The sequence below is a fragment of the Allobosea sp. Root381 genome, from assembly GCF_001429395.1.
Classification (GTDB): domain Bacteria; phylum Pseudomonadota; class Alphaproteobacteria; order Rhizobiales; family Beijerinckiaceae; genus Allobosea.
The window spans coordinates 1-54958 of sequence record NZ_LMJT01000014.1; the positions used below are offsets into that span (position 1 = coordinate 1).

53 protein-coding genes, 1 tRNA gene and 1 riboswitch (1 of these 55 cut by a window edge) are annotated in these 54958 nt (G+C 67.7%); of the genes, 33 read left to right on the forward strand and 21 right to left on the reverse strand.

Annotated elements, in window-relative coordinates; all coding sequences use genetic code 11:
• Positions 1-285: 285 nt before the first annotated feature.
• The 4 genes from ASE63_RS13830 to ASE63_RS13845 are packed head-to-tail and all read right to left on the reverse strand — an operon-like array spanning position 286 to position 3725.
• Positions 286-1122, reverse strand: a complete 837-nt coding sequence (locus ASE63_RS13830; protein ID WP_056801991.1) for a hypothetical protein — start codon at positions 1120-1122, stop codon at positions 286-288.
• A 40-nt stretch (positions 1123-1162) separates the two neighbouring features.
• On the reverse strand, positions 1163-2233 hold the full coding sequence (locus ASE63_RS13835; protein WP_244491406.1) for a LacI family DNA-binding transcriptional regulator: 1071 nt from the start codon (positions 2231-2233) through the stop codon (positions 1163-1165).
• A gap of 45 nt (positions 2234-2278) precedes the next feature.
• Positions 2279-2968 (reverse strand): DUF4286 family protein, encoded by a 690-nt coding sequence (locus tag ASE63_RS13840; RefSeq protein WP_082609929.1) that lies wholly within the window; start codon positions 2966-2968, stop codon positions 2279-2281.
• Between the two features lie 13 nt (positions 2969-2981).
• Complete coding sequence (locus tag ASE63_RS13845) at positions 2982-3725, reverse strand: 3-ketoacyl-ACP reductase (RefSeq protein ID WP_056802000.1); 744 nt, start codon at positions 3723-3725, stop codon at positions 2982-2984.
• A gap of 145 nt (positions 3726-3870) precedes the next feature.
• Between ASE63_RS13845 and ASE63_RS13850 the strand changes: the two genes are divergently transcribed.
• Positions 3871-5499, forward strand: coding sequence for a CoA-transferase (locus ASE63_RS13850; protein ID WP_056802005.1), 1629 nt, complete (start codon positions 3871-3873; stop codon positions 5497-5499).
• Here ASE63_RS13850 and ASE63_RS13855 read toward each other — a convergent pair.
• On the reverse strand, positions 5496-6431 hold the full coding sequence (locus ASE63_RS13855; protein WP_056802013.1) for a ketopantoate reductase family protein: 936 nt from the start codon (positions 6429-6431) through the stop codon (positions 5496-5498). The two genes, ASE63_RS13850 and ASE63_RS13855, sit on opposite strands and share 4 nt — an antisense overlap.
• Before the next feature lie 194 nt (positions 6432-6625).
• Here ASE63_RS13855 and ASE63_RS13860 point away from each other — a divergent pair, with 194 nt between their 5' ends.
• The 6 genes from ASE63_RS13860 (at position 6626) to ASE63_RS13885 (ending at position 11594) form a co-directional block, all read left to right on the forward strand.
• The gene (locus tag ASE63_RS13860) at positions 6626-7471 is read left to right on the forward strand and encodes an ABC transporter permease (RefSeq protein ID WP_082609930.1); all 846 of its coding nucleotides are present in this window, start codon (positions 6626-6628) and stop codon (positions 7469-7471) included.
• A gap of 65 nt (positions 7472-7536) precedes the next feature.
• The gene (locus ASE63_RS13865) at positions 7537-8535 is read left to right on the forward strand and encodes an ABC transporter substrate-binding protein (protein ID WP_056802015.1); all 999 of its coding nucleotides are present in this window, start codon (positions 7537-7539) and stop codon (positions 8533-8535) included.
• Between the two features lie 55 nt (positions 8536-8590).
• A complete protein-coding gene (locus ASE63_RS13870) occupies positions 8591-9103 on the forward strand; it encodes a MaoC/PaaZ C-terminal domain-containing protein (RefSeq protein ID WP_056802017.1) in 513 nt (170 codons plus the stop codon).
• A gap of 11 nt (positions 9104-9114) precedes the next feature.
• Entirely contained in the window at positions 9115-9939 is an 825-nt protein-coding gene (locus ASE63_RS13875) for an ABC transporter ATP-binding protein (RefSeq protein WP_056802018.1), read from the forward strand.
• 4 nt (positions 9940-9943) lie between these two features.
• Positions 9944-10747: an enoyl-CoA hydratase-related protein gene (locus ASE63_RS13880; protein WP_056802020.1), complete on the forward strand. Its 804-nt coding sequence runs from the start codon at positions 9944-9946 to the stop codon at positions 10745-10747.
• A gap of 34 nt (positions 10748-10781) precedes the next feature.
• Complete coding sequence (locus tag ASE63_RS13885; protein WP_056802022.1) at positions 10782-11594, forward strand: IclR family transcriptional regulator; 813 nt, start codon at positions 10782-10784, stop codon at positions 11592-11594.
• 483 nt (positions 11595-12077) lie between these two features.
• On the opposite strand, the gene ASE63_RS13890 is transcribed toward ASE63_RS13885, so the two are convergent.
• The 4 genes from ASE63_RS13890 to ASE63_RS13905 all read right to left on the reverse strand — a co-directional run bounded on the left by ASE63_RS13890 (position 12078) and on the right by ASE63_RS13905 (position 14820).
• Positions 12078-12551: a nuclear transport factor 2 family protein gene (locus ASE63_RS13890; protein ID WP_082609931.1), complete on the reverse strand. Its 474-nt coding sequence runs from the start codon at positions 12549-12551 to the stop codon at positions 12078-12080.
• A 126-nt stretch (positions 12552-12677) separates the two neighbouring features.
• A complete protein-coding gene (locus ASE63_RS13895) occupies positions 12678-13667 on the reverse strand; it encodes a saccharopine dehydrogenase NADP-binding domain-containing protein (RefSeq protein WP_056802024.1) in 990 nt (329 codons plus the stop codon).
• The gene (locus ASE63_RS13900; protein ID WP_056802029.1) at positions 13664-14065 is read right to left on the reverse strand and encodes a VOC family protein; all 402 of its coding nucleotides are present in this window, start codon (positions 14063-14065) and stop codon (positions 13664-13666) included. The genes ASE63_RS13895 and ASE63_RS13900 overlap by 4 nt, the downstream gene beginning before the upstream one ends.
• A gap of 11 nt (positions 14066-14076) precedes the next feature.
• The gene (locus ASE63_RS13905) at positions 14077-14820 is read right to left on the reverse strand and encodes an SDR family oxidoreductase (RefSeq protein ID WP_056802031.1); all 744 of its coding nucleotides are present in this window, start codon (positions 14818-14820) and stop codon (positions 14077-14079) included.
• A gap of 135 nt (positions 14821-14955) precedes the next feature.
• Here ASE63_RS13905 and ASE63_RS13910 point away from each other — a divergent pair, with 135 nt between their 5' ends.
• The 4 genes from ASE63_RS13910 (at position 14956) to ASE63_RS28410 (ending at position 18547) form a co-directional block, all read left to right on the forward strand.
• On the forward strand, positions 14956-15843 hold the full coding sequence (locus ASE63_RS13910) for an AraC family transcriptional regulator (RefSeq protein ID WP_056802032.1): 888 nt from the start codon (positions 14956-14958) through the stop codon (positions 15841-15843).
• 1224 nt (positions 15844-17067) lie between these two features.
• Complete coding sequence (locus ASE63_RS13920) at positions 17068-17310, forward strand: hypothetical protein (RefSeq protein ID WP_056802037.1); 243 nt, start codon at positions 17068-17070, stop codon at positions 17308-17310.
• A 453-nt stretch (positions 17311-17763) separates the two neighbouring features.
• Positions 17764-18159, forward strand: coding sequence for an STAS/SEC14 domain-containing protein (locus ASE63_RS13930; protein ID WP_056802039.1), 396 nt, complete (start codon positions 17764-17766; stop codon positions 18157-18159).
• 268 nt (positions 18160-18427) lie between these two features.
• Positions 18428-18547 (forward strand): DUF3141 domain-containing protein, encoded by a 120-nt coding sequence (locus ASE63_RS28410; protein WP_244491407.1) that lies wholly within the window; start codon positions 18428-18430, stop codon positions 18545-18547.
• A 71-nt stretch (positions 18548-18618) separates the two neighbouring features.
• On the opposite strand, the gene ASE63_RS13935 is transcribed toward ASE63_RS28410, so the two are convergent.
• Positions 18619-18708, reverse strand: a tRNA-Ser gene (locus ASE63_RS13935).
• A gap of 238 nt (positions 18709-18946) precedes the next feature.
• On the opposite strand from ASE63_RS13935, the gene ASE63_RS13940 reads away from it, so the two are divergent.
• From ASE63_RS13940 to ASE63_RS13960, 5 genes are all read left to right on the forward strand, one after another.
• A complete protein-coding gene (locus ASE63_RS13940; protein ID WP_056802041.1) occupies positions 18947-19270 on the forward strand; it encodes a hypothetical protein in 324 nt (107 codons plus the stop codon).
• Positions 19271-19350: 80 nt separating this feature from the next.
• Positions 19351-20007 (forward strand): peptide-methionine (S)-S-oxide reductase MsrA, encoded by a 657-nt coding sequence (gene msrA / locus ASE63_RS13945; RefSeq protein ID WP_056802043.1) that lies wholly within the window; start codon positions 19351-19353, stop codon positions 20005-20007.
• A gap of 166 nt (positions 20008-20173) precedes the next feature.
• On the forward strand, positions 20174-21154 hold the full coding sequence (locus ASE63_RS13950; RefSeq protein WP_056802045.1) for a TAXI family TRAP transporter solute-binding subunit: 981 nt from the start codon (positions 20174-20176) through the stop codon (positions 21152-21154).
• Between the two features lie 180 nt (positions 21155-21334).
• The gene (locus ASE63_RS13955) at positions 21335-23500 is read left to right on the forward strand and encodes a TRAP transporter permease (protein WP_056802047.1); all 2166 of its coding nucleotides are present in this window, start codon (positions 21335-21337) and stop codon (positions 23498-23500) included.
• Positions 23501-23581: 81 nt separating this feature from the next.
• Positions 23582-25120 (forward strand): YifB family Mg chelatase-like AAA ATPase, encoded by a 1539-nt coding sequence (locus tag ASE63_RS13960; protein WP_056802049.1) that lies wholly within the window; start codon positions 23582-23584, stop codon positions 25118-25120.
• Between the two features lie 52 nt (positions 25121-25172).
• Here ASE63_RS13960 and ASE63_RS13965 read toward each other — a convergent pair whose 3' ends face one another.
• Positions 25173-25553 (reverse strand): hypothetical protein, encoded by a 381-nt coding sequence (locus ASE63_RS13965; RefSeq protein ID WP_056802050.1) that lies wholly within the window; start codon positions 25551-25553, stop codon positions 25173-25175.
• A gap of 133 nt (positions 25554-25686) precedes the next feature.
• Between ASE63_RS13965 and ASE63_RS13970 the strand changes: the two genes are divergently transcribed.
• The 4 genes from ASE63_RS13970 (at position 25687) to ASE63_RS13985 (ending at position 29846) form a co-directional block, all read left to right on the forward strand.
• Entirely contained in the window at positions 25687-26241 is a 555-nt protein-coding gene (locus ASE63_RS13970) for a DUF2975 domain-containing protein (protein ID WP_244491408.1), read from the forward strand.
• A 10-nt stretch (positions 26242-26251) separates the two neighbouring features.
• Complete coding sequence (locus ASE63_RS13975; RefSeq protein WP_056802054.1) at positions 26252-26482, forward strand: helix-turn-helix transcriptional regulator; 231 nt, start codon at positions 26252-26254, stop codon at positions 26480-26482.
• Positions 26483-26592: 110 nt separating this feature from the next.
• Positions 26593-28677 carry an ATP-binding protein gene (locus ASE63_RS13980; protein ID WP_056802055.1) on the forward strand — a complete coding sequence of 695 codons (2085 nt, stop codon included), beginning with the start codon at positions 26593-26595 and terminating at the stop codon, positions 28675-28677.
• A 317-nt stretch (positions 28678-28994) separates the two neighbouring features.
• Positions 28995-29846 (forward strand): GNAT family N-acyltransferase, encoded by an 852-nt coding sequence (locus ASE63_RS13985; RefSeq protein ID WP_280137446.1) that lies wholly within the window; start codon positions 28995-28997, stop codon positions 29844-29846.
• Between the two features lie 108 nt (positions 29847-29954).
• Here the strand turns inward: ASE63_RS13985 and ASE63_RS13990 are convergent, their stop codons facing one another.
• The 3 genes from ASE63_RS13990 to ASE63_RS14000 are packed head-to-tail and all read right to left on the reverse strand — an operon-like array spanning position 29955 to position 32739.
• Positions 29955-30821 (reverse strand): SDR family oxidoreductase, encoded by an 867-nt coding sequence (locus ASE63_RS13990; RefSeq protein ID WP_056802059.1) that lies wholly within the window; start codon positions 30819-30821, stop codon positions 29955-29957.
• Positions 30818-31999, reverse strand: a complete 1182-nt coding sequence (queG, locus tag ASE63_RS13995; RefSeq protein WP_156410347.1) for a tRNA epoxyqueuosine(34) reductase QueG — start codon at positions 31997-31999, stop codon at positions 30818-30820. Before queG ends, ASE63_RS13990 begins: the two co-directional genes overlap by 4 nt.
• Before the next feature lie 47 nt (positions 32000-32046).
• Positions 32047-32739, reverse strand: a complete 693-nt coding sequence (locus ASE63_RS14000) for a glutathione S-transferase family protein (protein WP_056802061.1) — start codon at positions 32737-32739, stop codon at positions 32047-32049.
• A gap of 246 nt (positions 32740-32985) precedes the next feature.
• Here ASE63_RS14000 and ASE63_RS14005 point away from each other — a divergent pair, with 246 nt between their 5' ends.
• Positions 32986-33783 carry an undecaprenyl-diphosphate phosphatase gene (locus tag ASE63_RS14005; protein ID WP_056802146.1) on the forward strand — a complete coding sequence of 266 codons (798 nt, stop codon included), beginning with the start codon at positions 32986-32988 and terminating at the stop codon, positions 33781-33783.
• A 7-nt stretch (positions 33784-33790) separates the two neighbouring features.
• Here ASE63_RS14005 and ASE63_RS14010 read toward each other — a convergent pair whose 3' ends face one another.
• Positions 33791-35512 (reverse strand): MFS transporter, encoded by a 1722-nt coding sequence (locus tag ASE63_RS14010; RefSeq protein WP_082609934.1) that lies wholly within the window; start codon positions 35510-35512, stop codon positions 33791-33793.
• Positions 35513-35576: 64 nt separating this feature from the next.
• Positions 35577-36464 (reverse strand): protein-methionine-sulfoxide reductase heme-binding subunit MsrQ, encoded by an 888-nt coding sequence (locus tag ASE63_RS14015; protein WP_056802063.1) that lies wholly within the window; start codon positions 36462-36464, stop codon positions 35577-35579.
• Between the two features lie 123 nt (positions 36465-36587).
• On the opposite strand from ASE63_RS14015, the gene ASE63_RS14020 reads away from it, so the two are divergent.
• The 3 genes from ASE63_RS14020 (at position 36588) to ASE63_RS14030 (ending at position 40404) form a co-directional block, all read left to right on the forward strand.
• The gene (locus ASE63_RS14020; protein WP_056802065.1) at positions 36588-37202 is read left to right on the forward strand and encodes an HAD family phosphatase; all 615 of its coding nucleotides are present in this window, start codon (positions 36588-36590) and stop codon (positions 37200-37202) included.
• A gap of 28 nt (positions 37203-37230) precedes the next feature.
• On the forward strand, positions 37231-38253 hold the full coding sequence (mgrA, locus tag ASE63_RS14025; RefSeq protein ID WP_056802067.1) for an L-glyceraldehyde 3-phosphate reductase: 1023 nt from the start codon (positions 37231-37233) through the stop codon (positions 38251-38253).
• 111 nt (positions 38254-38364) lie between these two features.
• Entirely contained in the window at positions 38365-40404 is a 2040-nt protein-coding gene (locus ASE63_RS14030) for an NAD(+) synthase (RefSeq protein WP_056802069.1), read from the forward strand.
• 12 nt (positions 40405-40416) lie between these two features.
• Here ASE63_RS14030 and ASE63_RS14035 read toward each other — a convergent pair whose 3' ends face one another.
• The 5 genes from ASE63_RS14035 to ASE63_RS27740 form a co-directional block, all read right to left on the reverse strand.
• Entirely contained in the window at positions 40417-41172 is a 756-nt protein-coding gene (locus tag ASE63_RS14035; protein WP_056802071.1) for a glucose 1-dehydrogenase, read from the reverse strand.
• On the reverse strand, positions 41145-42188 hold the full coding sequence (locus ASE63_RS14040) for a 2-dehydropantoate 2-reductase N-terminal domain-containing protein (RefSeq protein WP_056802073.1): 1044 nt from the start codon (positions 42186-42188) through the stop codon (positions 41145-41147). Before ASE63_RS14040 ends, ASE63_RS14035 begins: the two co-directional genes overlap by 28 nt.
• The gene (locus ASE63_RS14045) at positions 42185-43138 is read right to left on the reverse strand and encodes an isoaspartyl peptidase/L-asparaginase (RefSeq protein ID WP_056802075.1); all 954 of its coding nucleotides are present in this window, start codon (positions 43136-43138) and stop codon (positions 42185-42187) included. Before ASE63_RS14045 ends, ASE63_RS14040 begins: the two co-directional genes overlap by 4 nt.
• 59 nt (positions 43139-43197) lie before the next feature.
• Positions 43198-44790: an ABC transporter substrate-binding protein gene (locus ASE63_RS14050; protein ID WP_056802150.1), complete on the reverse strand. Its 1593-nt coding sequence runs from the start codon at positions 44788-44790 to the stop codon at positions 43198-43200.
• Between the two features lie 187 nt (positions 44791-44977).
• On the reverse strand, positions 44978-45520 hold the full coding sequence (locus ASE63_RS27740) for a MarR family winged helix-turn-helix transcriptional regulator (RefSeq protein WP_162261772.1): 543 nt from the start codon (positions 45518-45520) through the stop codon (positions 44978-44980).
• 204 nt (positions 45521-45724) lie between these two features.
• Here ASE63_RS27740 and ASE63_RS14060 point away from each other — a divergent pair, with 204 nt between their 5' ends.
• From ASE63_RS14060 to thiC, 9 genes are all read left to right on the forward strand, one after another.
• Positions 45725-46426 (forward strand): creatininase family protein, encoded by a 702-nt coding sequence (locus ASE63_RS14060; protein WP_056802077.1) that lies wholly within the window; start codon positions 45725-45727, stop codon positions 46424-46426.
• Between the two features lie 151 nt (positions 46427-46577).
• Entirely contained in the window at positions 46578-47552 is a 975-nt protein-coding gene (locus ASE63_RS14065) for an ABC transporter permease (protein WP_056802078.1), read from the forward strand.
• Positions 47549-48445, forward strand: a complete 897-nt coding sequence (locus tag ASE63_RS14070; protein ID WP_056802080.1) for an ABC transporter permease — start codon at positions 47549-47551, stop codon at positions 48443-48445. Before ASE63_RS14065 ends, ASE63_RS14070 begins: the two co-directional genes overlap by 4 nt.
• 115 nt (positions 48446-48560) lie before the next feature.
• Positions 48561-50267 carry an ABC transporter ATP-binding protein gene (locus ASE63_RS14075; RefSeq protein ID WP_056802082.1) on the forward strand — a complete coding sequence of 569 codons (1707 nt, stop codon included), beginning with the start codon at positions 48561-48563 and terminating at the stop codon, positions 50265-50267.
• Between the two features lie 105 nt (positions 50268-50372).
• On the forward strand, positions 50373-51272 hold the full coding sequence (locus ASE63_RS14080; protein WP_056802085.1) for a polysaccharide deacetylase: 900 nt from the start codon (positions 50373-50375) through the stop codon (positions 51270-51272).
• Positions 51273-52157: 885 nt separating this feature from the next.
• The gene (locus tag ASE63_RS28415; protein WP_244491409.1) at positions 52158-53324 is read left to right on the forward strand and encodes an OmpA family protein; all 1167 of its coding nucleotides are present in this window, start codon (positions 52158-52160) and stop codon (positions 53322-53324) included.
• Positions 53325-53464: 140 nt separating this feature from the next.
• Positions 53465-53758, forward strand: coding sequence for a hypothetical protein (locus ASE63_RS14090; protein ID WP_056802088.1), 294 nt, complete (start codon positions 53465-53467; stop codon positions 53756-53758).
• Positions 53759-53833: 75 nt separating this feature from the next.
• On the forward strand, positions 53834-54031 hold the full coding sequence (locus tag ASE63_RS14095) for a hypothetical protein (protein WP_056802090.1): 198 nt from the start codon (positions 53834-53836) through the stop codon (positions 54029-54031).
• 37 nt (positions 54032-54068) lie between these two features.
• Positions 54069-54172, forward strand: a riboswitch (TPP riboswitch).
• Positions 54173-54255: 83 nt separating this feature from the next.
• Positions 54256-54958, forward strand: partial view of a phosphomethylpyrimidine synthase ThiC gene (gene thiC, locus ASE63_RS14100; RefSeq protein WP_056802091.1) — the 5' portion only. The gene runs 1172 nt beyond the window's last position; the window shows 703 of its 1875 coding nt (coding positions 1-703); it begins with the start codon at positions 54256-54258; its stop codon lies off the right edge, out of view.

Genomic DNA, 54958 nt, shown 5'->3' on the forward strand with positions numbered 1-54958 from the left:
ACAGAAGCCACCAGACTGCGAAGAGAAGCGTGACCCGCGTGAACGAGCCCCGGCACAGGCTGCAATCCGAGCTTGACCCAACTGCCCGATTAGAGAAGCGGGCATTGAGCCACTGCCCGGAAGCGGACATTCTGCACTGAAGGGCTGAATGGCAGCTCTCGACCTTTTCCTTCGAAGGATTTTCAAGTGGCGATGAGGGAGTATTGCCCTCGACCGATCGATGTCCGCCGGAGGCCAACCCTCTTCACTCAACCGTACTACTGCTCGCCGGAACCGGGCCAATCCTCAACCAATCGACCCGATAGACCCGCCAGTGGGGTCGAATCCCAAGAACCGTAGGATTGCCTTCGTCTGGGCAGCGACCATCGCACTGCCGCCGGCATGACGGCAGCCAAGCCTTGCCGCAGCCTGCTGAAGCGGCGTTTCGGGCTTCGTCACGATGTCAATGACCGCGGTGCTGGCGGACAAGCGGCTGATGTCGATCGGGAGGCCATCCTCCGGTGCCATGCCGACCGGCGTGGCATGGACGAGCAGGTCGAGCGTACCGACATCGAACGAGCCCGGAACCGGCGCGAGCGCCCCGAAGCTCGCGACGCGTCTGCAGAGCTCATCCGCCCGTTCGCGATCGCGGTCCATGATCGCGAGGCAGGCGACGCCGGCATCCGCCAGCGCGAAGGCGATCGCCGCCCCCGCGCCGCCGGCCCCGATCAATCCGACGTTAAGCCCACGCGGCGAGACGCCGAGGCTCTCGACCGCGCCAATCAGCCCCTCGCCGTCGAAGATGTCGCCGATCCAACGCCCCTCGGGCGTCCGTTTCGCGGCATTGACCGCGCCGACGGCGCGCGCGCGGGTGCTGATCTCGTCGAGCCGCGGCATCAGCCGCTCCTTGTAGGGCATGGTGACGACGAGCCCGTCGAGATTGGCGAGCGCCATCACGCCGCCGATGCCGGCATCGAAATCCTCCTGCCGCAGATGGAACGGCACGAGGACCGCGTCATGGCCGCCGGCTGCAAGGAGCGGATTGAAATTCTGAGGCGATTTCGCGTGGATGACGGGATCGCCCAGGAAGCCGAGAAGGCGGGTGGCGCCGCTGATGGCGGGGGAGGGGGCGTCGGCAAGCATCGCGGCGGCCTTTCAATGCAGAATGGAAGTACTGATGCCGCTATGCGGCGGGAGCCGGTCCGGACGATTTCCGGATCACCAGCTCGGCCTCGGCCTCGAGCGGCGCCGAATGGCTTCGCCCTTCGAGCCGCGCGATCAGGACGCGCGCCGCGATCCGGCCGATCTCGGCGCTGGGCACGCGCACCGTCGTGATCGGCACCGGCAGGTGGCTCATGATCTCGATATCGTCGTAGCCGACGATGGACAGTTCGTCGGGCAGGCGCACGCCCATGGACTGGGCTTCGAGAACGGCGCCGACCGCGAGATGCGCGTTGCCGCAGACCACCGCGGTCGGCCTCGGATCGGTCTGCATCAGCTTGCGGAACAGGCTGCGCCCTTCGGCGATCGACCACTCGCCCATGGCGAAATGCTGGGGGCGCACCGCAAGCCCGCGCAGGGACAAGGCGTCGCGCACGCCATCCAGCCGGGCGCTGGCGCGATCATTGTTGCGGGTCGACTGCGCGATCACCGCGAAGCGGACATGGCCGAGATCGGCCAGATAGTCCGTCATCATCATCAGGGCCTTGCGGTTGTCGGGCCCGATGCAGTTTCCATGCGTCGCGGGGTCGTAGACGAAGGTGTTGACGAACGGCACCTGCCGTCGCGCCAGCAAGGTCTCCAGTTCGGGATGATGAGCCTGCCCGACCAGGATCATCCCATCGACGCCGCGCTCGACGAATTTGCGGACCTGATGCAGTTCGAGATCGGGTTCGTATTCGGAACAGGCGAGCAGCAGCGTATAGCCGGCCTGCGACAGTTCCGACTGGATCGCCTGCGTCGCCTGGGCAAAATCACCGATCGACAGCGCCGGAAAGACCGCGCCGATGGTCTGCGAGCGGCGCGTGCTCAGCGCCCGTGCCGCGCCATCGGGCACCCAGCCGAGTTCCTTGACGGCGGCTGCGATGCGTTCCCGCAGATCGGCGGAAACCACCTCGGGATTGTTGATGGCGCGCGAGACGGTCGCCGTCGAAACGCCGGCCACGCGCGCGACCTCGCGCAGCCCGACGCTGCGGCCTGCTTCGCTCGCGGCCGGAGCGGCGCCGGCTCCGGCGACGACGGGTTGGGCCTTCACCCTCGGCATCTCGTTCGGTCGCTCCTCATCGACGGCAAGCCCAACTCAGTCGAGTTGCTGCTTCGCGAGCCCGTATTGCAGTCGATAGATGCCACAATCGCGCGGCGCATCGTAGCCCGTCGCGATCGTCGACAGGGCCTGGGGTGAAGCTGCCGCGCTCAGCGCATCCTCCAGCGCCTCGCGCTCCAGCGCCTCGACCAGCAGGATCCAGTCGGCGGTCGCATCGGGTTGGCTGCGCAGGTCCTTTTCCGCCGTCTGGCCGTTGCTGCCGCCGCCCTGTCCTTCGAGCAGATGCACGCCGACGATGGCCGGTTCGGCAGCGAGCGCCGTCAGCAGGGGGCGCATCGCCCCGACGAAGGCCAGCGGATCCCCCTTCGCCACGAGCCGCAGCGTGGCGAGCCAGGCGCCGTCTCCCAGCCCGAGGCTGACCGAAACGCTGCAGACCGTCCGCGAGGTATCGCAGAAGTGCCGCACGACGCGCTTCGTCCAGTCGGACGGCGCATTGAGGCGCGCGACATAATCCGGCGAAACCAGCGTCGCGGGCGTCTCGACCTCGTAGAAATTGAAGTATTTGGGGTGCCCGGCCTCGGCGACATAGCGCCGTCCGCGCAGGAAGCCCGGCACCGCGATGCGTTCGGGAATATGCTCTCGCATGTGCCAGGCGACGAAGTCGGCCTCCGCCTCCGCGGCGATGCCGTTCCAGATCGCCAGCACGCCCTTGCCTGCCAATGCCACGTCTCTCTCCCTCTCAGACCTGGTGAAGCTGCATGCCGCCGCCGACATCGATGTGGATGCCGGTGGCATAGGGGATCGCCCCGCTCGCCAGCGCCGCGACGGTGCGGCCGATATCCGCGGGCTCGCCCCAGCGCCCCATCGGGATGCCGCCCTCGGCCAGCAGCGCATCGTATTTGGCCGTGGCCGGCGCGGTCATGGCGGTGCGGATCACGCCCGGTCGGACCTCGAAGACCGCGATACCCTCGCCTGCGAGACGGGCTGCGAAGAGCTTGCCCATCATCGCCACGCCGGCCTTGCTGATGCAGTAATCGGCCCGGTTCTCGCCGACGATCTCGGCATTGGCCGAGCCGATGAAGACGATCGAGCCCGGCTTCCCCGGCGCCTCGGCAAGGCGCCTGCGGGCGAAGGCCTGCGTCAGGAAGAAGCCGGCCCGCAAGTTGATCGCCAGCGTGCGGTCATAGCTGTCCGGGCCGAGATCGAGCAGGTCTCCCCGCTGCAGCGAGGTCACTCCGGCATTGTTGACGAGGCATTCGGGCTCGCCGAGATCGGCGGCGATCCGTTCGAGCAGGGCTGCGTGGCCTCCGATCTCGGCGACGTCGCACGGATAATAGGCCCCCGCCGCTTCAGCGCCGTCGATCGCTTCCGGCTCCGCCTCCAGGCTGACCCGGGCGACGGCGAAGCCGGCATCCGCGAGGGACTGCGCGATGGCGAGGCCGATCCCGCGCCCGGCCCCGGTGACGATCGCGACACGGCTCATCCTTCGCCTCCACGATGCGCGCACATGACGGCCGAGACTGCACAGCGACTTGACATTCGGCATCTCCAAACTTTATGCAACCGGTTACAAAACCGGCTGCAAAAGTCAATCACGTCAGAGCCGGATAGGCTTCGGGAGCGAGACGATGAAGGTGATCAGCGCGAGCGAGGTAGCCTCGCTCATCCAGCCCGGCGACAGCATTCTCGTCAGCGGCTCGGGCGGCGGGCACAGTGTTCCCGAGGCGATCCTCGAGGCGGTCGAGGCGCGCTTCCTGGAGAGCGGTGCGCCGCGCGACCTCACCCTGATCCATGCCGTCGGCATCGGCGACCGCAAGCTGAAGGGCGCGGCGCGCTTCCGCCATCCCGGCATGCTGAAGCGCAGCATCACCGGCGCGCTGGTCGATTCGCCGCCATTGATCGAGCTGGCGCAGAAGGACCTGATCGAATCCTACACGCTGCCCCAGGGCGTGATCGCGCAGATGACCCGCGAGATCGCCGCCGGGCGCCCCGGTCTGATTACCAAGACGGGGCTCCACACCTTCGTCGACCCGCGCCAGCGCGGCGCAAGGCAGAGCCCGAGCGCGCGCGAGGATCTGGTCGAGCTGCTCGATATCGCCGGCGAGGAATGGCTGCGCTTCAAGCCTTTCCCCCTCGATATCGTGCTGCTGCGCGGCACCAGCGCCGACGAGGACGGCAACATCAGCATGGAGCAGGAGGCGATCCCCGGCGAGATGCTGTCCTCGGCCCAGGCCGGGCGCCGTCTCGGCGCCGCGGTCGTCGTCCAGGTCAAGCGCCTCGCCCGGAGCGGCACGCTGCCCCAGCGCAGCGTCAAGATTCCAGGCGTTCTGGTCGATTACGTCGTCGTCGACGAGAACCAGCGCCAGACCTATTGGAGCGACTACAATCCGAGCTATTCCGGCGAGATGCGCATCCCGCTCGAAGGCATGCGCAGGTTGCCTTTCACCGAGCGCAAGATCGTCGCCCGCCGCGCGGCGATGGAGATCTCGCCCGGCGCGATCTGCAATCTCGGCGCCGGCATCTCGACCGGCGTCTCGGCGGTCGCGGCGGAGGAGGGCTTCCTCGACGAGATCGTGCTGACCAACGAGCAGGGCTATATCGGCGGCGCGCCGGTGACCGGCCCGGATTCCGGCGCCGCGCAGAACTACGATGCCGTGGTCGACCAGCCCTATCAGTTCGACTTCTACGACGGCGGCGGGCTCGACATCGCCTTCCTTTCCTTCGCCGAGGTCGATGCGCAGGGTCACGTCAATGTCAGCCGCTTCGGCGACACCATCGTCGGCATCGGCGGCTTCGTGAACATCAGCCAGAACGCCCGCAAGGTCGTCTTCAGCGGCACCTTCACCGCCGGCGGCCTGCAGATCGCGACCCGGGACGGCAAGCTGCAGATCCTGCAGGAGGGCCGCAGCCGCAAATTCGTCCAGGACGTCGAGCAGATCTGTTACAACGGCAGCTTCGCCCGCGAGCAGGGGCGCGTCGCGATCTTCGTCACCGAGCGGGCCGTCTTCCGCGTCGGGGCTGCCGGTCTCGAGCTCTTCGAGATCGCGCCCGGGATCGACATCGAGCGCGACATCTTCCCGCATATGGCGTTCCGCCCGGCGATCGCGTCCGACCTCAGGACGATGGATGCCCGGCTCTTCCTGCCCGAGCCCATGGGGCTGAAGCGCGATATCGTGGCGCGGGGCTCGCAGGCACGCCAGCCGAGGCGTCGGCTCGGCGCCGAGCATCAGGCCCGGAAGGTGACGGAGCCGGCCTAGTCCACGCCGGCAGCCGCCTCCAACCCCAGCACCAGCGCCGCCAGCGCCTCCAATGTCGGCGTCGGCACGCCCTTCGTCCGCCCGCGTTCGATCACGCAGAGATAGATCGCCTCGACCTCGCTCGGCCGGCCGGCCTCGATGTCGCGGCGCATGCTGGTCTTGTTGCGCGCGGCCCCGCTCGCGACGATCCCGTCGAAGATCGCGTAGCGGGTCTGCGGTGGCAGAGACACGCCGCAGGCCTCGGCCACCGCGGCCGCCTCGTCCATCGCCCGGCGCGCCACGGCCGCCAGCGCCGGGATGCCAGCCACGCCGCCGATGGTCAGCCCGGTCAGGCCGCTGGTCGCCGACATCGCGACGTTCAGCAGCAGCTTGCGCCATTTCTCCGCGAGGATCCCGGCGCTGGCGCGGGTCGGTATGCCGTGAGCGCTCATCAGCGCGGCCAACGCCTCGGCCCGCGGCGACAGGCCGCCGCTCAGCTCGCCCAGCACCGTCGGCAGGGCTGCATAGTTGCGCACCACGCCCGGTCCTTCCAGGGTCGCGCCGAGCGAGGTCAGGCCGCCGAGCACTGCGCCTCTGCCCAATGCCTCCGCCATGATCTCCTCGTTGCCGAGCCCGTTCTGGAAGCTGACGGCGAGCGAGCCCATGCCCATCAGCGGCGCGACCGCGGCACTGACCGCGCGCGTCGCATGGGCCTTGCACTGGACGAAAACGACGTCGGCCGGCGCGATCTCGCCGGCGTCCGTCGCCGCGCCGATCGGCACCCGGCGCTCGCCGCCCTCGCCGACGATCAGCAGTCCGCGCTCGCGGATCGCGGCGACATGCGCTTCGCGGCGGGCGAGCAGGGTGACCAGCAGTCCACGCTCCGCCAGCAGGCCGCCGAACAGGCAGCCCATGGCGCCGGCGCCGGCTATCACGACATGCGGATTTCCCATCGGGCTCGTTCCCCTCGCATCTTCGGCAGCCTTAGTCCGAGCAAATGTAAACGGCTACATTTCACTTGTCATCGCTGCGAAGCTGGAATAGCGTTCAACGATCAAAGCGGGCGGGCGGCCAAATCTGCCGCACGCTAAGAAAGAAGCGCGCCCCTCGCGGAGACGTGCCGAGCGCAAGGAAGGAGAGCCGAGGAATGGCTTCGCAAACGACGTCGCGTGCGGCGTCCGACTTCACCGTGTCCGCGGATGCGCCGCGCCGCCTTTCGCCCGGCATGCGCAGGCTGAGAGCGATCGGTTGGAGCCTGATCCCGCCGCTGACCTTCGTCGCCATCGTCGGGCTGTGGTCGGCGTCGATCCAGATCTTCAAGATCCCGGCCTATCTCCTGCCCGCGCCGGGCGCGGTCTTCCAGCGGCTGGTCACCGATGCCGGCATGCTCTGGCTCAACGCCAAGGTCACGCTGACCGAGATCGTGCTGGGCTTCGGGCTGACCGTCGTGGGGGCGATCCCGCTCGGGCTCCTCATCGCGCTCTCGCCGCTGGCGAGGCAGGCACTCTATCCGCCGATCATGCTGCTGCAGCTGGTGCCGAAGATCGCGGTCGCGCCGCTCTTCCTGGTCTGGCTTGGCTTCGGCATGGAGTCGAAGGTTTTGCTGACGGTGCTGATGACCTTCTTCCCGCTGCTGCTCGCCAGCATCAGCGGCTTCCAGATCCTCGATCAGCGGCTGCTCTACCTGACGCAGTCGATGGGCGCGAGCACCTGGCACACCTTCTGGTATCTGCGCTTTCCGGCGGCGCTCCCCGTGATCTTCTCCGGCGTCAAGACCTCGGCGACCATCGCCGCCACCGCCGCCATCGTCGCCGAGTTCGTCGGCGCCAACCAGGGCCTCGGCTACGTGCTGCTGCGCGGCACCAGCACGCTCGACATCGAGCTCACCTTCGCCGTGCTCGTCGTGCTCACCGTGATCGGCATCATCATCAACTACGCCGTGGAACTCGCCGAATGGCTGATGACGCCGTGGCAGCGGTCCGGCGGCCGCTGACGGCGGCCAGGCGCCGCGCCCTTGAAGAACGACAACAGAAACCAAGAACACAGGGAGGAATTGTCATGAAGCATTGGATCAACCGTTCGTTCGCCGCGGCGGCGCTCGTCACGGGCCTCGGGCTCTCCACCGCCTTCGCGCAGACACCGGTGACCTTCCAGCTGAACTGGACGGCGGGCGGCCCGAATGCCGGCTTCGCGGCCGCCGTCGGCGAAGGCTACTACAAGGCGGCCGGCCTCGACGTGACGATCGTGCAGGGCAACGGCTCCGGCAACACGGCCCAGCTCGTCGCGAGCGGCCGGTCGCAGCTCGCCTATGCCGATGCGGTCGCCGTCGCCCAGCTGATCTCCAAGGGCGCGCCGATGAAGGTCGTCTCGACGATCTATCAGTCGAACCCGAACGCGGTGAACGCGCTGAAGAAGGCCGGCATCAAGTCGGTCGCCGATCTCAAGGGCAAGAAGATCGGCGTTCCGGCCGGCGGCTCGCAGGGCCCGATGCTGCCGCTCCTGCTCAAGGCCAACGGCCTGAAGGAGTCGGACATGACGCTGATGAACATGCCGGTGGCGGCGATGGTGCCGTCGCTGCTGCAGGGCCAGGTCGATGCGATCCTCGGTTCGACCGACGCCTATCAGATCCAGCTCGAGATGCAGGGCGCCGAGCTCGACAATTACCCCTTCGCCGACCACGGCGTGCCGACGGTCGCGACCTCGATCTTCGGCTCGGGCGAGTTCCTCAAGCAGAATCCGGACGTCGTGAAGAAGTTCATCGCGGCGAGCCTGAAGGGCTGGTCCTTCGCGCTCGACAATCCCGAGAAGGCGATCGAGCACACCAAGAAGCTCTTCCCCGACATGAACGTCAAGCTCGCCACCGCCGAGCTCGCCGCCATCACCCCGCTGTTCTGCAGCGGCGGCGCTAAGTTCATCGGCAAGGCCGAGGACGCCCACTGGACGCGGACCCAGGCCCTGCTCTCCGAGGTCAAGCTGCTGCCGGAGGGCCAGGACCCGAAGAGCTATTACACCAATGAATACCTGCCGGCCGAGGGCGAAATGCGCGCCTGCAAATAAGCGCGCAGACGCCAGACGGGCTCACCGGATCGGAATCGGACAGAAGCGACGGGCCATGACAGACAAGCCGAGACTTGGTTACCGCTATGAGGATCTCTTCGTCGGGATGCGCTTCCGCAGCCCCGGCCGGACGATCACCGATGCCGATCTGGTGGGTTTCGCCGGGCTCACCGGCGATTATTCGGAGCTTCATACCAGCGAGGTCTATGCGCAGAGCAGCCAGTTCGGCCGCAAGGTCGCCCATGGCATGCTCGGCCTCGCCTACGCCCATGGCCTGATGTGGGCCCGCACCGGCGAGCTGCGCGAGACCGCGATCGCCTTCCTTGGGATCGACGGCTGGAAGTTCGTCGGCCCCGTCTTCGTCGGCGATACGATCTTCGTCGACTACGAGATCGCCGAGTTGCGCGACAGCCGGTCGAGACCGACCCAGGCGATCGCGACCTTCGACGTCAGGGTCGTCAAGCAGGACGGTTCCCTGGTGCAGCAGGGCCGCAAGGCGCTGCTCGTCTCGAAGGTCCCCCTCGACGCCGTCGCCGCCTCGACCACGGTCGCGGCAACCGCAAGCTGAAGGGAGCAGCCATGAGCGAGACCCAGCAGAAATCGGGTGTCCCGATCGTCATCCGCAACGTGTCGAAGGTCTTCGGCGAGGAGCTCGACAAGCCGTTCCGCGCGCTGAAGCCCATCGACGTCACGATCCCCGCCGGGCAGTTCATCTCGGTGGTCGGCGCCTCCGGCTGCGGCAAGAGCACGCTGATGCTGATGATCGCCGGGCTGCTCCGGCATTCGAGCGGCGAGATCTCGGTCGACGGCAAGGCTGTGACGAAGCCGATCACCGATGTCGGCATCGCCTTTCAGGATCACCTGCTGCTCGACTTCCGAACGGCCTTCGAGAACGTCATGCTCCATGCCGACATTCGCGGGCTCGACCGGGAGCAGCTGGCGCAGCGCGCCAGGGACCTGTTCAAGCAGCTGCGCCTCGAACACGCCATGGATAAGTATCCGCGCCAGCTGTCGGGCGGAATGCGCCAGCGCGTCTCGCTGATCCGCACGCTGGTGCACGAGCCCTCCGTGATCCTGATGGACGAACCCTTCGGCGCGCTCGACGCGCTGACGCGGCTGCAGGTCCGCACGGATCTCGAGAACCTCTGGCTGCGCAAGCGCCCGACCGTGGTCTTCATCACCCACAGCGTCGAGGAGGCGGTGGGCCTGTCCGACCGCATCCTGGTGATGAGCCCGAGCCCGGGCGAAGTGATCGACGACATCCAGGTCGATCTGCCGCGGCCACGCCCCATCGTGCTCGGCGACGCGGCCGAGTTCGCGGCCTATGTCGACCGCATCCACCGCCAGTTCGAGCGAATGGGCGTGCTGCACGGCATCTCCCTGCCGCAGCCCGACGCGGCCTAGCGCCATGGCGAGCGACAGCGCCCCGAAGGATGCGGCTGCTGGCTCCGCGAGCCTGAGCGAAAACGGCTTCGTTGCGGAGATCACGCTCGCGAATGGCCCGCTGAACCTCGTCACGCGCGCCATGCTGCGGCAGTTCAACCGCATCCTCGCCGATCTGTCGCGGCGGCAGGACCTGCGCTGCGTCATCCTGCATGGCGGCGAGGCACGCGCCTTCTGCGCCGGCAGCGACATCAAGGAGTTCGGGCCGATCCGGCACGATGCCAGCGAGCAGAAGATCCTGTTCGAGGACATGGTGCTGCGCAATCTGGCGCGGCTGCCGATGCCGACCATCGCCGCCATCGACGGGCCGGCGCTCGGCGGCGGGCTCGAGATCGCGCTTTGCTGCGATCTTCGCATCCTGCGTAGCGGCGTCGGCATCGGGCTGCCGGAGGCTCATCTCGGCGGCCTCGCCGGCAATGGCGCGATCCGCCTGACGCGGCTCGTCGGCCCGGCGCGCGCCAAGCAGATGCTGTTCACCGGAGCATCGATCACCAGCGAACAGGCGCTGGCCTGGGGCGTCGTCAACGAACTGGCCGAGACCGGCTCGGCGCTGGACGCCGCGCGCGCGATGGCCGGGACCATCGCTCGGCGCGGGCCGATCTCCAACCGCCTGGCGAAGGAACTGGTCGACCTCGCCGACGACCTGCCGCTTGACGCCGGCCTGCTTCGTTCGACGATAGCGCAGCAGCGCATCTTTGATTCGGACGACCTGCAGGAGGGCGCTACGGCCTTCTTGGGCAAGCGGCCTCCGGTCTTTTCCGGCCGCTGACCAGCTCACCGACCGCATTCGAGCGCAACTCGCCATGGCCCATATCCCCGCCGAACGCTGCCTCTCCATCGTCCAGCTGCTCGTCGAGGAAGCCGGCGAGATGCAGCTCGGCGAGATCGCGCTCAGGCTCGGGTTACCGAAGAGCGGCGTCCATCGCCTCCTCGGAACGCTGATCGAGCAAGGCTGGGTCGAGCAAGACCCGCAGACGAGCGCCTATCGTCTGACGATGCGCCTTACCATCCTAGGCCAGCGCCTATACAACGCGACCGGCATCCCTGACATCTGCCAGCCCGTGCTCGATGAACTCGCCGCCCGAACGCGCGAATTCGTCCGGCTCGCCGTAATCGACGCCCATGCCTTGGTCTGGGTAGCCGATGCGCAAGGCGCGCGCGGCGGGCTTATGTACCAGCCGCTCCTCACCACGAACACGGTCCCGCTGCATGCCACCGCGAGCGGTAAATCCTGGCTCGCACGGCTGCCGCGGACGCAGGTGCGCGAGATGATCGCGCTCAATGGCGGCTTCGGTGAACCGGAGCAATATGGCCCCGACGCCGTCCACTCCTTCGATCAGCTCTTCATCGAGCTGGAGCGCACCGCCTCGCGCGGCTACGGCGTCGCGATCAGCGAGGCGGAACCCGGCGTCACGGCCGTCGCTGCTGTCATCTGTTCCGGAGTGGACGGGGCTCCGGTCGGAACGGTGAGTGTTGCCGGCCCAGGGGTGCGACTGAGCGAAGCACGCATCGGAGAGTTCGGCCCGCTCGTGATCGAGGTCGCACGGCAACTCTCGGAGCTCTGGCCACTGCGCAAGCGATTGAAGCGTCCGGGCCGCATTTCTGCCGCTGCTTGAAATCGCTTCGGAGCACATTGCGGGGACCAAACGTCGCCAAAGCGGGCACGCCGAGATCGGCAGTGGCTGGGTTCGACCGCTACGCGGGCTTCTTTCGCGAGTTGCGTGCGAGCGGGCGTCCGAGAGGTCCGAAGTGGTCAGCCCGAAGCTTGCCGCCCATGTACCAGCTAGACGGCCGCAAACCGGACGTTGCCAGAGTCAGCAATCGCGCCACTTCCGGACATTGGAGTGATGCCCGAAAGCGGACATGCGCGCTTACGACCTAGGCTTTGACAGACGATCGGAATTTGGAAACGATCGCCTGTATGAGGCGGCGTGAAATGGGCTCGACCGCAAGCGGCAACCTCAAACGATCACTGATCTCCGCGGTTGAGGGGCTTGGCGCGCGATCGGTGGCCTCGAAGATGACGCGTTGCGTACACCTCCATGGCAGGGCATGCCTCGGCGAGCCGGCTGCGAAGAACAGCTGCCTATCAGGTAGAGCTAAACCTCCGACATGACGGTCACGTCGCCGTCACGCCAGATGTTGTCGACCGTGTTACGCGTGATGACCCAGTGATCGCCCTGCCTCGCCAGTTCCACGTCGTATCGATTCTTCATCAGGTAGTGGCGCGTGGGGTCTTTCACCGGAACGTGCTGCGCCTCGACGAGAGCGTCGAGGCGGGCGAGGTCGCCGTCGATGGTGACCAACGGATTGCTGACAGAATGGCTCGTGCCGAGTTGGGCGAGCGAGCCCGACAAGGCCGCGATGATGTTCGTCCGGCCTTCGATCACAGGGTAGTCGAACCCTGCCCTGGCAGCGGCGGGCCGGAAATCGGACACCGCGTCCTCGGCGAGCGAGGACGCGAGCAGATCCCAGTTGCGCCGATCGATGCCGGCCGCGAAGCGGTACAGGGCCTCGACCACAGCGAGCTTGTCGGCGGCACTAGTTTGGGAAGCGGATGTGATAGTCGACATGGTGTCTCCTGGACGGGGTCTTTTGTGACCTGAGTGAGGGCGCTCGGACGATGGGCGTCGGGTTGTGACCAACGCTGAATTGGCCCGGCAGGGTTCGCTCCGACGGCTTGCCCGAGCTTCTCCTGTTCAAGTCGGGAGGTCGGTGATGGTCGTGTCGGCGATCGTCTCGGCGAAGCCTGCACTGAACAGTCCGGCGGGTGTCTGGAAGCCCGAGCGGGCCTCGCCGTCGAGGACACGCCGTGCAGCCTCCGCGGCGGCCAGCGCGGTGAAGCTGTAGCCGTTGACGGTGTCGAGGATGGAGCGAGCCACCGTTCCGTCGGCGCCCGTCACCTCGACCGCAGCCTGGTAGCGGTTGGCGTTGCGTTGCTCGGCATCGGGGCCCGTGGGCAACGCCTTGATATCGCCATCCGGGAAGGCGTCGCCGGACAGGTGAACGAAGGTCTCCACGTTCGGCACGCCGGTAGTGCGCCCGATCGTGATCAGGTCCGGCAGCGTCAGGGGAAAGCAATCGACTTCGCCCAGGCCGAAGTCGAAGGGTTGGGTCTCGGAAGAGCCACGGCTCTGAAGCCGGCCGCCGCGTCGGGCAAGCGTCTCGGTCATGACGTTCTCGGTGGCGCTGATCGCCGACCCCCGCGACATCGAGCCGGTGATGTGAAGCGCGATCCTGATTGTCCGCGGCTGGGCTATGCGGGCGACGGCATGGCTCGCCAGCGACCCCAGCATCGCGACGCTGCCACCGCTGCCGGGCAGCAGCATCACGCCCGCCGCACTGGCATCCGCATCCAGCTTCTCCGCCAGCAGGTAGCTGTCGAGTTCGGCGGCGACGTCCAGATAGTGGATGCCCGCGGCGATGGCGGCGCGCATCAGAGGTTCGGCCGTCCGCATGAACGGACCGGCGCAGTTCAGCAGGACATCGGCGCCTTCCAGGGCCGCCGTAACAGCAATCGGATCGTCGACCGGGAAGACCCGGCTCGACACACCGAGCCTCGTCGCGAGTTCGGACAGGGGAGCTTCCGAGCGTCCGGCGACAACGATGTTCAGACCGGCCGCCTTGGCATGCTCGGCCACCATGCTGCCGGTGTAGCCGGCGGCACCATAGATCATCACGGTCTTCATGAGCGGTGCTGCCAATCCTTGTAGACGAACTCCAGGCTGTACCCGTCGGGGTCCAGCACGTTCGCAGCGTAGTATCGGGGGTCGTAGTGGAGTCGCGCGGCGGGCGAGCCGTTGTCGGTCGCGCCCGCGGCCATGGCGGCATCGTAGGCCGCGTTCACCTCCGCCCTGCCGTCCGCGACGAAACCGATATGGGCAGCGCGGCCTTCGACCACGCCCTCCCGCAACCAGAAGAATATCCGTCCGCCGCAGCCAAAGCCCTTGAGGTCGGGATGCCCCGGCGGGCCGTCGGCGCCGTCATAATCGACGCGGTCGACGATGCCGAGCGGCGCCAGCGCCGCCGTATAGAAGGCGATGGATCGCCCGAGGTCGCTGACGGAGATAAAGACGTGGTCGAGCATGATGTGTCCGATCAGATGATGTAGCCGCCGCCGACTTCGACGTTCTGGGCGTTGATCCAGCCGCTCTCCTCCGACAGCAGGCTGGCGACGACGCGGCCGACGTCAACGGGCTCGCCGACACGGCCGAGCGCGGTCTGGGCTGACAGCATGGCTTCGAATTCGTCATTCAGCCCGCCGCCGAGATCGGTCCGGATGGCGCCCGGCGCTATCGAGTTGGCGCGGATACCGCGCTCGCCGAACTCCTTGGCCATGTACCGCGTCAGGACTTCGAGCCCGCCCTTGAACGAGGCGTAGGGCGCGACCCCGGCGGTGGCGACGCGGGTCGTGGCACTGGTCAGGTTCACGATCGCCCCGCCATCGGCCATCAGCGGCAGCAGGGTCTGGGTCAGGAAGAACGGCCCCTTGAGGTGGACGTTGAACAGCCCGTCGAACTGCGCCTCGCTGACCGTCGCGATCGGCTCGAACAGGCCATAGCCCGCGTTGTTCACGAGGTAGTCGAAGTCCTTCCGGCCCCAGGCCCGTCCGAGAGTCTCCACGACCTGATCCCGGAAGGCCGAAAAGCTCGCGCTCTGGCCGACGTCCAGCGCCAACGCGGCTGCCTTGCCGCCCGCCTGTTCGATCTCGGTGACTGCGGCTTCAGCACCCGCATGATGGCTGTTGTAGGTCAGGATGACGCCCATGCCGCGTTCGGCGCATTGCAGCGCGGCGCTGCGACCCAGACCGCGGCTTCCGCCTGTGATGATGACGATCTTCATGGTGTTGCTCCGGTGTCTTCGATGACCACGAAGGTAGGCCTCGGCCGCATGGCTGGCGTTACGCGATCCTGCCTCGGTCTTGCCTGATCCTGCTTTCGGCTTGTGGAGCGGGGCTCATGAGCGCAGGGATGGGAGATGGAAACCGCGCTCGAAGAACTGCGTCGCCTGGCCGCCCATGCCGAGAACCGGCGGACGGAGACGGGCATTCCGCGCCTCGCGATGGTCCAGGGAAAGATCCCCGAGCACGACCTGGCTGCCGTATACGATCCGATGATCAACCTGATCCTGCGCGGGTCGAAGTCGATGACCGTCGGCGACCGGACCTTGCACTATGATCCGGCGACCTATTTCGTCATGTCGGTCGAGCTGCCCGCCGTCGGCAGTGTCCATCCGGCGACAACGGGCGAGCCCTACCTGGCAATCAGCCTGACGCTTGATCCCAAGATCATCGCCGAGGTGCTGGCCTCGGCTCCGGCCGCAGCCGGGCGTGAAAGCAGCCCGGGTTTCTCGGTCGCCCCGGTCACATCCGAGTTGCTCGATGCCTGGGTCCGGTTGCTGCGCCTCATGGAGCATCCCGACGACATTCCGGTCCTGGCGCCGGCCTATGAGCGGGAGATCCTCTACCGCGTCCTGCAAGGGCCGCAGGGCTGGATGCTGCGCGACATCGCCACGCCGGAGACTGCCCTGGCACGCATCCACGCCGCCATTCTGTGGATCCGCGAGAACTTCACCCAGCCCTTGCGGATCGAGGCGCTCGCGGACAGGGTCGCCATGAGCGTTTCGGCCTTTCACCGCCAGTTCAAGGCGGTGACCAACATGAGCCCGCTCCAGTTCCACAAGACCCTCCGGCTGATGCATGCGCGCCGGCTGATGGTGACCGAGGCGCTGAGCGCGGCCGCGGTCGCGATCCGCGTCGGCTATGAAAGCCCATCCCAGTTCAGCCGCGAATACAGCCGCCTGTTCGGCCAGTCGCCCGCGCGAGACACGGCGGATCTGGCTGGCGCCTGGAGGAGCGCGTCTTAGGTGTTCAATCGGCGCCAAGAGCTGCCGTTCAACAGGTGCCAGGAAGCGGACATCGGTCACGCCGCTGCCGAGAACGTTGATTGACGAGCGGACTGCGCTGTAACGCAAATCAGATGATAGGTCTCGCCAAGATGGCAGGAATTTCCTCCCTGTCCTGGGCTGATCTTATGATGTAGTCACGAGACCGGCGCGCTCGTTAACCGAGGGAAGGCTGAAGTCAGAGCAAAGCGCGTTGCTTCGTAGCAACCGGCCGCTTGATCGCTTTTGGCCTCTAAGGCCTCTCGACAGCCAGCCCTTTAGCTGGGGCCACAACTGGGGCGGACTTCGCCTTGCCCCGCGCTGCGAGGCCTGCCTTCGTCGCCTCGGACCTCTCCTCGGCCGTCAAGTTGGGCGGCATGATGCCTCCCTAGACCTGGGCCGCGTAGACCCGGCTCTGCGAGATGTCCAGCGCCCGGCTTGAACGCGCTAGCTAGAAAGTTCGGCTGTCTTCGCGATGATCAAATCGCGTTCTTCGTCCATACGCTGTTCCCGCTCGCGGCAGCGAGCCTCGTCCGGTCCCGCCAGGAGTGCCACCTTCTCGCGAATCTCCGCGAACTGGAGGGGTTTCCCCAACGCGACGGCGGCGATGGCATGGCCAGCCTCGTGAACGGCTGCGCGCCGCAGCATCTGGTCGGGACACGCGAGCGTCGGCGGAAGGTGCGCCTCGAGGTCTGCCGCGGAGATGGTTTGCAGGGCTGGTTGTGCCTCACGAGGAGGGCTTGTCAAAGCGGCAGCGTATCGAACAGGCGCTGGCCAACCTGACACAAGCGCAATAGGCGCAGATAGCGCTGAAATTCGGCACGGCTCGGGGGAGATATCTCGCTTGATGAAGCGGGTCGCAAGGTACGACAGACGACAGAGGCCTGCCGAGAGCTCGGGCCAAATCCTGCGAAAGCTAATCCTGTCGCCTTGTCTCTTCGGACGCACCGCTTTTTGATTTCGCTTAATACGACCGAATGAAATGCGTGTTTGGGCCGCGCATCGGGATCGCACGCCGGCGTTGAAGAAGCTTCAAGCTCGTTTCGCGGCCCGGCTCGGCCTACGCATTGTCCTTAGGGACAGGTTTCCGCAGCGCTCGTTCGGCTGGTATCGCGGAGAAACGACATGGGCATCAGAGGAGCAGGCTGATCAAGCGCTGAGGAGCAGCGTCGTCCGAGCGCTTCCACCGGGGGAGGAATTCGGCTCATGATCAACCACATCGTCGTTGGAACCGTCCTGGCGATGGCCGCGCTTCTTACCTCTGCCGGTCAAAACAATGCCTTGGCCTGCACCAAAACGGCCGGTTGCGTCATGGATGTGTTCCATGACGACTACGCGATGAAGCGTGACGGCCGGATGGAAGAGGCGATCAAGGCCGGTCGAGCCAATGTCGAGGCCTTTCGCGCCCTTCAGGCAGCCGAAAAGGCCTATTATGCGAGGCGTCGCTGAGCGCTGATTTGGGCTAGCGGAGTAACCCCACGTCCCGACGGTCGGTCAGAGCTTGGGCAGCATGACCGACGCGGAGACGGTCCAATCTACGGCGTGGTGAACCCGACCATATTTCGGTGAGGGGCTAAGCCAAAGAGGTCGTCCCATGTGGGTGCTGATGTACGTCTTCTCCTACTCGGTGAACCCGATGGCAACGAGCGACCGGGCTGAATGGCGACTGCTGCCGACAGTGATCTTCCAGGAGTTCACCAGCGAGGACTGATGCCAGTCGGCGAAGGCGAAGCTGGAGGGTAGCTTGAAGGACGCCGGAGTACGGCTCAGAAGTGCGCTCGACGAGCTCAAGCTTGCCGGCACGGCCGGTCCCAAGGACATCATCGTCGCCTATAATGTCGAGTGCCTCCCCAAATAGGCTGGCGGCGCGTGCGCTGACCTCGCCTCGGCAGGATTGTAACAATGCTGCAAATCGATCTTCTTGAAGACGAGGGAATCGTTATCCTGGCGCCTAACGGACCCCTCGATAAAGCGGATTTCGAACGGCTCTCCGGCATCGTCGATCCGTACATCAAGGCAAATGGGTCACTCCACGGCCTGATGGTCGATGCGGCATCCTTTCCTGGCTGGGAGGATGCCGGCGCCCTGATCTCCCATCTCAAATTCGTGATGGGCCACCATGACAAGGTCGAGCGGATTGCGGTCGTTTCGGACAGCGAGTTCCTGAAGCTCGCGCCCCATGTCGCGAAGCACTTCGTAGCGGCCGACATCCGCAGATTTCCCTCAAATGAGAGGGACCGCGCGCTGACCTGGCTGGAGCGCGAAGCCAGCCTAGGGATTCTCCCCGACGATCGTTGACTCCGGAGAGCGATGCGGCCTGGATCCGTCATTCGCACCGCAACCTGTCCTAAGGACAATACGCTTAGGCCGCCTGTTGTGGTGGTGTGGTCTGCGCAGACGGTGAAGCACCCATGAGGCGGCACCACACGATGGGGAATGCGCGCTGGGCTGTGAGTGAACAGCGATGCGGCTTTGGGCCGCGCTCAAGCATCGTGTCTGGCGGATCGCACGATCCCCGCGGCTACGTCGAACATCGAATCCGATCTCGAGCGGTTCGGAGTGCGCCATGGTCAGAAACCCCACGGATGCCTTCGCCGACGCGCTCGCCTATGCAACCGATGCCGGGCAGCGTCTCGTGTTGCTGCTCGATGCCCTGAGACAGCGCTCCATCCAGTACGGCGCCTGAGGGAGCGGGCTGGGGGAGGAAATGGGGGAGCACCCCCCCGGAGGCCGTTGAGGACGCTCGTCTTTTCTGAGTGGCGGACAGGGCGGGATTCGAACCCGCGATACGGTTTCCCGTATACACACTTTCCAGGCGTGCGCCTTCAACCACTCGGCCACCTGTCCGGCGCGCTGCTTATGACCGCCGAGCCGGCTTCTTTCAAGGGCCAACTGGCACCCTTCGACAGATCATTCGAAATCAGTGGTGGACGCGGTTGCAAAGCCACAGCTGAGGGGGCACATCGGGGCGTGGTCGCCCGGCCGCAGGTCCGGCGGCGGATTCGGCGGCGGCATGCCTTCGCCTGCAGGATCGACAGGCGGGGTCGCTGGAAGACGGCGTCGGCAGCCCTGCGAAGGAGAACGGATGGTGCGCTTCCTGCTGCGGCTCCTCGGCTATCTGCTCGTCGCGGCCGGCTTCGTCTCGCTGGTCATCGACGGCGCACGCTCGATCGCCAATTCCACCGTACAGTACACGCCGTTGCAGCTTGCGCTCGCGACCCTGTTCGGCGAGCGCGTCAAGGGACTCCAGACCATCATCGAGCGCGGCATCCATCCGCTGCTGTGGGACCCGGTCATGCTCAATCTGATGCTCGCTCCCGCGGCGCTCGTCGCCTTCCTCCTTGGTTTCCTGCTGCTCAGGCTGGGCGCGCGGCCGGAGCCGAAGATCGGCATCGTCACGAGACGGTGAGCGCCGCCGGGCTGCTCGCTCCTGTCGGAACGGGTGGCCAATGCCTATATCCTGGCGCGACATCAGCAACGGAGTCCGACATGTTCGCCCTGCGCAAGAAGACCGCCCTGCCGCAAGCCGACGAGGCGCTGCCCGGCCGGGCAGACCCGATTCCCACCGCCGAACGGCATTTCCTCAACCAGCGCGCGCTCGCCGGCCCCTATCCCGAGGGCTTCGAGACGGCGTTCTTCGGCCTCGGCTGCTTCTGGGGCGCGGAGCGCAAGTTCTGGCAGATGGGCGAGGGGGTCTGGATCACCGCCGTCGGCTATGCCGGGGGCCTCACGCCGAACCCGACCTATGAGGAGGTCTGCTCGGGGCTGACGGGCCACAACGAGGTGGTGAAGGTTGTCTTCGATCCGAAGGTCCTCTCCTATGAGGCGCTGCTGAAGACCTTCTGGGAAAATCACAACCCCACCCAGGGCATGCGCCAGGGCAACGACATCGGCACGCAGTACCGCTCCGGACTCTACGTCACGGATGCGAGGCAGCGCGAGACGGCCGAGCGTTCGCGGGCGGAGTACCAGCAGGCGCTGCAGCAGCGCGGCTACGATCCGATCACGACCGAGATCCTCGACGCGCCGATCTTCTACGCCGCCGAGGACTATCACCAGCAATATCTCGCCAAGAACCCGGCTGGCTATTGCGGGCTCGGCGGCACGGGCGTGACCTGCCAGATCGGGACCGGCGTGGCGGCCTGAGGCGCTCCCGGCGCGCCGCCGGCCCACCGAGCGGCCGGGGCGCTGCCATCCTGCCTTCCGCAAGGTTGTTGATGATGCGGGGCAGCATAGCCGTCATGTAATTTTTCGGTTGATCGTCGCGGCAAAGCTCGGCGACAGTCCATCCCTTCATGGGGAGACTGACGCGATGTCCTTGCATTTCCGATCGAAACTGGTCGCTGCTGGCTTGGCACTTGGTGGGGTGGCGCTGGCTGCCGGCATCGCCTTCGCCCAGGCGCCGGCCTTCTTCCGCATCGGGACCGGCGGTACCGCCGGCACCTATTATCCGATCGGCGGGCTGATCGCGAACGCGATCTCGGCGCCGCCGCAGCTGATCGCGACGGCCGTCGCCAGCAACGGCTCGGTCGCCAATGTCAATGCCATCGTCGGCGGCGCGGCGGAATCCGGCTTTGCCCAGGCCGATGTCGCCTATTGGGCCTATTCCGGCACCGGCGTCTATGAGGGCAAGCCCAAGGTCGAGGAGCTGCGCTCGATCGCCAATCTGTATCCGGAGAGCGTCCATCTCGTCGTCCGCAAGGCGTCGAACGTGAAGAGCGTCGCCGACCTCAAGGGTAAGAAGGTCTCGCTCGACGAGCCCGGCTCCGGCACGCTGCTCAATGCCAAGACCATTCTCGCCGCCTTCGGCGTCGGCGAGAAGGACATCTCGGCCGAATATCTCAAGCCGAACCAGGCGGCGGAGAAGATGAAGGACGGCTCGGTCGACGCCTTCTTCTTCACCGGCGGCTTCCCGGCTGCGGCGATCTCCGAACTCGCCTCGACCGGCTCGGGCGTCGACATCCTGCCGATCGCCGGGCCCGAGGCCGAGAAGCTGGCCAGGGACTTTCCCTTCTTCGCGGCGGACGAGATCCCGGCCGGCACCTACAAGGATGTTGGTGCGGTCAAGACGATCTCGGTCGGCGCCCATTGGGTGACCTCGGCCAAGATTTCGGCCGACACGGTCTATGCCGCCACCAAGGGGCTGTGGAGCGACAAGGCCCGCGCGGTGCTCGACGCCGGCCATGCCAAGGGCAAGGCGATCCAGAAGGCGACGGCGCTGACCGGCCTGCAGGGCGTGCCGCTGCATCCCGGCGCCGAGCGCTTCTACAGGGAAGCCGGCCTGCTGAAGTAAGGCCGGCTTCCGCTGCCGTCATTGCGAGAAGTGTAGCGGCGAAGCAATCCAGGGCGACAGGGCTCTACGTCCCCTGGCTTGCTTCGATACGCTCGCAATGCCGGTCCTTGCTTCGTTCTGAACCGTTTTCTTCCCTCTACCCCTCCTCCTTCCGGAAGAGGGGCTTGGCCGAGATCCCCGATGACCGCCAGCCCTTCCGTCGCCGAACTCGCCAAGCTCGAGGAGGAACTCGATCCCGAGATGCAGTTCCGCAAGGTGCCGCCCGGCACGGCGCTCCTCGTCGGCGGGCTGCTGCTCGCGCTCTCGGCCTTCCACTACTACACCGCCGGCTTCGGCCTGCTGCGCGAGACGACGCATCGCGGCATCCACCTCGCCTTCGTGCTCGGGCTGATCTTCCTGGTCTTCTCGGCCCGCAAGAGCGATGCGCGGATCGTGCATCCCTCGACCCTGCTGCGGCCCGGCGGCGTGCCGCTCTATGACTGGCTCTGCGCGATCGCGGTCGCGATCTCCAGCCTCTACGTCCCGTGGATCTTCGAGGACATGGCCTTCCGTGTCGGCAATCCCTCGACGCTCGACGTGGTGATGGGCTCGATCACCATCGTCCTGATGATCGAGGCGACGCGCCGCGCCATCGGCTGGGGCCTGCCGCTGATCGCGCTCTTCGCGATGGTCTATGCGATCTTCGGCAACTGGTTTCCCGGCATCTTCCTGCACCCCGGCTCGACCTGGGCGAACCTGGTCAACCATCTCTATCTGACCAGCCAGGGCGTCTATGGCGTCGCCCTCGGCGTGGTCGCGACCTATGTCTTCCATTTCGTGCTGTTCGGCGTGCTGGCGACCCGCATCGGCCTGGGGCGTCTCTTCCTCGGCGTCGCCGCGGCGGTGGCCGGGCGCTTCGCCGGCGGGCCGGCCAAGGTCTCGATCTTCGGCTCGGCCCTCTTCGGCATGATCTCGGGCTCTTCCGTCGCGAACACGGTGACGGTCGGCTCGCTGACGATCCCGATGATGATCCGGCTCGGCTACAAGCGCCATTTCGCCGCCGCGGTGGAATCGACCGCTGCGACCGGTGGCCAGATCACCCCGCCGATCATGGGCGCGGCCGCCTTCCTGATGGTCGAGTTCCTCAACCTGCCCTATGCGACCATCGTTGTCGCCGCGATCATTCCCGCCTTCATGCATTTCTTCGGCGTGCTGATGCAGGTCCATTTCGAGGCCAAGCGCACCGGCATGGGCGGCATTTCCGATGCCGACGCGCCGAAGCTCTCGGAGGTCTTTGCCCGCGACTGGCCGACGATCGCGCCGCTCTTCGCGCTCATCCTCGTGCTCTTCACCGGCTATACGCCCTATCTCGCCGCCTTCTGGGGCATCACCGGCTGCATGCTGGTCGGCCTCGCCCAGTACCGCGCCGCCTCCGCGCTGGTCTTCGCCGTGGCGATCGGCATCGCCGCCCCGACCGAGTTCCTGCGCGTGCCTGGCGTCAACGCGGCCTTCACGCTGTCGGCCTTCGCCGTGATGGCCCATGGCGTGCTGATGCGCAGCGCCGAGGGACGCAAGCGCGTAGCCGACATGGTCGACGCCTTCATCCTCGGCGCGAAATACGCGATCGGCGTCGGCGCCGCGGCGGCGACCGTCGGCATCATCGTCGGCGTGGTGACGCTAACCGGCGTCGGCTTCAAGATCTCCTGGATCGTGACATCGCTCGCCGACCAATGGGCCAATGGCGTCGCCGCCCTGATCCCGTTCTTCCCCTTCGAGCTGAAGAGCGCGACCCTGTTCTTCACGCTGATCCTGACCGGCATCGTCTGCATCCTGCTGGGCTGCGGCGTGCCGACCACGGCGAACTACATCATCATGGTCACGGTGGCGGCGCCCGCGCTCGGCATGCTTGGGGTCAACCCGCTCGTGGCCCATTTCTTCGTATTCTACTACGGCATCCTCGCCGACATCACGCCCCCGGTCGCGATCGCGGCCTATGCCGGCGCGAGCATGGCCGGCGCCGATCCGTTCAAGACCGGCAACACTGCCTTCCGGCTGGGGCTCGGCAAGATACTGGTTCCTTTCGTCTTCGTGTTCTCGCCCTCGATGCTGATCATGGTGCCCGGCTTCACCTGGGCCGAGATGATCGTCTCGACCGCGGCCTGCATCATCAGCATCACGCTTCTCTCGGCGGCTTTCGCCGGCTGGCTGCTGGCGCCGCTGGTGAGGTGGGAACGGTTCGTCATCGGCATCGCGGCGTTGCCGATGATCCTGGCGACGCCGACGACAATGCTCACCAGCGCCCTGATCGCCTCGCCGGTGCTGCTGCGCCAGGTCCTGGCGCGAAAGGCGGCGCTCGCTCCGGCATGATGGTTCACTTTATGTTCTTGCGTGGAACCTGAAGCTCGGCTAGCTTCCCTTGGGGCATGGCGTTGGGACGGGTTGGGACTGATGGTGACGCGGGTCGCGACGGTCGCGTTCGAGGGCATCGAGGCGCGCGCCGTCGATGTCCAGGTCCAGGTCACGCCGGGCGGCGTCGCCTTCATCCTGGTCGGCCTGCCGGACAAGGCGGTGGCGGAGAGCCGCGAGCGCGTGCGGGCAGCGCTGATCGCGTCCGGGCTCGCCCTCCCGGCCAAGCGCATCACCGTCAACCTCGCTCCAGCCGACCTGCCCAAGGAGGGTAGCCATTACGATTTGCCGATCGCGCTCGCCGTCATGGCGGCGATCGGGGCGATTCCGCCCGATGCGCTGGCCGGCTACACGGTGCTAGGCGAACTGGCACTCGACGGCTCGATCGCGGCGGTCGCCGGGGTCCTGCCGGCCGCGATCGCCGCCTATGGAAGAGGGCAGGGGCTGATCTGCCCGCACCCTTCCGGCCCGGAGGCGGCCTGGGCCGCGGCCGACATCGACATCCTCGCGCCGCGCTCGCTGATCCAGCTCGCCAACCATTTCAAGGGCACGCAGGTGATGACCCGGCCCGATCCCGCGGTCGCGCGGCAATCCGGCCCGCTGCCAGACCTCGCCGACATCAAGGGGCAGGAAAGCGCCAAGCGCGTGCTCGAGATCGCGGCGGCCGGCGGGCACAACCTGCTGATGAACGGACCTCCCGGAGCCGGCAAATCGATGCTGGCGAGCCGGCTGCCCTCGATCCTGCCGCCGCTGACACCGCGCGAGCTGCTCGAAGTTTCCATGGTGCTCTCGGTTGCCGGCCATCTCGCGGATGGCGCGCTGACCGACCGGCGGCCTTTCCGCGCGCCGCATCACTCCGCCTCGATGGCAGCGCTCGTCGGTGGCGGCCTCCAGGCCAGACCGGGCGAGGTCTCGCTCGCGCATCATGGCGTGCTCTTCCTCGACGAACTGCCAGAGTTCCAGGCCCAGGCGCTCGATGCGCTGCGTCAGCCGATGGAAACCGGCGACGTGCTGATCTCGCGGGCCAACCACCGCGCCGTCTACCCGGCACGCTTCCAGCTCGTCGCGGCGATGAATCCGTGCCGCTGCGGCAAGGCGACGGAGCCGGGCTTCGCCTGCCGCCGCCAGCAGAACGAGCGCTGCATGGCGCAGTACCAGAGCCGCATCTCCGGCCCGATGCTGGACCGTATCGACATCGCGATAGACGTCCCGGCCGTCACGGCGGCGGACCTGATCCTGCCGGCGGCGAGCGAGGGCTCGGCCGAGGTCGCAGCCCGCGTCGCTGCCGCGCGCCGGCGCCAGGCGGCGCGCTTCGAGGCGTTGGGCCTTGCCGGGCTCATGACCAATGCCGCCTGCCCGGTGCCGGTCCTCGACGAGATCGCCCGGCCGGACAATGCTGGGCTTGCCCTGCTGCGCGATGCCGCCGAGGCGATGCGCCTGACCGCCCGCGCCTATCACCGGGTGCTCAAGGTGGCGCGCACGCTGGCGGATCTCGACGACGAGCCGAAGATCGGCCGCATCCATCTGGCGGAAGCCTTGTCCTATCGCGCGCGCGGCGAGCAGGTGGCGCAGGCTGCCTGAAGCATCCGGGCGAACAGAATTTCGATCCGTTGATCCGGATCCATGCCAGGATTCATCGGTGCTTGCAGCCCGCCCGATTGAGCATGTCCCTGACGATCAATGGCGTCGCGGGTATTTCCGCCACGTTCTGGCCTGCGGCCGCGGTCTTGAGCACCTTGCCGATATTCGCGGCATCCAGCCCCAAAGCTGTCCGGCAGGTTGCGCGGCCCATGCTGACGACGGCGCTGGCGGTTTCGCCGACGCCGGCAAGATAGGCGGTCATGACTTGCTGCGCCGTCCTATCGCTCGGAGCCTTCTCCAGCATCTGCATCACCTGGGCGACCGAGATCTGGCCGTGGGAGGTCGAGGGCGTGGCTATCGATGGGGATGCGGCTGGGATGACGGCCGCGAAGGGGATGAGGGCGACGGCCAGTTTGGCAAGTTGACGAGACATGCGGGGCTCCTGGGCTGATCTTCGATCTGTCTGGTGAAAATAAATTATTGTCAAACAATAATTTATTGGCCATGACTCGGCCAACTTGGAGAGGAGCTTCCGAACCGTGCTTCAATCGCGAACGATGACCGACATGCCCGCCGAGCAGGAACGCGAACGGCGTCTCGATCGGATTCGGCGCCTCAGCCGATCGATGGCGACGGGGTGCCTCGTGACGTCCGGCCTGCTCGTGGCGGCCATGTTGTCCTATTGGGTCATGACGCCGACGCGCGCGTTGTTCGTCCAGGCCGGGATTATGCATGGGCCCGCCGCGGAGATCGGCCTTGCCATCCGGGCGCTGGCGTTTGGCATCTCCATGGTTCCGCTCGGGGCGCTCATCTACGGGCTCCTGAGCGCCCGTCGATGCTTCGATGCCTTCGCAGCCGGCCGCATCTTCGCCAGCGAACCGATCGGACGGCTCAAGGCGTTTTCGATTGCCGTTGCCGCCTCGGCCCTGCTTAAACCGCTCGCCGGTGCGGCGCTCTCCGTCCTTCTGAGTTTCAGCAATCCGGCGGGTGCGAAAACGCTCTCGCTCCATGTCGGTTCCGACATGCTCATCGCCTTGATCTTCGCGGGAACGGTTGCGGTCATCGCCTGGGTGATGGCCGAGGCTTCGGATATCGCCGACGAGAACCAGCAGTTCGTCTGAAGGACAACGAATGCCGATCCGCGTGCGCCTGGGCGTGATGCTCGCTGAACGCAATGTGAAGTCCAAGGACCTGGCGGAATATGTCGGGATCACCGAAGCCAACTTGTCGTTGCTCAAGCAGGGCAAGGTGAAAGGCGTGCGCTTCGACACGATCGAGCGGATCTGCCAGTTCCTCGACTGTCAGCCTGGAGACCTGCTTCGGTACGAGGCGGGCTCGCTGACGGAACCGAAGGCCGAGTAGGCCAGACGCCCTGCGGTGCCGCCGCAGGGTTAACGAATTGCGCCACTCGATCCCTCGAATCCGCCGTTTTGCCAAAGGTTTCCGCAACGGCCGCCTGCTAGATTGCCGGCATGGTGTCCGATTGGGTTTCCTGGGTCGCAGCCGCTGCGGTCATGCTCGCGCTGCTCGCCGGCTTAGCCGCGCTGATGCTGCTGCGCCAGCGCGGCCGCATGCTGCGGCAGGCTTCCGACCTGGCCAGCGACCTCGATCAGCTCAACGACCGCCTCTGGGCGCTGGCCGAGAGCGAGGAGCATTACCGCAGCCTGATCGCCGCGCAGGGAGACCTGATCGTGCGCCGGGACGGCACCCGCATCGTCTATGCCAATGCCGCCTATGCCGCGCTGCTCGGCCTCGGCGAGGCCGAAATCGTCGGGACGACGACCGCGCCGCGCCTGATCGCCTCCCGCCCCGTCCAGGCGCTCGAGGGTGGGGCACGTGTCTTCGACGAATGCCTCGCGACGCCCGAGGGCGAGCGCTGGATCTCCTGGGTCGAGACGGTGGTGCCGGTCGCGCTCGGCCGGTCCGTGCTGCAGCGCGTCGGCCGCGACATCACCGCCCACATCGCCGGCGAGCGCGCGCTCGACGAGGCGCGCGCCCGGGCCGAGAGCGCCAACGAGGCGAAGTCGCGCTTCCTGGCCACGGTCAGCCACGAATTCCGCACGCCGCTCAACGGCATCCTCGGCATGGCGGACCTCCTCGGCGATACCGGGCTCGACGCCGAGCAGACGACCTATGTCCGGGCGCTCAGGACCTCGGGCGAGGCGCTGCTCGGCCTCGTCGACGGCATCCTCGACTTCGCCAGGGTCGAATCGGGCAAGCTCGACCTCGCCAGCGAGCCTTTCGATCTCGGTCAGCTGGTCGAAACTGTCTCGGAGCTGATGGCGCCGCGGGCTCAGGCCAAGGGCATCGAGCTCGCTGCCCATCTCGCGCCCGACCTGCCGACGCATTTCGTCGGGGACCGTGACAGGCTGCGCCAGATCCTGCTCAACCTCGTCGGCAACGCGATCAAGTTTACGGAAAGTGGCGGTGTCGGCATCACCATCGGCCGTAGCGGCGGCAAGCTCGCGGTTGGCGTAGCCGACACCGGCCCGGGCATTCCGGAGGAACGACGCCAGGCGATCTTCGAGGAGTTCGAGCAGCTGGACGGCCCCACCGCGCGCCGGCAGGAGGGCACCGGCCTCGGCCTCGCCATCGTGCGCCGGCTCGCCATCCTGATGGGCGGTTCGGTCGGCGTCGAGAACAGGCCGGAAGGCGGCGCCCTGTTCAAGGTGCTGCTGCCCTTGGCAGCGGCCCGCGGCGCGGCGGCTCCCGCCCTGCCGGACTGGCGCGGCAAGCGCGTTCTCGTCGTCTCCCCCGCGCCCTTCGGCGCGCTTTATCTGCGCGAGGCCGTTGCGGCTGCAGGCGGCAAAGCCGTGCCGGCCGCGGATGCCGCAGCAGCAATGGAGCGGCTCGGCACCGGGCAGCGCTGGGACGCGGTCCTGATCGACCAGTCGATCGGGCGCGACGCCGCGGCGGCTCTCGCAGCCGCAGCGCTCAGCGCCGCGGCGGAGCATTGCCTGATCATGCTGTCGCCGCTGGAGCGCCGCCAGTTCGGCTCGCCGCGCGAGGCCGGCTTCACCGGCTTCCTCGTCAAGCCGGTGCGGGCCCGCTCGCTCTATGAGCGTCTCTCGCCGGCTCCGGTGCAGGCCGCCGCCAGCCAGAAGCAGGAGGCGCCGCACCTGTCGCAGCCCTCCCACGCGCGCCTGACTGTGTTGGTGGCGGAGGACAACGAGATCAACGCGCTGCTCGCGACGCGGACGCTCGAGCGCTTCGGCTGCGAGGCCGTCTGGGTCGGCGACGGCCGTCAGGCGCTGGCCGCAATCCAGGCGGGCTTCAGTGGCAAGGGCCGCTCCTTCGATCTCGCCTTGCTCGACATCCGCATGCCGGAGCTGGACGGGCTCGCCGTCGCCCGCGCGGTGCGCAAGCTGGAGCGGAGCGAGCCGCAGCGCGCCGCGCTGCCGCTCGTCGCGGTCAGCGCCAATGTCGCCGAAAGCGACAGGGCCGCCGCGCTTGCCGCCGGCATGGATGATTGCCTGGCTAAGCCCCTCGACCGTGCCGCCCTGCAGCGCTGGCTCGACCGGGTCGCGGAACCCGCGGCGGCGATCCGCTCGGCTTAGATCACGTCGCGTTCGGACGGAAACGTCCGAACGCGACGTGATCGATTCTAAAAGCTTAGAGCATTGCTTCTACGGAAAACCGGTTCCGACTTTTTCGCGCAATGCTCCAGCCGTCACCGCTTCGACTCAGTTCTGTCGCGATGCTGTAAGACAGCCGGCGCACAGGTGTCGCATTGCCAGAGAAGGCGGGCTGGGGGACAACACGAGCCATGGCACCTGACCTCCATGGAATTCCGGGTGGGTCGACCCGGCACGATCCTGCGCCTGGCCTGATCCTGTCCGCCCTGTCACCGTTCAGGCTGATGACCGGCGAGACGATGCGCCGCTTCGGCCGCGCCTCGGAGATGCCCGACGCTTTGGCGGGCACGCTCGGCCGCTGCGGCTCGCTCGAGGTCCGGCTGGCGCGGGGGCCGCGCGAGATCTGGCGCGCGCAACGCCTGCGCTACCGCGTGTTCTATCAGGAGATGTCGGCCAAGCCCGATGTGGTCTCGCGCATGTTCCGCCGCGACGCCGACCGGTTCGACGCGGCCTGCGACCATCTGCTCGTGATCGACCATGCCGCGCGCGGGCGTTTCGGCGGTGTCAGGCCGAAGGTCGTCGGCACCTATCGCCTCATGCGCCAAGGCGCGGCGATGCGTCTCGGCGGCTTCTACACGCAAGGCGAGTTCGATCTCGGCCCGATGATCGCGCGCCATCCAGGCCTGCGCTTCCTCGAGCTCGGCCGTTCCTGCGTGCTCGAGCCCTACCGCGGCAAGCGGACGATCGAGCTGCTCTGGCGCGGCATCTGCGCCTATATCCGCCATCACCGCATCGACGCGATGTTCGGCTGCGCGAGCTTCGACGGCACCGACCCCGACGCGCTTGCGGTGCCGCTGAGCTTCCTGCATCACAATGCCCGCTCCACCGGCGCGTGGGGCGCCGCGGCCCGTCCCGACCGCCATGTCGCGATGGATCGTTTGCCGGCGGAGGTGCTCGACGCAAAGCTGGCGCTGAGGCAGATGCCGCCCCTGATCAAGGCGTATCTGAGGCTCGGCGCCCGCTTCGGCACCGGCGCGGTGGTCGACCGGCAGTTCGGCACGACCGACGTGCTGGTGATCCTGCCCGTCGCGGCGATCGACCAGCGCTACTTCGATTATTACGGCGACGAGGGCCAGCACTACGCGGCCTGAGCGCGTCATTGCGAGGAGCGCCAGCGACGAAGCAATCCAGGGGGGACGTAGAGCGCTCCCGCCCCTGGATTGCTTCGCTGGCGCTCGCAATGACGGTTGAAAGCGATCTCAATCCCCGCCGGCCAGCAGCGCCGGCAGCGCCTCGCGATAGCTCGGATAGCGGAAGGCGTAGCCGAGCTCGCGCTTCACCAGGGCGTTCGAGACGCGCCGGTTCTCGCTGTAGAAGCTCGCAGCCATCGGCGAGAGCCGCGCCGGATCGAACGGGACTTCAGGCGGTGGCGCAATCCCGGCGATCCCGGCCGCGAAGCTGACGACATCCTGCGGCGGGGCCGGTTCGTCATCGACTACATTGTAGATTGCGCCCTGGCGCGGCTGCGCGAGCGAGGCCATCAGCACGCCGGCGATGTCGTCGACATGGCTGCGGTTGAAGACCTGCCCGGGCTTGATCAGCCGCGTCGCCTTGCCTTGCCGGAGTTTGACGAGCGGGTTGCGGCCGGGGCCGTAGATGCCGCCGAGGCGGAAGATCTGCACGGCCTTGCCGCTGCGCTCGCCCAGCGCCAGCCAGTCCTGCTCGATCGCGAGCCGGAGCCGCGAGCGCACATCGGGAAGATGCGGCGCTGTCGTCTCGTCGACCCAGGCGCCGCCATGGTCGCCATAGACGCCGATGGTCGAGAGATAGCCGATCCAGCGCAGGCCGGGCGCGGCGGCGAGCTGCTGCTCCAGGCAGGCGAGCGCCGGGTCGGCGGTTTCTCCTGGCTGCACCGAGACCAGCACGGCCTCCGCCTCGGCGAGGGCCCTGGCGAGGAAGGACGACACCGCGAAACCGCCGAACACCAGCGTGCGGATGCCGTCCCGGCTGAGCTGTGCAGCCTTATCGGCCGAGCGCACCGTCCCGGTCACCTCCCAGCCGCGCGCCAGCGCTGCTCGCGCGAAGAAACCGGCCGAATAGCCGAGGCCGAGAATCAGGAGCTTCATGAGGCATGTTCCGGTTCGGGCGCGAGCGCGCCCCATTCGTTGCGGACCTGCGCGTCGTCTTCGCCGGCGAGCGCGGCGGGGGCGAGCGCGCGGGCGCGCTCGGAGCTAAGCCTGATCAGAGCCCAGACCGCCATGGCGCGGACCAGTGGCGAGGCGTCGGCGAGCAGGGTCTCGGCGCTGCCGGCGAGATCCGGCCGGCCGCTGTTGCCGAGCGCGATCAGCACGTTGCGGATGAAGCGGTCGCGCCCCGTGCGCTTGACCGGCGTTCCGGCAAAGAGCGTACGGAAGGCCGCGTCGTCGAGGGCGGCGAGATCGGCCAGCGGCAGCGCGTCGAGCCCGTCCCGCAGCGAAAGCCGGGTCTCCCGTGCGGCTGCGGCGAACTTGTTCCAGGGGCAGACGGCCAGGCAATCGTCGCAGCCGAAGATGCGGTTGCCAATGCCGGCGCGGAACTCCGCATCGATATGGCCCTGATGCTCGACCGTGAGATAGGCGATGCAGCGGCGCGCATCGAGCCGGTAGGGCGCCGGGAAGGCGTCGGTCGGGCAGATGTCGAGGCAGCGCCGGCAGGAGCCGCAATGGTCGCGCTCGGGCTCGTCCGGCGGCAATTCGGCCGTGGTGTAGATCGCGCCGAGGAAGAGCCAGGAGCCGTGCTCGCGCGAGACCAGCACGCTGTGCTTGCCTTGCCAGCCGAGGCCGGCGGCCTGGGCCAGCGGCTTCTCCATCACCGGCGCAGTGTCGACGAAGACCTTGACGTCGACGCCGCCGCGCGCGGCGAGCAGCCCGGCGACGCTCTTCAGCTTGCCCTTGACGACGTCGTGATAGTCGCGCCGGCGGGCATAGAGCGAGATCGCGCCCCTGTCCTTCTGGTCGAGCGTCGCCAGCGGGTCGCCCTCAGTGCCGTAGTTCATGCCGAGCATGACGACGGAGCGGACCTCGCTCCACAACCGGCCAGGCGCCGCCCGCTCTTCGGTGCGCTCCTCCATCCAGGCCATGTCGCCGTGATGCCCCTCCGCCAGCCAGGCGGCGAGCCGTGCCGGCGCCTCGGGAATGGCATCGGCCGGGGCGACGCGGCAGACGGAAAAGCCTTCCGCCAGCGCGCGTTCGACCACGGCGTCCTTGAGGCGCAGGGCCGAGATCGCGGGCTTGGAAACGCAAGCCTCATGCTGACGAGCGGGCATCGTGCGCGGCTCGTCGGGCTGAAGGCCCATTGAGGGTGTCTGCTGCTTCAAAAATCGAGATTGTCGTAATGGGCGCTCGGCGCCATGCCCGGCATCCGGTCGCTCAGCAGGGGCCGGAAGCTCGGCCTCGACTTGATCCTCGCATACCATGCGCGGGCAGCCTCGTCCTCTTCCCAGGGCACGTCGCCGAGATAGTCGACGCAGGAGAGATGCGCCGCCGCGGCGAGGTCGGCATAGCTCAGATTGGCGCCGGCCAGCCAGTTCCGCTTGGTCGTCAGCCAGGCGATGTAGCGCAGATGATAGCGCACATTGGCGCGCGCCGCGCGGATCGCGCTCATCTCGGGCGGGCCGCCGCCCTCGTCGCGCGACATGAAGCGCTTCATCACCTTCTCCAGCACGAGCGGGGAGGTGATCTCTTCATTGAATTTGATCCCGAACCAGTCGAGCAGGCGGCGGACCTCGACGCGCTCGCCCGGCCCCTCCGGCAGCAGCCGGCGCTCGGCGAGGGCAAGCCCGCGCGTCTCGTCGAGATATTCGGCGATCGGGCCGGCGCCCGGCACGGTGAAGCCGCTCTCCTCTCGGAAGACCGGCGTCGTGCCGGCTGGGTTGAGCTCGAGGAACTCGCGCCGACGCTCCCAGACGCGCTCCTCGACGAGCGTCGTCTCCAGCCCGTACTCGGCCAGGACGAGCCGGATGAAGCGGGAATGCGGGCACAGCGGATAATGATGAAGGGTCGCCATGGCACTCATGAAACAGGGAGGTGCGGCCGAAGCAGGGCCGCGGAACTGAAATTCAAGCCGAAGGAAGCAGAATGCCGCTATACGGCCGCCCGGAAGGGCTCACAACAGGCCGGCGGTGGAAAGCCGCGATTCCGCCGGGTCCGCTTGGCGATTTGGTAACCAATTCGCAAAAGGCTGGGTTTATCGCGGTGCAGCGATTAAGAGATGCCGCGCCGAGGCGCCGGCCCGCATGAGGAACAGCCTGCCATGGAAAATGCGTTCGAAGCGGCTCTCCTCGGCGTCGTCGAGGGGCTGACCGAGTTCCTGCCTGTCTCCTCGACCGGGCATCTCCTGCTGCTCGGTCATTTCCTCGGCTTCGAATCGAACGGCAAGTCCTTCGAGATCCTGATCCAGCTCGGCGCGATCCTGGCGATCCTGCTGGTCTATTTCCGCCGCCTGCTCGACATCGCGCTGCGCGTTCCCAGCGATCCGGCGGCGCGGCGCTTCGTCATCGGCGTCGTCGTGGCCTTCCTGCCCGCTGCGCTGATTGGCGCCGTGCTGCACGGCTTCATCAAGGGCGTGCTGTTCAACCCCTTCATCGTCTGCATCTCGCTGATCGTCGGCGGGCTGATCCTGCTCGTCGTCGACGATCTTGAGCTTGAGGTGAAGCACCAGGACGCCACGACCTTCCCGCTGCCGATGTATCTCAAGATCGGCTTCATCCAGTGCCTGGCGATGATTCCCGGAGTCTCGCGCTCGGGCTCGACCATCGTCGGCGCGATGCTGCTGGGGTCGAGCAAGCGCGCCGCGGCCGAGTTTTCCTTCTTTCTCGCGATGCCGACCATGGCCGGCGCCTTCGCCTATGACCTGCTCAAGAGCTACAAGACGCTGACCGTCGACGACGTCACGCTGATCGCGATCGGCTTCGTCACTGCCTTCATCTCCGCGCTGATCGTGGTCCGCTCCTTCCTCGACTTCGTCACGAAGCGCGGCTTCGCTCCCTTCGCCTGGTGGCGGATCGTCGTCGGCCTGTTCGGCCTCGCTGGTCTCTGGATCTACGGCTGAACCCTGCTCAGCCGCTGTGCCCGGTCGGCTCGGGCGGGTGCTGGTGCTGCATCGGCAGGCCGCGCGGCAGGGTGGCGGTCTCGCGCTCGATCATGCGGTGGACCACCGGCGGATTCGGCCCCTTGTGCAACGCCCTGACGCGGTCGCTGATCTCGGCATCGGCCTGCGTCACGCGCTGCGCCTGCCGGACATATTCGACCCAGGTCGGGCTGTCGTAGCGCTCGACCCAGAGCTCGGGATCGGTCAGGTCGCGCAGCAGCGTCCAGTGGCGGGCGCCGTCGCGCCGCCGGATGCGCTTGCGCTCGGCCATCGCCTTCAGGAACTCGACGACGTCCTCCTCGCGGATCAGCCATTCGATGGTGACGATCACCGGCCCGCTGCGCGGCTCGATATCGACGGCGACCTTCGGCTCGCGCCAGCGGCTGAGCGGATCGAGGTTGAGCGCCGTCAGCGGCGGCAGCACGTAGCGCAGGCCGATGGCGCCGCCGGCCAGCAGGGCGAGGGCGGAGAGCAGCAGCGCCTGCGCTGGCCCCAGATGCAGCGTCGCATAGCCCCAGGCCCAGCTGCCTGCCGCCATGCCGCCGAAGGTCGCCATCTGGTAGAGCGAGAGCGCCCTGCCCACCACCCAGCGCGGAGCCGAGAGCTGCACGGTCGCGTTGAAGGTCGAGAGCGCCAGCACCCAGCAGGCGCCCGCGACGGCGAGCGCGAGCATGGTCAGCCACATCATCGTGCTGATGCCGATGACCGCGGCCGAGGTCGCATAGGCGGCGAAGGTCGCGCGCACCAGCGCCTCCGTCGTCAGCGTCCGGCGCAAGCGTGCACTCAGGAAGGCGCCGACGACCGCGCCCGCCCCGAACGCGCCGAGCAGCACGCCGAAGACCAGCGGCCCACCCTTGATCAGGTCGCGCGCGATCAGCGGCAGCAGGGCCAGCGCGACGATGCCGCCGAAGCCGAAGGCGAAGGCGCGTAAGGTGACGCTGCGGATGTTCGGGGACATCGCGACATAGCGGATGCCGGCCCCCATTGCGATCAGCAGTGTCTCGCGCGGCAGCAGCCGCTCGACACGCGGCGGCTCCCAGCGGGCCAGCACGACGAGTAGGCCGATATAGCTGAAGGCATTGACCACGAAGGCCGCCACCGCACCGGCCGCCGCCACGATGGCGCCGCCGATCGCCGGGCCGACGCTGCGCGCGATGTTGAAGGCGACGCTGTTGAGCGTCACCGCGGCCGGCACGTCGCGCCTTGGCACCATGTCGCCGACCGAGGATTGCCAGGCCGGGTTGTTGAGGGCGTTGCCGCAGCCGATCAGGAAGGTGAAGCCGAGCAAGAGCCAGGGCGAGAGCAATCCGTACCAGGCGAAGATCGCGAGCATGATCGAAACGCAGAGCATGAAGCCCTGCGCCGTCAGCAGGATGCGGCGCCGGTCGTAATTGTCGGCGAGCGCGCCGGCCGCCAGCGAGAACATCATCACCGGAAGCGTCGTCGAGGCCTGGACGAGCGCGACCATGTCCGGCGAATCCGAGAGCGAGGTCATCAGCCAGGCGGCGCCGACCATCTGCACGAGGCCGCCGAAATTCGAGGCGAGGCTGGCGATCCAGACGGCGCGAAAAATCGGCTGTCGTAGCGGTGCGAGGGCCGAATAGGGCTCCTGCGCAGGGGCGACGCCCTCCGCCGCGAGCTCGGCTTGCGCTACGTCGGCTGTCGGCTGGGCTTGGGGATCGTCAGGCATGCCTTAAGGGGTAAGGCCAATGCCGCGAACTGCCAACCGTGATCGCTCGCCGATCTGCCTTGCGTCACGAGGTGGCGCTGGCCGCCGCCCGGGCGCGCTGCGGCCGCGGCTGCCCGGCCCGCGGCCGGCGGACAGTGGCTCCAACCGCGACGACCAGCCCGACAAGGGTGACCCAGTGCCCCGGCCTCAGCGCGGTGACGTCGCCATAGACGACGATGTCGGCATTGGCCTGGAAGACCATCCAGGCCGAGGCGCCGGTCGTGAGCGCGTACCAGGCGGTCTCGACGAGCGCCGTGGCGAGCCCCGTCGCCAGTGCGGTCGCAGCCAGCATCGGCGGCGTCAGGGGAAGCCCGAAGCGGACGAGCCCGCGATAGGCCATCAGCAGCGCGAAGAGCCCGATCATCAGCATCGGCTCCGTCACGTCGATCTTCGCCTGCAGCGCGAAATGCAGCAGCGCCAGCAGCGCGATCGGGTAGATCAGGTTGTGCAGGCGCTGCCAGTTCTTGCCGCCCATCCGGCGGATCATGCCGTCGGTCGAGGTCACGCCGAGCGCGACGAGCCCCGTCAGCGCGGTTATGCCGACGATGAGGTAGAAGCGCTTGGCGATCTCGGAGGCGATCAGCCCCCAGTCGAAGGCGAGGTCGATGCAGTAGAGCGTGAAATGCCCCGCCGCATAGGCCAGCACCGAAAGCCCCAGCATGCGCCGGATGCCGATCAGCTTCGGCCAGTCGAGGATCCGCCGCAGCGGCGAGACGGCAAGCGTGATCAGCAGCAGCCGGATCGCCCAGGTTCCGGTGTCATGCACGGCCCGGGTCCAGGGTTTCGCGCCGAGCTGGCCCATCCAGGCCTCGCTCGCCAGGATCAGCGCCGGTACCAGCACGAGCGCGAAGGTCGCAGCCCTCAGCCCCGAGAAGCGTCCTTGCCGGTCCAGCCATGGCAGCCATTGCTGCATGCCGTTCTCCGCCGTTGCATTCGTCCCTTGGGATACGCGAGAGTGGCGGCCCCTGTCTCGCTGCCCGGCACACAAGAGCGTGAGCGCCTGGCCGTGCCGCTTCTCTCCCGACGGACGTTAGCCATGCCCATCACTGCCCCCACCGTCGTCTTCGATGTCGGCAACGTCCTGATCCGCTGGGACCCGCAGATCGTCTACCGCGAGATGATTCCGGATGACGAGAAGCGCGCCTGGTTCATGCAGAACGTCTGCACCGCGGCCTGGAACATCGAGCAGGATCGTGGCCGAAGCTGGGAGGAGGCCGTCGCCCTGCTGGTCGCCAGCCACCCGGAATGGGAGGCCGAGATCAGGGCCTATGATGAGCGTTGGCACGAGACCGTGCCCGGCATTGTCGACGACAGCGTCGCCGTGCTGGGCGAACTGAAGGCCCGCGGCGAGAAGGTCTACGCCATCACCAATTTCTCGCGCGAGAAATGGGCCGAATGCCTGATCCGCTTCCCGTTCCTGCAAAGCTTCGACGGCGTCGTCGTCTCGGCGCATGAGCGTGTTATCAAGCCCGATCCCGAGATCTTCCATATCCTGCTGCAACGCTACGGGCTTGCCGCGGGAGATTGCATCTTCATCGACGACAGCGCGAAAAACATCGATGCGGCGCGGGCCGTCGGCATGAAGGCGGTGCATTTCGTCGAGCCGATCGACCTGCGCAGCGCACTGGCGGCGCATGGCGTGCCGTTCTGACGAGACAAGACCCCGAAGGAGCGAGCCGATGGCCAGCGCAAACCGATACGACCAGATGACCTATAACCGCTGCGGCCGCAGCGGCCTCAAGCTGCCGGCTCTCTCGCTCGGCCTCTGGCACAATTTCGGTGAGACCACCGCGCCCGATGTCGGCCGCCGGATTTGCCGCACGGCCTTCGATCTCGGCATCACCCATTTCGATCTCGCCAATAACTACGGGCCGCCGCCCGGCTCGGCCGAGACGGCCTTCGGCGAGATCCTGCGCAATGACTTCGCCGGCCATCGCGACGAGCTCGTCATCTCAACCAAGGCCGGCTACCGGATGTGGCCCGGCCCCTACGGCGAATTCGGCAGCCGAAAATACCTGCTCTCCAGCCTCGACCAGAGCCTGAAGCGGATGAAGCTCGACTATGTCGACATCTTCTATTCGCATCGCTTCGACCCGGAAACGCCTCTTGAGGAGACGATGGGCGCGCTCGATTCGGCCGTCCGCCAGGGCAAGGCGCTCTATGTCGGCCTGTCCTCATATAATTCGAAGCGCACACGCGAGGCGGCGGATATCCTGCGCCGGCTGGGCACGCCCTGCCTGATCCACCAGCCGAGCTACTCGATGATCAATCGCTGGGTCGAGGAGGACGGGCTGCTCGACACGCTCTCCGAGGAGGGCATCGGCTCGATCGTGTTCTCGCCGCTGGCGCAGGGCATGCTGACCTCGAAATATCTCGGCGGCGTGCCGGAGGGCAGCCGTGCCGCGCGCAAGGCGCCGTCCTTCCGCGACGGCTTCCTCTCCGACGACAATCTCCGCCGCATCGCCGCGCTGAACGAGATCGCCGCGGCGCGCGGCCAGAGCCTCGCCCAGATGGCGATCGCCTGGGTGCTGCGCGGCGGGCGCGTGACCTCGGCGCTGATCGGCGCGAGCCGGCCCGAGCAGGTCGAGGATTGCGTCGCGGCGCTGAAGCGGCCCGATTTCAGTCCCGAAGAGCTGGAGGCCATCGATCGTCACGCCGTCGAGGGCGGCGTCAACATCTGGGCGGCTTCCATCGAACGCTGAGGCGGGCGCGGCGCGCGCGGACCCGGTCCGCGCCGTTCCGCCTTGCCGCGCCGGCGCTTCCCGCGCGATAGAATGGGGAACGCCGTTGCGGCGCGACGATACGGATCGGCGATGAGCTTCTCGAACATCCAAACGCATGGCCTCGTCCGGCTCGCCTGCGCGGCGCCGCGGCTCAAGGTCGCCGATCCCGCCTTCAATGTCGCCGAGACGCTGCCGCTCCTGCGCCGGGCCGAGGAGCAGGGCGCCTCGATCGTGCTCTTCCCCGAGCTCGGGCTCAGCGCCTATGCGATCGACGACCTGCTCATGCAGGGCGCCCTGCTTGAGGCCGTTCAGGCCGCGCTCGGCGAACTGGTCGAGGCGAGCCGAAAGCTTCGGGCGGTCGCCGTGGTCGGCGCGCCTTTGCGCGTCGAAGGCCGCCTGTTCAACTGCGCAGTGGCGATCCATCGTGGCCGCATCCTCGCCGTCGTGCCGAAAACCTATCTGCCGAATTACCGCGAGTTCTACGAGCGCCGGCAGTTCGCCTCGGGCGAGCGCGCGGGCGTCGCCTCGATCCGGCTCTGCGGGCAGGAGGTGCCCTTCGGCACCGACATCCTGCTCACCGCTTCCGACGTGCCCGATCTCACCATCCATATGGAGATCTGCGAGGACGTCTGGCTGCCGGTGCCGCCGAGTTCCTTCGCGGCGCTGGCGGGGGCGACCGTGCTGCTCAATCTCTCGGCCAGCAACGTGACCATCGGCAAGTCGGACTGGCGCCATGCGCTCTGCAAGGCCCATTCCGGCCGCTGCATCGCGGCTTATGCCTATTCCGCCGCCGGGCCGGGCGAGTCGACGACCGATCTCGCCTGGGACGGGCAGGCGATGATCTACGAGAACGGCGCGTTGCTGGCCGAGGCGCAGCGCTTCGCCCCCGAGCCGCAGCTCATCCTCGCCGATATCGACATCGAGGGGCTGGCGCTCGACCGGCTGCGGATGAACACCTTCGGCGACAACGCCGATGCCCTGCGCGACCGGCTCGCCTTCCGCCGCGTCGAATTCGCGCTGGAGCCGGATCGCGAGAGCGATCTCGGCCTCAGGCGCGAGGTCGACCGCTTTCCCTACGTGCCGAACGACGATGCGAGGCTGAACGAGCTCTGCTTCGAGGCCTACAACATCCAGTCGCACGGCCTGCGCAAGCGGTTGGAAAGCGCCCGTGTCGAGAAGCTCGTGATCGGCGTCTCGGGCGGCCTCGATTCGACGCAGGCCCTGCTGGTCGCCGCCGATACGGTGGATGCGCTCGGCCTGCCGCGCTCCAGCATCCTCGCCTATACGCTGCCGGCCTTCGCCACCACCGCCGGCACCAAGGGCAATGCCTGGCGGCTGATGCGGGCGCTCGGCGTCACCGCGCAGGAAATCGACATGACGCCGGCCTGCCGGCAGATGCTGGTCGATATCGACCACCCCTTCGCCAGGGGCGAGCCGGTCTACGACATCACCTTCGAGAACGTGCAGGCGGGCGCGCGCACCTCGCTGCTGTTCCGCCTCGCCAACCGGCACAACGGCCTCGTACTCGGCACCGGCGATCTCTCGGAGCTGGCGCTGGGCTGGTGCACCTATGGCGTCGGCGACCACATGTCCCATTACAACGTCAACGGCTCGGTCTCGAAGACGCTGATCCAGCACCTGATTCGCTGGGTCGCCGAAACGGACCGCTTCGGCCCGGAGGTTTCGGCCACGCTCGACGACATCCTGGCGACCGAGATCTCGCCCGAGCTGGTGCCGGGCGAGGGCGACGAGCCGGCCCAGAAGACCGAGGATTTCGTCGGTCCCTACGCGCTGCAGGACTTCAACCTGTTCTACACGACGCGCTACGGCTTCAAGCCGAGCAAGATTGCCTTCCTGTCACAGCATGCCTGGTCGGATGCCGCGCGGGGCGATTGGCCGCCGCATATGGAGGCGTCGAAGAAGCTCGCCTACGACCTCGCCACGATCAAGAAGTGGCTCCGCGTTTTCGTGCGCCGCTTCTTCGAGACCAGCCAGTTCAAGCGCTCTGCCGTGCCGAACGGCCCGAAGGTCTCCTCCGGCGGCTCGCTCTCGCCTCGCGGCGACTGGCGCGCGCCGAGCGACGCCTCGGCGGCCGCCTGGCTTGCCGATCTCGACCGCATTCCGGATTGACGCGAAGGCGGGCTACGACCGCCCGCCATCCACCGACAGCACCTGCCCGGTGATCCAGCCGGCCTGGTCGCTCAGGAAGAACAGCGTCGCGGCCGCGATGTCCTCAGGCGTGCCGAGGCGGCGCGTATGGATGCTCTCGACCAGCCGCTCCTGGCCTTCCGCGCCATAGCTCTGCCATTGCCGCTCGCTCGCGGGATTGGAGCGCACGAAGCCGGGCGCGACCGAGTTCACCGTGATGCCATGCGGTCCGAATTCCCAGGCGAGCTGCCGCGTCAGCCCGACCAGCGCGTGCTTCGCCGAGGCATAGGCCTGGATGCCGGTCAGGCTCGGACGTAAGCCCGCGCCCGACGAGATCGTGACGATACGGCCCTGGCCGGCACGCTTCATCGCGGGAGCGGCGGCCTGCGCCAGGAAGAAGGCGGCATCGACATTCGCCGCGAAGATCACGCGCCAGTCCTCCTCGGAAATCTGCTCGATCGGCCGGCCCACCTGCCCGCGGACACCGCCGGCGGCATGGACCAGGAGGTCGAGCCTGCCGCTGCGGGCCGTGACGGCCTCGACCAGCGCCGCGGCGCTTTCGGGCGAGCCGAGATCGACTTCGTGCGGGACGGCCCCGATCGCCGCCGCCGTGGCCGCGACGCCTTCTGCATCGATGTCGGCGAGATGAACCGTCGCGCCGGCCTCGGCCAGGGCGGCCGCGATGGCGCGGCCGATGCCCTGCGCCGCGCCGGTGACCAGGGCTACGCGCCCGTCAAAACGGATCTGCATTGCTCGATCAGCACCTTCAGCGTGTCGGGGGATTGCGGGCGCCGGCCCTCCTCGACGTCATGGATCAGTTCGACCATCGTCTCGATCGCCGGCGTCGCCACGCCGACCTCGCGGCCGATCGCGGCGATGATGCCGATCTGCGGATCGACCTCGGTCTTGCGCTTGCGCACGGCGAGGTCGCGCCAGATGCCGGAATGCGTCTTGGCGGTCTTGGCCGTGTAGTCGGCGAGCCAGGCGATGGTCTCGATCTGCGGGTATTCCGGCCGGCCGGGCGCGAACACCATCGGGTCGAATTCGCCGAAGCCCAGCGTCGAGACGCCGCGTGCATCCGCCACTGCCGCGACCTCCTGCCCGAGCGCGAGCCAGACGACGAGGCGCTCCGGGTCGGCGAAATTGGCCGACATCGAATCCTCGGTCAGCGCGGTGGCGAACAGCATCGCGCCATAGGAGAGCTTGCCCCAGAGATAGCCCCAGATGTTGGTGGTCAGCACCGAGGCTGGCGCGAAGATGCGCAGCAGCTTGTGCATCGCCAGCGCCCGCGCGCTGATCTGCCCGTTGATCTCGCCGACGACCACGGCGCCGGCATTGCCGTAGAGGATCTCGCCCGGCCCGTGCCAGTCCGCCCCGAAATTGACGAAGCAGCCCATCGTCCGCGCGGCGCCGACCTCGCGGGCGATGGCGATCTCGTTCAGCCCGTTCTGGGCCGAGAGCACGAAGCCGTCCGGGGCGAGGTGAGGGGCGAGCGCAGCGATCGCGGCCTCGGTCGCGCCCGCCTTCACCGCCAGGACGATGCATTTGTAGGTGCCGGTCAGCTCGTCCGGCGTCACGGCGGGGATCACCTGCCGGAATTCCTCGATCGGCCCGGTGATCGCAAGCCCGGTCGTGCGGCACGCCTCGACATGTTCCGGCACGATGTCGACCAGCAGCACCGGAATCCCGGCGCGGGCCCAATAGGCGCCGAGCGTGCCGCCGATCGCGCCGGCGCCCCAGATCAGGATGGGTTCCTGCGCGCTCATGCGGCTCCCGCGATTTCGACCTGCGCATGGGTAGCGACATGGACGATGCCGTCCGGCGTCACCCAGCCGCGATACATGCCCTCGGTATTGTAAGGCGCGACGATCGCGCCATCCGCGCCGATCGCGACCAGCCCGGCGCCGATCTTGTGCTCGGAGAGCTCCGCCAGGACCGCAGCGCTCGCCGCATCCAGCGCGAGGTCCTTATAGGCGATCAGCGACGCTATCTCGTGGCCGACGCAGTAGCGGATGAAGTATTCGCCTTTGCCGGTGCCGGAGACGGCGCAGCGCCCGTCCCGGGCATAGGTGCCGGCGCCGATGATCGGCGAGTCGCCGACGCGGCCGACGGGCTTGTTGGTATAGCCGCCGGTCGAGGTCGCGGCCGCGAGATGGCCTTGGCGGTCGAGGGCGACGGCGCCGACCGTCCCGTGCTTCTCGGCTTCGCTCGCCTCTGTCGCAGTGCCGACCAGTTCCCGAATCTTCATCGAGGCTAGGCTCTTGCGCCGGCGTTCGGTCGAGAAATACGCGTTCTCGACCATGTCCAGCCCTTCCTGAGCGGCGAAGGCGTCGCCGGCAGCGCCCGCCAGCAGCAGCGGATCGCCGCGCCGCATCAGGGCCTTGGCGGCGCTGACCGGGTTGCGGATGCGCCTGACACCGGCGAGCGCGCCCGCAGCCAGCGTCGCCCCGTCCATGATCGAGGCGTCGAGCTCGTGCTCGCCCTCGCTGTTGAAGGCGGCGCCATGCCCGGCGTTGAAATGGGGCGAATCCTCCATCACCCGCACTGCGGCCTCGACGGCATCGACTGCGCTGCCGCCCTTGGCCAGGATCGCCCAGCCGGCCCGCAGAGAGGCGGCCAGCGCCGCGCGCGCCTCGGTCCATTCGGCCTCGGACAGCTCGGACAGGGGCAGCGTGCCGCAGCCGCCATGGATGGCAAGGGCGATGGTGTCTGTCATCAAACGAAGGAACCTCGACGGAAACCCCTCCCCTTGTGGGGAGGGGATGCGGCTGCGCGTTACTTCTTGACCGGCTTGATGTCCATCGCCAGCGTGTCCTCGTCGATGCGCGGCGCGATCGTCACCTTGTCCTTCTGCATCGCCCAGGCCGAGCCGACGGCGACGATCGGCAGGCGCGGCCGGTCCTTCGCGACGATGGCGTTGGCCTGCGAAAGCAAGTCGTTCCGCTTGGCCTCGTCGAGTTCCACGGCGGCATCCTCGATCAGCTTGTCGAGCGCCTCGTTCTTGTAGCCGAGCACGTTGAAGGCGCCGAGCTTCTTGGCCGGGTCGTTGGAGTGGACGACAGAGGACAACGTGTAGTTGGCCTCGCCGGTCAGCGTGCCCCAGCCGGACATCGCCAGCGAAAACTCGGCGCGGCTGCGGGCCGGGAAGAACACGGCCGCCGTTTGCGCATTGGCGGTCACCTCCAGCCCGATCCGCGCCAGCATCTGGGCGATCGACGTGCCGACCTGCCGGTCGCCCGGCAGGCGGTCGTTGGTGAAGGAGAAGGTCGCCTTGAAGCCGTTCGGATAGCCGGCCTCCTCCAGCAGTTTCTTGGCCCGCGCGATGTCGACCTTGATCGGCGGCAGGCTCTTGTTGAAGCCGGCGATGGTCTCGGTGACGAGCTGGTTCACCGGCGCGCCGAGGCCTTCCATCGCGATCTCGACCAGAGCCGGCCTGTCGATGGCGATGTCGATTGCCTCGCGCACCCGCGGGTCCTGCAGCGGGTTCTTCGGCAGCGGCAGGCCGTCCTTGCCCGTGACCTGAGGGGACTTGTCGCGCAGGTCGAGCTCCATGTTGAAGACATAGACCGTGTCGACCGTGGAAACCGCGAGCTTCGGATCGCGCTTCAGCGTCGCGACGTCGGAGGCCGGCGCGCGCACGATGATGTCGACCTGGCCCGCCTTGAGCTGGGCGACGCGCGCGGCATCGTTGGGGAGTTCCTTGCGCACGACCCTGGCCCAGGGCTCCTTGGGGCCCCAATAGTCGTCGAAGCGCTCGAGCACGAGCTGGTCCTTCGGCGTCCAGGAGACGAACTTGTAGGGTCCGGTGCCGATCGCCGCCTTGCCCGAGTTGAAGGTCTCGTTGGCATTGTCCTTGGTCAGGCCGGCAGCGGCCTTGGCCGAGACGATGAACAGGCGGATGAAGTCGTTCGGCAGGTTCGGCGCCGGGCCGTCGGTGACGATCTGGACCGTCAGCGGGTCGACGATCTTCACCTCCTTGACGCGGCGGATATAGATCGTCGTCGGGTTGGGTCCGGACACGACCGGGACGCGCTCGATCGAGAACTTGACGTCCTCGGCGGTGAAGTCCGAGCCGTCATGGAATTTCACGCCCGGCCGCAGCTTGAACTCCCAGACATCTGGCGCGATCGCCTTCCAGCTTGTGGCCAGCCTGGGCTCGATCTGCAGCTTGTCGCCGGACCAGGTCAGCGTGTCGAAGACATGCTTCAGCGCCTCGGCATGTGTGCCGGTGGCGGTGAAATGCGGGTCGATCGAATCCGGCCCGGCGCGGACCCCGATGGTCAGGTTCTGGGCCAGGGCCGTCGAGGAGACGGAGGCGCCGAGCAGCAGGGCGAGGGCAAGCGGGCGGAGTGCGAGGGACAATGTCATGGTCGGGCTCCTTGAGGTCTTCGGTGGCGCAGCGGCGATGCCGGAGCGTCCGGCATGATGGCGGATCGGGACGCGGAAGAAATTCTGTTGCTGCAGGCCTCGCAAGGACGGCGTGCCATGGCCTGCGGGCGCGTTGGAAAGAAGGTTCTGCTCCTCCGGGCTAGGTATCGTGACCCTTCGTCGCGGCTTATTCCTGGCCGTCGAGGTCGGTCGGCCAGGCTGGGGAGGCGATGACGAGCTTGTCCATCAATTCGCAGAGCTGGCGCTGCTCGCCTTCGGTCAGGGCCGACAGCATCGCCTTCTGCTGCCGCAGCATCAGCGGCAGCGTCTCGTCGAAGATCGCCCGGCCCGGCGCCGTCAGGTACAGGACGAAGCTGCGCAGGTCGCCGCGGTCGGTCTCGCGCCGGAGCAGCCGGCGCTGCAGCAGCCGCTGGATCGCGCGGCTGAGCGTGTTCTTGGGCAGGCCCGAGGAGGCGACGATGTTCTTTGCGGCGACCCCGTCCTTGAGGCCGACCGCATAGAGCGCGACGAATTCCGGGCGGACGAGGCCGTAGCGGGTCTCGATCCAGCGATAGACCGGGTCGTTGAAGCGGAAGGCCACGAAATTCAGGCGGAAGGAAAGCCAGCAGGGATTGTCCCAGAGCTTGGTGACGGTCAGCGGATCGAGCTCGCGGAGCGCCTGTTCGCGTTCCCGGCCGACATGCGAAAGGGCCGTCGGAGCGTGTTGCATGCCCAAGCCCTCCTGCTTCCGATTGGTTCCAAATGGAACTTGACGCTGCTGTTTGCCAGAGTCAAGCTTGTCGGAATGGAGGATGCTGGAGCATTGGCGGCCCGGCAAACCGTTTCTCCGGCGCTGGCGCCGCGAGACACGCGAAACCGGGCTCGGCATTGCTGCCCTTCGAATGCCGATTGACTTGAAAGCAAGGATCGGGCCGTGCGTATCGCCGAGATGAACTGGATGCAGGTCGAGGCCCAGGCGAAGCGCGATGACCGCTGCGTGCTGCCGTTGGGCTGCGTCGAGCAGCATGCCTATCTCAGCCTCGCGACCGACGCGATCCTGGCCGAGAAGGTCGCCAACGACGCGGCCGAGCCGCTCGAAATCCCCGTCTTTCCCGTTCTGGCCTATGGCATGACGCCGGGCTTCGCCGCCTATCCCGGCACGGTCTCGCTGCGCATGAGCACCTATGTCGCGGTGATCGAGGACATGCTCGAGGCGTTCTACCGCTCAGGCTTCCGCCGCATCGTGCTGGTCAACGGCCATGGCGGCAATGCGCCGGTTATGACCCTGGCGACCGAATGGATGGGCAAGCGGAGCGATGCCAGCGTGCGTCTGCACAACTGGTGGGCCGGGCCGCGCTTCCAGGCGGCGGTTCAGGCGGTCGATCCGGCGGCCTCGCACGCCTCCTGGATGGAGAACTTCCCCTGGACGCGACTGGAAGGCGTCGCCATGCCGGATGGGGTCAAGCCGCCGCTGGATGTCGCCCGCTACCAGGCCGCCGCGCCCGCCCGCAAGCGCGAGATCCTCGGCGACGGCAATTTCCACGGTCGTTACCAGCGCACCGACAGCGAGATGCTCGGCCTCTGGCAGGTCGGCGTCGAGGAGACGCGGGCGGCGATGACGGAGAACTGGCCGTGACGCGGCCACCCTCCCTCAGCCCTCATCCCGAGAAGCCACGTCAGCGGCCTCTCGAAGGATGTTCCAGCGCGGTCCGGATCATCCTTCGAGAGGCGCCCGCGGCGCTCCTCGGGAGGAAGGCTGCGAGAGGCGGCTTGTTGTTCTCGCCACCATGCTAGGCCACGTCCTCATCCGGTTGCTTCAGGCGCTCGTCGTCATGCTCGTCATGTCGGCGCTGGTCTTCATCGGCGTCTATGCCATCGGCAACCCGATCGACGTGCTGATCGGCCCCGATGTCAGCCAGGACATCCGGCTCGATACCATCGCGCGCTACGGGCTCGACCAGCCGCTCTGGCGCCAGTATCTCACCTTTCTCGGCCGCATCCTGCACGGCGATTTCGGCCGCTCCTTCGTCTTCGGCATGCCGGTGCTGGAGCTGATCCTGTCGCGGCTGCCGGCGACGCTGGAACTAACGCTCGCAGCCGTATGTGGTGCGGCGCTGATCGGCATCCCCGCCGGAATCTACGCCGGCTACCGGCCGGACGGCCTCGCGGCCAAGGCGATCATGACGATCTCGATCCTCGGCTTCTCGGTGCCGACCTTCTGGATCGGGCTCGTGCTGATCATCGCCTTCGCGGTCGAGTTGCAATGGCTGCCGGCCGGCGGTCGCGGCGAGACGGTCGCCATCTTGAGCGTCGAATGGAGCTTCCTCACCTTGAACGGCGTCAGCCACCTGCTGCTGCCGGCGGCGAACCTCGCCTTCTTCAAGCTGGCCTTGATGACGCGGCTGGCGCGCGCCGGCACCCGCGAGGCGATGCTCTCCGACACGGTCAAGTTCGCCCGCGCCGCCGGGCTCTCGGAATGGACGGTGCTGCGCCGGCACGTGCTACGGCTGATCGCGATCCCGCTCGTCACCGTGTTCGGGCTCGAATTCGCCTCGACGCTGGCGTTTGCCGTCGTCACCGAGACGATCTTCTCCTGGCCAGGCATCGGCAAGTTGATCATCGACTCGATCACCTCGCTCGATCGGCCGGTGATGGTCGCCTATCTCATGCTGGTCTCCTTCGTCTTCATCATGATCAACTTCCTGGTCGATCTCGCCTATGTCGGGCTCGATCCGCGGCTGCGCCGGGCGGGTTCGCGATGAGCCAGGCCTCGCTCGCCAAAGAGATTTCGCCCATCGCCCGTTTCTGGGCCGAGTTCCGCGAGAGCAAGGTCGCGGTTGCGGCGCTGGTCGTCGTCGTGCTGATGCTCGGCGTCGCGATCTTCGCGCCGCTGGTCGCGCCGCAGAACCCCTACGACCTCGCCAACCTCGTCCTCACTGACGCCCGCCGCCCGCCGGGCTATGTCGGCTTCGGCGGCTACACCCATATCCTCGGCACCGATGCGCAGGGGCGGGACTTGTTCTCGGCCATCCTCTACGGCCTGCGCATCTCGCTGCAGATGGGGCTGATCGCCGGCTCGCTGGCCTTTATCGTCGGCGTCACGCTCGGCATCGGGGCGGCCTATCTCGGCGGCAGGCGCGAGGCCTTCATCATGCGCGTCATCGACCTGCAGCTCGCCTTCCCGGCGATCCTGCTGGCGCTCGTGCTGTCCGCTCTGCTGGGGCAGGGCAAAACCCAGCTCATCGCCGCGCTTGCCGCCGCGCAATACGCCTACTTCGCCCGCACTGCCCATGGCGCCGCTTCGGCCGAACGCGGCAAGGACTATGTCGAGGCGGTGCTCTCGACGCCGCTGCCGGGCTGGCGCGTCGTGTTGAAGCATATCTTCCCGAACTGCCTGCCGCCTCTGATCGTGGTCGCGACGGTGCAGGTGGCGAACGCGATTGCTCTGGAGGCGACGCTCTCCTTCCTCGGCGTCGGCCTGCCCGTTACAGAGCCCTCGCTCGGCATGCTGATCTCGAACGGCTTCCAGTACATGCTGTCAGGCCGCTACTGGATCTCGATCTATCCCGGCATCGCGCTGATCCTGCTCATCGTCGCCATCAACCTCGTCGGCGACCGCATCCGCGACCAGGTCAATCCGAGGCTGAAGCGATGAGCCGCGCTCTTCGTCATCGCGAGCGTAGCAAAGCAATCCAGGGGCCGTCGAGCGAGCCCCACTGGATTGCTTCGTCGGCTGCGCCTCCTCGCAATGACGGCGGAGGAGCGGCCTGATGACCGACGCGCCCCTCCTCGAGGTCACCGATCTCGCTACCCATTTCGAAACCCGCGCCGGCGTGGTGAAGGCCGTCGACGGCGTCTCCTTCAGCCTCGCCCGCGGCGAGGTGATGGGCCTCGTCGGCGAATCCGGCTCCGGAAAGAGCATCACCGGCTTCTCGATCATCGGGCTGATCGATCCGCCGGGGCGCATCGTTTCCGGCTCCGTCAGGCTGGAGGGCCGCGAGCTCGTTGGGCTGCCCGCGGCGGAGCTGCGCGCCATCCGCGGCAAGGCGATCTCGATGGTCTTCCAGGACCCGATGATGACGCTGAACCCGATGCTGACCATCGGCGCGCAGATCGGGCTGTCGCTGGAGGCGCATGAGAAGGTCTCGGGTGCCGAAAAGCGCAGGCGCGCCATCGCGGCGCTCGCTCAGGTCCGCATTCCCGAGCCCGACAGCAAGATCGACTTCTACCCGCACCAGTTCTCCGGAGGCATGCGCCAGCGCGTCGCCATCGCGATCGCGCTGCTGCACCGGCCGAAGCTGATCATCTGCGACGAGCCGACGACCGCGCTCGACGTCTCGATCCAGGCCGAGATCCTGGCCGAGATGAAGGAGCTGGTGGCGGAGCTCGGCACCGCCCTGATCTGGATCAGCCACGACCTCGCGACCGTCGCCTCGATCGCCGACCATGTCTGCGTCATGCGCCACGGCAAACTGGTCGAGACCGGCCCGGTGCTACAGGTCCTGACCCGTCCTCAGCATTCCTACACGCAGGCCCTGCTCGACGCGCTGCCCTCCCGCGCGAAGCCCGGCACGCTGCTGGCGCGCGGCGCCGGAACCGATGCCGCGCCGCCGCCGCGCCTTGCGCGCCGGCCGGAGCCGGCACGGGCGGGCGCCGGCGCCCACCATGTCGTGGTCGAGCATGTCGGTAAGCGCTTCCAGCACAAGGCCGGCGTCCTGCGCCTTCTGGTGCAGAAGGCCGGGCTCGCCCGTCCGCTGCCACTCGTCCAGGCGGTCGACGATGTCAGCCTGTCACTGGCGCGGGGCGAGGCGCTCGGCCTGGTCGGCGAATCCGGCAGCGGGAAATCCACGCTCGGCCGCATGGTCGCGGGCATCTATGCGCCCGACAGCGGCCAAGTCCGGCTCGACGGCGAGCCGGTGATGAGCGCGGGCGAGCGGCCACACAAGACGACGACGCGCATCCAAACCATCTTCCAGGACCCATTTGCTTCGCTCAATCCGCGCATGCGCATAGGCGACGGCATCGCCGAGGGCCCGCTGGCGCATGGGCTGGTGACACGGGCGGAAGCCCCGGCCTATGTCGCGCAATGGCTCGCCGCCGTCGGGCTCGACCCGACCTTCGCCGGCCGCTATCCGCACCAGTTTTCGGGCGGCCAGCGCCAGCGCGTGGCGATCGCCCGTGCGCTCGCCATGCAGCCCGATGTGGTGGTCTGCGACGAGCCGGTCGCCTCGCTCGACGTTTCGATCCAGGCGCAGATCATCAACCTGCTGATCCGGCTGCGGCAGGAACTCGGCCTGACGCTGCTCTTCATCTCCCACGACCTCTCGGTGGTGCGCCATCTCTGCGACCGCGTCGCGATCATGCATCGCGGCCGCATCGTCGAGAGCGGCCTGGCCGGCGCGGTCTACGACAATCCGAAGGACGCCTACACCAAGCGCCTGCTGGCGGCCGTGCCCGTGCTGCCGGTGGCCACCTGACCCAGGCGTCATTCTCGGGCGAAGCGTAGCGCAGACCCGAGAAACTCCCGCCAGAGATGCTCGGGTCGAGCCCGAGCATGACGCGAACCAAAGGAGCAACGCCCGATGCCCGAACCCGAACTCCTTCCCTGGCAGTGGCCGGAGGAGACCTGGCGCGCCAAGGTCGAACGCGTCCGCGCCGGCCGTAACCTGAAGCCTTCCGCCTGGAAGGACGGCGCCCGCTGCGCCGTCGCGCTCTCCTTCGACGTCGATCACGAGACCAACGAACTGCGCGACGGCGGCAATTCAGTCGGGCGGCTGTCCTGGGGGCAATACGGCAACCGCGTCGGCATGCCGCGCATCCTCGATCTGATGAAGAAGGAGGATATCAAGGCGAGCTTCTTCGTCCCCGCCGTGACCGCGCTGCTCTATCCGGACGAGCAGCGACGCGTCATCGCGGAAGGCCATGAGGTCGGTCTTCATGGCTGGATCCACGAGGTCAACACCGCCGTCCCGCCGGATGCCGAGCGGGAGCTGCATCTGCGCTCCGCCGATACGCTGGAGAAGGTCACGGGCGTTCGTCCTGTCGGCATGCGGACCCCGTCCTGGGATTTCTCGGAGGTGACGCTTGCGGTCGAGCGCGAACTCGGCCTGCTCTACGACTCCTCGCTCTTCGCCGATGACGACCCCTATGAGCTCGTCGAAAAGGGCGAGCCGACCGGCATCGTTGAACTGCCGGTCGAATGGATCCGGGACGACGCGGTCTATTTCAACATGAACCGTTTCCAGGCCCTTCGTCCCTATACGGCGCCGGAAGCCGTGTTCGACATCTTCCGCCGCGAATTCGACCGCGCCTATGAGGAGGGCGGGCTGTTCCTGCTGACCATGCACCCGCATGTGATCACCTACCGCTCGCGCATCTGGATCCTCGAGAAGCTGATCGCGCATATCAAGGAGATGCCGGGCGTCTGGTTCGCGCGGCATGACGAGATCGCGGCCTTCGTGAAGGCCGAAGCCGGCATCTGACGTATCCGGACTTCCTTGGCGGCAGCCGCGACCGCGGGTCGCGGGCCGTTTTGCCGCCGGAACAACGCCGGATTCCCGCCGTTTTTGGTTCAGGGGGCATTCAGCGCGGCGGCGCGTTGATGGCCCAATCTGGAACTGGAAACGGATCTCATGACGCGAAACAAGAACTGGCTTCTGGTCGGCACCATCCTTCCTTCCCTCGCCTTGGCGCAGGGCGGCTTCGCCGCGCCGCAGACGGGAGCGATGGTCGACAGGCCGTTCGAACTCGCCCAAGCGCCGCCGCCGGCCGAGGACCAGCCCGGCCAGCCGCGCCGCGAGCGCCCGCCCGGTCCGCCGCGAAGCCCGGAGGCTCCCGCAGCTCCCGGCGCTCCTGCGGCGCCTGCACCGCGCGCGCCGGCGCCTGCCGCACCTCCGCCAGCAGCCCAGCGCCCGGCCGAGCCGAGGGCTCCCGCTGCTCCGCCCGCCGCCGCTCCACGCCCGCCAGCCGAGGCCGCTCCGCCCGCTGCCGCCCCACGTCCGCCCGCCGAGGCAGCACCCGCTCGCTCCGCGCCAGAACCGCGCCGCGACCCGCCGATGCCGCGCCCCGCGCCGCCGATCGCCACGCCCGATGGCGCCGCTCCCGGAAGGCCGGTGCCCGTGCCGCCGGCGACCGGCGCGCCTACCGTGCGGCCGACGCCGCCGCGTCCGCCCGGCGCCGAGACGCCGCCGCCACGTGTCCCGGCCCCTGACCGGGCTGCTCCGCCGCCCGCAGCCACACCGCCAGCAGCCGCACCGCCTGCCGCCGCTCCGCGCCCGACACCGGCGGAGCCGGCGGCGCCGAGGCCCACTCCCGCCCCCCAGACTCAGTCCGCGCCCCCGGCTCCGCCGCCCCCTGCGGCTGCGCCGGTGGCGCCCGCCCAGCCCGCCACGCCGCCGCAGGCCGCTCCCGCCGCGCCGCCTGCCGGCAGCCCGCCCGGCGCCCCGCCGCGTCCGCCGCGCGAGGGCCGTCCCGGTCCGGGCCAGACCGAAGCCACCCCGCCCGCAGCGGCGCCTCCGGTACCCGGCCAGCCGCCGGCGCCCGACCAGCGCCAGGGCCGTCGCGACGGCATCGGGCTTGGCGGCGCAGCTGCGATCGGTGCGGCGGCCGGCGCGATCGGCGGCATCATGGCGACCCAAGGGGCCGACCGGATCGACGATATCCGCGGCCGCCGCGAGGAGCGGCGCGAGGGTGACGTCACCATCATCCGCGAGCCCGGCCGCACCATCCTGCGCGACGGCGAGCGCACCATCATCCGCCGCGACGAGACGCAGCGCTTCCGCGATCTCGGACTGGAAGGACGCACCGAGCGGCGGGGCGAGGAGAACCGCACCGTTTTCGAGCGCCCGGACGGCACCCGTATCGTCACGGTGACCGATGCGGATGGCCGGCTGATCCGCCGCGCTCGGCTCGATCGCAACGACCGCGAGGTGGTGATCATCGACAACACCCGCCGCGACCGGCCGCGCCAGCGCTTCTCGGACGAGGTCGTCGTGCTTGAGCGGCCGCAGCTGCGCATCCCGCGCGAGCGCTATATCGTCGATGCCGAGCGGGCCGATCGCGACCTGATCTACGAGACCATCGTCGCCCCGCCGCTGGCGCCGCTGCCGCGTCGCTACACCCTCGACGAGGTCCGCTACTCGCCCGATCTGCGGGCGCGGATGCGCAGCGTCGACATCGACACCGTGACCTTCGAGAGCGGTTCCTGGGACGTGGCGCAGGGCCAGGCTCAGCGCCTCCAGGTGATCGCGGATTCGATCCGGCGCGCGCTGCAGAAATCTCCGAACGAGGTCTTCCTCGTCGAGGGGCATACCGACGCCGTCGGCGCCGACATCGACAACCTGTCGCTCTCGGATCGCCGGGCCGAGTCCGTCGCCGAAATCCTGACGCGCGATTTCGCCGTGCCGGCGGAGAACCTGACGACGCAGGGCTATGGCGAGCAGTACCTCAAGGTCGCCACGCAGGAAGCCGAGCGCCAGAACCGGCGCGTCACGCTCCGGCGCATCACGCCGCTGCTCGCCGGCCAGCAGCGCTGACCGAGCCGATCACAGCCGAACGACGAAGGCCGCCGCAAGGCGGCCTTCTTGTAGGCTTGGCCGGAACTCTCGCGCAGTTCGCGTCGTTTCCTTGCAAAGGCCGGTTTGAGGCCATGTCACGGAATGCAGGGAGCCAAACGATGCAGCTTCGAAACAGCGTCTCGGCCGGTCTGATCCTCGCCGGAACGATCCTCGCCCCCATCGCCGCAAGCGCGCAGACCATGATGCTCGCGCCGCTGCCGCCGCCCCGTCCCTTCGATCTCGCGCTCGCACGCTCCGCGCCTGCGCTCGATCCCGATGCGACGTCGCGCGCTAGCGTCGCTGCGCGTGACGGCGTCGAGCGGCGCCAGCCCATGGCGGTGGCTCAGCGTCTGGATCGCGATGTGCCGATGCCGCGCGGCGTCCCTTCGATCATGGCCCCCGCGGGGCCTTGAGCGCGCATCCTGCGAGGCAGCGTTCATGAACGGTCAAGCTTCTGCGCCTATGGCTGGCGCAGGAGACTTGTAACCATGAGTGATTCCTTCGCCATCGCGCAGAGCTTCGCGGTCATGCAGGCGCTGGCCACCCAGCAGGCGCTGCAGACCGAGATGATGAAGCAGCAGGCGGCGTCCGAGCAGTCGGTGCTGGCGCTTCTGCAGCAGGGCGCCGAGCAGATGCAGGCCGTCCTCCCGGAAGGGCAGGGCCAGTCGGTCGACATCACCGCCTGAGGCGGTTGCACAACCTCCTAAGCCCGCCTAACCTCGATCCCGTTCCGAGGGGTGCTCGCAAGAGCTGAGATGGCCGTCAGGCCGAACCCATCGAACCTGATCCGGGTCATACCGGCGGAGGGACTGGAACGCGGTGCAGCGCCATAGTTGCATCCGCATCACAGCGCTTGAACCGCTTCGACGCCGGATCTCCTGAACCTTGAACAAGGCGGAGATCCTTAGAAATGAACATCCCCACCCCCCCGAAAAACCGCGCCTTCGGTGCGCCGACCGGCGTCACCAACGGGCCGATCATCGGCTCACGCAAGATCTATGTCCCGACGCCGCAGGATGCCTCGATCCGGGTGCCGTTCCGCGAGGTCCTGCTCTCGACCGACGCCGAGCCGGCTGTCAGGATCTACGATCCTTCAGGCCCCTTCACCGAAACCGATGCGAAGATCGACCTCAATGCCGGCCTGCCGCAGCCGCGGCGCGACTGGCTGAAAGGCCGCGGCTTTGACAGCGTTCCGGGGAGGGCAGTGACGGCCGCCGACAACGGCAACATCTCAGCCGACCACCTCGTCCCGGCCTGCCCAGCCGAGCGCCCGGTGCTGATGGCGCGGTCGCGCCAGATGGCGACGCAATACGAGTTCGCCCGCGCCGGCATCGTCACGGCGGAAATGATCTATGTGGCGCATCGCGAGAATCTCGGCCGCGCCGCCATGCTCGAGGGTGCCCGCGAGCGCCATGCCGACGGCGAGAGTTTCGGCGCCAGCATCCCGGAATTCGTCACGCCGGAGTTTGTTCGCGACGAGATCGCCCGCGGCCGCGCCATCATCCCGGCCAACATCAACCACCCCGAGCTCGAGCCGATGGCGATCGGCCGCAACTTCCTGGTCAAGGTCAACGCCAATATCGGCAACTCGGCCGTGACCTCGGGCGCGGCCG

What these genes read in the sequence shown, in the direction of transcription:
- ASE63_RS13830 (WP_056801991.1), bottom strand. Translation starts at nt 1,122, where the DNA reads ATGCTTGCCGACGCCCCCTCCCCCGCCATCAGCGGCGCCACCCGCCTT.
- ASE63_RS14070 (WP_056802080.1), top strand. Translation starts at nt 47,549, where the DNA reads ATGAGCCAGGCCTCGCTCGCCAAAGAGATTTCGCCCATCGCCCGTTTC.
- msrA (WP_056802043.1), top strand. Translation starts at nt 19,351, where the DNA reads ATGTTCGCCCTGCGCAAGAAGACCGCCCTGCCGCAAGCCGACGAGGCG.
- ASE63_RS14035 (WP_056802071.1), bottom strand. Translation starts at nt 41,172, where the DNA reads ATGCAGATCCGTTTTGACGGGCGCGTAGCCCTGGTCACCGGCGCGGCG.
- ASE63_RS14015 (WP_056802063.1), bottom strand. Translation starts at nt 36,464, where the DNA reads ATGCAGCAATGGCTGCCATGGCTGGACCGGCAAGGACGCTTCTCGGGG.
- ASE63_RS14065 (WP_056802078.1), top strand. Translation starts at nt 46,578, where the DNA reads ATGCTAGGCCACGTCCTCATCCGGTTGCTTCAGGCGCTCGTCGTCATG.
- ASE63_RS13975 (WP_056802054.1), top strand. Translation starts at nt 26,252, where the DNA reads ATGCCGATCCGCGTGCGCCTGGGCGTGATGCTCGCTGAACGCAATGTG.
- ASE63_RS14080 (WP_056802085.1), top strand. Translation starts at nt 50,373, where the DNA reads ATGCCCGAACCCGAACTCCTTCCCTGGCAGTGGCCGGAGGAGACCTGG.
- ASE63_RS13985 (WP_280137446.1), top strand. Translation starts at nt 28,995, where the DNA reads ATGCGCCGCTTCGGCCGCGCCTCGGAGATGCCCGACGCTTTGGCGGGC.
- ASE63_RS13875 (WP_056802018.1), top strand. Translation starts at nt 9,115, where the DNA reads ATGAGCGAGACCCAGCAGAAATCGGGTGTCCCGATCGTCATCCGCAAC.
- ASE63_RS13855 (WP_056802013.1), bottom strand. Translation starts at nt 6,431, where the DNA reads ATGGGAAATCCGCATGTCGTGATAGCCGGCGCCGGCGCCATGGGCTGC.
- ASE63_RS14050 (WP_056802150.1), bottom strand. Translation starts at nt 44,790, where the DNA reads ATGACATTGTCCCTCGCACTCCGCCCGCTTGCCCTCGCCCTGCTGCTC.
- ASE63_RS14020 (WP_056802065.1), top strand. Translation starts at nt 36,588, where the DNA reads ATGCCCATCACTGCCCCCACCGTCGTCTTCGATGTCGGCAACGTCCTG.
- ASE63_RS13920 (WP_056802037.1), top strand. Translation starts at nt 17,068, where the DNA reads ATGATCAACCACATCGTCGTTGGAACCGTCCTGGCGATGGCCGCGCTT.
- ASE63_RS13960 (WP_056802049.1), top strand. Translation starts at nt 23,582, where the DNA reads ATGGTGACGCGGGTCGCGACGGTCGCGTTCGAGGGCATCGAGGCGCGC.
- ASE63_RS13860 (WP_082609930.1), top strand. Translation starts at nt 6,626, where the DNA reads ATGGCTTCGCAAACGACGTCGCGTGCGGCGTCCGACTTCACCGTGTCC.
- ASE63_RS13940 (WP_056802041.1), top strand. Translation starts at nt 18,947, where the DNA reads ATGGTGCGCTTCCTGCTGCGGCTCCTCGGCTATCTGCTCGTCGCGGCC.
- ASE63_RS13980 (WP_056802055.1), top strand. Translation starts at nt 26,593, where the DNA reads ATGGTGTCCGATTGGGTTTCCTGGGTCGCAGCCGCTGCGGTCATGCTC.
- ASE63_RS13905 (WP_056802031.1), bottom strand. Translation starts at nt 14,820, where the DNA reads ATGAAGATCGTCATCATCACAGGCGGAAGCCGCGGTCTGGGTCGCAGC.
- ASE63_RS14000 (WP_056802061.1), bottom strand. Translation starts at nt 32,739, where the DNA reads ATGGCGACCCTTCATCATTATCCGCTGTGCCCGCATTCCCGCTTCATC.
- ASE63_RS14090 (WP_056802088.1), top strand. Translation starts at nt 53,465, where the DNA reads ATGCAGCTTCGAAACAGCGTCTCGGCCGGTCTGATCCTCGCCGGAACG.
- ASE63_RS14030 (WP_056802069.1), top strand. Translation starts at nt 38,365, where the DNA reads ATGAGCTTCTCGAACATCCAAACGCATGGCCTCGTCCGGCTCGCCTGC.
- ASE63_RS28410 (WP_244491407.1), top strand. Translation starts at nt 18,428, where the DNA reads ATGGTCAGAAACCCCACGGATGCCTTCGCCGACGCGCTCGCCTATGCA.
- ASE63_RS13900 (WP_056802029.1), bottom strand. Translation starts at nt 14,065, where the DNA reads ATGCTCGACCACGTCTTTATCTCCGTCAGCGACCTCGGGCGATCCATC.
- ASE63_RS14010 (WP_082609934.1), bottom strand. Translation starts at nt 35,512, where the DNA reads ATGCCTGACGATCCCCAAGCCCAGCCGACAGCCGACGTAGCGCAAGCC.
- ASE63_RS14040 (WP_056802073.1), bottom strand. Translation starts at nt 42,188, where the DNA reads ATGAGCGCGCAGGAACCCATCCTGATCTGGGGCGCCGGCGCGATCGGC.
- ASE63_RS13895 (WP_056802024.1), bottom strand. Translation starts at nt 13,667, where the DNA reads ATGAAGACCGTGATGATCTATGGTGCCGCCGGCTACACCGGCAGCATG.
- ASE63_RS13910 (WP_056802032.1), top strand. Translation starts at nt 14,956, where the DNA reads ATGGAAACCGCGCTCGAAGAACTGCGTCGCCTGGCCGCCCATGCCGAG.
- ASE63_RS27740 (WP_162261772.1), bottom strand. Translation starts at nt 45,520, where the DNA reads ATGCAACACGCTCCGACGGCCCTTTCGCATGTCGGCCGGGAACGCGAA.
- ASE63_RS13965 (WP_056802050.1), bottom strand. Translation starts at nt 25,553, where the DNA reads ATGTCTCGTCAACTTGCCAAACTGGCCGTCGCCCTCATCCCCTTCGCG.
- ASE63_RS13870 (WP_056802017.1), top strand. Translation starts at nt 8,591, where the DNA reads ATGACAGACAAGCCGAGACTTGGTTACCGCTATGAGGATCTCTTCGTC.
- ASE63_RS14075 (WP_056802082.1), top strand. Translation starts at nt 48,561, where the DNA reads ATGACCGACGCGCCCCTCCTCGAGGTCACCGATCTCGCTACCCATTTC.
- ASE63_RS14005 (WP_056802146.1), top strand. Translation starts at nt 32,986, where the DNA reads ATGGAAAATGCGTTCGAAGCGGCTCTCCTCGGCGTCGTCGAGGGGCTG.
- ASE63_RS13865 (WP_056802015.1), top strand. Translation starts at nt 7,537, where the DNA reads ATGAAGCATTGGATCAACCGTTCGTTCGCCGCGGCGGCGCTCGTCACG.
- ASE63_RS13890 (WP_082609931.1), bottom strand. Translation starts at nt 12,551, where the DNA reads ATGTCGACTATCACATCCGCTTCCCAAACTAGTGCCGCCGACAAGCTC.
- ASE63_RS13845 (WP_056802000.1), bottom strand. Translation starts at nt 3,725, where the DNA reads ATGAGCCGTGTCGCGATCGTCACCGGGGCCGGGCGCGGGATCGGCCTC.
- ASE63_RS13880 (WP_056802020.1), top strand. Translation starts at nt 9,944, where the DNA reads ATGGCGAGCGACAGCGCCCCGAAGGATGCGGCTGCTGGCTCCGCGAGC.
- ASE63_RS13950 (WP_056802045.1), top strand. Translation starts at nt 20,174, where the DNA reads ATGTCCTTGCATTTCCGATCGAAACTGGTCGCTGCTGGCTTGGCACTT.
- queG (WP_156410347.1), bottom strand. Translation starts at nt 31,999, where the DNA reads ATGCCCGCTCGTCAGCATGAGGCTTGCGTTTCCAAGCCCGCGATCTCG.
- ASE63_RS14045 (WP_056802075.1), bottom strand. Translation starts at nt 43,138, where the DNA reads ATGACAGACACCATCGCCCTTGCCATCCATGGCGGCTGCGGCACGCTG.
- ASE63_RS13850 (WP_056802005.1), top strand. Translation starts at nt 3,871, where the DNA reads ATGAAGGTGATCAGCGCGAGCGAGGTAGCCTCGCTCATCCAGCCCGGC.
- ASE63_RS13970 (WP_244491408.1), top strand. Translation starts at nt 25,687, where the DNA reads ATGCCCGCCGAGCAGGAACGCGAACGGCGTCTCGATCGGATTCGGCGC.
- ASE63_RS13955 (WP_056802047.1), top strand. Translation starts at nt 21,335, where the DNA reads ATGACCGCCAGCCCTTCCGTCGCCGAACTCGCCAAGCTCGAGGAGGAA.
- ASE63_RS14095 (WP_056802090.1), top strand. Translation starts at nt 53,834, where the DNA reads ATGAGTGATTCCTTCGCCATCGCGCAGAGCTTCGCGGTCATGCAGGCG.
- ASE63_RS13885 (WP_056802022.1), top strand. Translation starts at nt 10,782, where the DNA reads ATGGCCCATATCCCCGCCGAACGCTGCCTCTCCATCGTCCAGCTGCTC.
- mgrA (WP_056802067.1), top strand. Translation starts at nt 37,231, where the DNA reads ATGGCCAGCGCAAACCGATACGACCAGATGACCTATAACCGCTGCGGC.
- ASE63_RS13990 (WP_056802059.1), bottom strand. Translation starts at nt 30,821, where the DNA reads ATGAAGCTCCTGATTCTCGGCCTCGGCTATTCGGCCGGTTTCTTCGCG.
- ASE63_RS13930 (WP_056802039.1), top strand. Translation starts at nt 17,764, where the DNA reads ATGCTGCAAATCGATCTTCTTGAAGACGAGGGAATCGTTATCCTGGCG.